Genomic DNA, 56927 nt, shown 5'->3' with positions numbered 1-56927 from the left:
GCGCCCGAACCGCCGCCTGCGGCATCGGTGATCCCATCGGCGGCGGCGTCGACGGCGCCGAGCCAGTCGTCCTGTGCGAGGGCGGGCTGGACCCGCTGCTGTTCGATCGCCGCCAGCTGGTCCTGGGTGAGCGGACCGGCCGAGTCGCCCGAGAGGTAGTACTGGCGCCCTTCTGTGGCGACGGCGAGGAGGTACTGCGTGACTCCCAGGCCGTTGTCCTCGGCCGTCTGGTTCGCCCAGTCTGCGGCGCCCGCGGGGTCGGTGAAGTCGTCGACGTAGACGACCCAGAGGTCGAGTCCGGTGTCGGACTTCAGCTGCTCGAGCCGGCTCTGCGCCTCGCCCTCCTCCGTCGGCGACAGCACACCCGCGTCGTCGAGCACGAAGCCCGGGTCGAGTGTCACCGGGGGAGTCGCCAGCGCGGCCGTGCCGCCGATCGCCGTGACCGCGACCACCGCAGCGGACGCCAGCGCTGCAGCCCATCGCAGTCGCATCGATCCCCCCTCTGGGATTCGGGTTACCCCTCCGGCGAGTCTATTCAGCCGCGGGGATACGACGATAGCCCACGGCCTCCGCCCCGGATGTGTGTTCGCCGAGAACGTACCCGTGACCCCGGCCACCCGGGTCGCTCCCGCGCCTCGCACTCACCGGCCGGTAATCTTGCCGATCCGGAGGAGGACCATGGACGATCGCTACGGCGCCGATGTACTGGCCACGGGGTGGAAGGGGCACGGGGTGCGGGAGCTCCCGCGCGTGCCGGCATCCCGCGATCTCGTCGTCGAGGTGGCGGAGGACGGATTCTGCGGGGCCGTCGTGGGCGTCGCGAGCGGCGTGGTCGAGCTCGAAGACCGAACCGGTCGCCGCCGCATGTTCCCGCTGGGCCCCGGATTCCTCATCGACGGCAGGGACGTCGTGCTGGGGCCGCCGGCCGCGGCACCGGTCGCCACCGGGCCGAAGCGGACCGCGTCGGGGTCGTTCGCCGCCGCGGACGCTCGGGCGCGCACGGCGCGGGCGAGCCGCATCCTCGTGGAGGGCCGCCACGACGCCGAGCTCGTCGAGAGCGTGTGGGGCGACGACCTGCGCGCCGAGGGCGTCGTCGTGGAATACCTGCAGGGCATCGATCTGCTGGACGCCGCGCTGGACGAGGAGCCGCCGTCGGCAGAGCGCCGCTACGGCGTCCTCGTCGATCACCTCGTGCCCGGGTCGAAGGAGTCGCGTATCGCCGACGCGATCGCGCGCGGACGCCACGGCGCGCACGTGCTCATCGTGGGTCACCCGTGGATCGATGTGTGGCAGTGCGTCACCCCGCGCGCAGTGGGGATCGAGCGCTGGCCCGAGGTGCCGCGCGGCATCGAGTTCAAGGTGGGCGTGTGCCGCGCGCTCGGCTGGCCGGCGCGCGACCAGGCCGACATCGCGCGTGCCTGGCAGCGCATCCTGGCCTCGGTGAAGAGCTATCGCGACCTCGAGCCGGCGTTCCTGGGGCGCGTGGAGGAGCTCATCGACTTCGTCACGGTGCCGCAGTAGCGGCACTGCCGGCATCCGGTCCCCGAACGCGGCAGCCTCCTGCGAGGGCTGCGTCGGCGAGCGCCGCACTCGCACGAGGCAGCGGCGTCCGGCGCGCTCGGTAGCCTGGTGGGGTGACGAACCCTGCCACGCCGGCTCCCGAACCCCGCCCCTTCCGTGAGAAGCCGGTGTCGTTCGTGCGCCGGAGCGGACGGATGTCGGAGGCGCAGGAGCGCGCCTGGATCGAGCTGGCACCGCGGTACGTGATCGAGGTGCCCCGTGATTCGGCGGCCACCAGCATCCTGCCGGGTTCCTCGATCGATCCCGTCGCCGTGTGGGGCCGCGACGCGCCGCTCGTCGTCGAGATCGGATCGGGCCAGGGGCACGCGATCGTGCACGCCGCGACCTCGCGGGCTGACACCGACTTCCTGGCGATCGAGGTCTTCCGGGCGGGTCTTGCCCGCACCATGCTGGATGCCGACCGCGCCGGTGCGAGCAACCTGCGCCTGGTCGAGGCCAACGCGCCCGAGGCGCTGCAGCACCTGCTGCCGGCGGCATCCGTCGACGAACTGTGGGTGTTCTTCCCGGATCCGTGGCACAAGAAGAAGCACACCAAGCGGCGCCTGGTCGCCGACGGGTTCGCGCAGATCGCGGCCGGCGCCCTCCGTGACGGAGGCGTGCTGCGCCTGGCGACCGATTGGGAGGACTACGCGCGGCAGATGCGCGACGTCATGGCCGCCGCGGCGGACTTCGAGCCGACGTTCGAGGGGGAGTGGGCGCCGCGCTTCGAGGGCAGGGTGCTCACGGCGTTCGAGCGCAAGGGCGCGCGCGTGGGACGCGACATCCGCGATATCTCGTACCGCCGCGTCGCGAGGTCATGAGCGCAGCGCCCGGCCCCATGGCGGGGCCCGACCCGACGCCGGACTCCTCGCCCACGGCGCGCCGCGACACGTGGCGCTTCGTGCGCCCTCTCGCGCACCGCGACTTCCGCATGCTGTTCGGCGCCGTCGTGCTGTCGATCTTCGGCGCCGGTATGTGGGCCGTCGTCATGGTCTACACGGTCATCGACGCGGGCGGTGGCCCGGTGCAGCTCTCGGTGGTCGCCGCCGCGAACGCCGTCGGGCTGCTGCTGTGCGCGATCCCCGGGGGGATCGCCGCGGACCGCGTCCCGCGGCGCCTGCTGCTGCGCATCGTCGAGCTGCTGAACCTCCTCGCCATCACGTCGATCGCCGTGGCCGGCGCGCTCGGCGTGGTGACGATCCCGCACCTCGCCATCGTCGCCTTCGTCCTCGGGGCGGGCGCCGGCTTCTTCTTCCCGGCCTACAGCGCGATCCTGCCGCGCATCCTGCCGCCTGCGCAGCTGCTCGCGGCGAACGGCCTCGAGGGCGCCATCCGCCCGGCGCTGCAGCAGGCCGCAGGCCCCGCCGCGGCCGGCATCATCGTCGCCGCCGTGCTCGCGCCGGCGCATGCGGCGTGGGGAATCGTCGCCGCGCACGCGCTCGCGCTGGTGCTGCTGCTGTTCGTCCGCCCCGAGCCGCCCGTCGCGGCCGGCGAGGAGCACGAGCCGCCGGCGGGCGTGCGGGGCGTGTTCCACGACCTGCGCGAGGCCGTCGGCTTCACCGTCCGCACCCCTTGGCTGCTGTGGACGCTGCTGTTTGCGACCGGCTGGGTGCTCGTGTTCCTGGGGCCGGAAGAGGTGCTGCTGCCATTCCTCACCCGCGAGCGCATCGGTGCGGACCCGCGCCTGTTCGGCTTCCTCCTCGCGATCTACGGGATCGGCGGCGTTCTCGGATCCATCGTGGTGTCGTCGATGAGGCTGCCGCGCCGGTACCTCACGGTGATGATCGGCGTCTGGTCCGTCAGCACGCTGCCGTTCGCGATCGTCGGCATCACGCACGACTACTGGGTCATGGCACTGTGCCTGTTCCTGGTGGGGTTCGGGTTCAGCTACGGCAACGTGATCTGGGGAACGCTGCTGCAGCGTCGCGTGCCCCGGCGCATGCTCGGGCGCGTCTCGAGCCTCGACTTCTTCGTGTCGCTCGCGCTCATGCCGCTGTCGATGGCGCTGGCGGGCCCGCTCGCGGAGGTGGTGCCCATCGAGGCGATCTTCATCGCGGCGGGCGTGATCCCGCTCGTCCTCGGCGTGCTGGCCTATCTGGTGGCGGGGATGGCGAAGGATGAGATCGCGCACCCGCTCGATCGCTGAACCGCATCCGTCCCCCTCTGGAGCCGCCCGCATGCCCGCACACCCTGACGCCCCACCCGCGCCGGTCGTCGCAGCGTGGTCGTGGGGCCTGGTCCCCGCCCTCTTCGTGTGCCTGGCCGCCCCGGCGTTCTTCGTCGTGAGGGTGCCGTGGCTCGGCTGGCTGCTGCTGGCGGCGGGACTCGCGATCGCGCTCCTGACCGCGCGGACGGATGCCGGCGACGAGGGTCGCCCCCCGCCCCTCGATCGCGCGGAGCCCGACGGGCAGCGGGCCGAGCGCGCGGTCGCCGGATCCGCCACGACCGCGACCGCCGGCATCCGTCGCCCGCCGTCGCTGGTGCGCGACCTGTCGCTCATCGCGGCGGGCCTGCTCATCGTGAGCCTCATCCCGCTGAAGGCGGAGCTCGACAACCTCGCGATCCTGCGATTCGCGCTCGCACTCGGCGGTGCCGTGGCCGTGCCGTACGCGATCTCGCGGTGGGTGTTCCGCGACCACGCGATCCGCTTCCCCTGGCGCGGCGGCGGGCGCTGGACCCGGTTCCAGTGGACGTGGCTGGTGGCCGTGCTCGTCCTCGGGTGGCTGATCCTGCCGTTCTACTTCATCACCTCGGGCGTGTACCTCAACTGGCCGGTCGTCGACACGCCCGAGCTCATCGCGCGGCTGTTCGTGGGGGTCGGCGCGGTCGGCATCTGGGACGAGCTCTTCTTCATCTGCACGTGTCTCGCCCTGCTTCGGCGCCACTTCCCGTTCTGGCAGGCGAACCTGCTGCAGTCGGTGGTGTTCGTGTCGTTCCTGTGGGAGCTCGGCTATCAGGCCTGGGGTCCGTTGCTCACGATCCCGTTCGCCCTGCTGCAGGGGTTCATCTTCATGAAGACGCGATCGCTCACCTACGTCGTGACGGTGCACCTGCTCTTCGACGCCGTGGTGTTCCTCGTGCTCGTCCACGCGCACAATCCCGGGCTGTTCGACGGGCTGTTCCTGGTGTGAGCGCTGCCCAGGCCGTGCCCAGGGGCAGTGGCTAGGCTGGCGCACGGATCCCCGACCGGATCCCCGGACGACGGATCAGTACCCGGTGAGCGACAAGACTGGCCAGGAGCACAGTCATGTCGTGGGTCGTTCTCATCGTCTCCGGAATCCTCGAGGCCGTCTGGGCCACCGCGCTCGGCAAGAGCGAGGGCTTCACCAAGCTCTGGCCGACCGTGATCTTCGGCGTCTCGCTCGTGCTGAGCATGGGCGGCCTCGCGTGGGCCATGCGCGACATCTCCACCGGCACCGCCTACGCGGTCTGGGTGGGGATCGGTGCGTCGCTCACCGTCGCGTACGCCATGATCACGGGTGACGAGGCGTTCTCGATCGTCAGGATGCTGCTGATCCTCGGGCTCGTGGGCTGCGTCGTCGGCCTCAAGCTCGTCGGCCACGAGTGAGGTCCCTGACCGCTTGACGACGACGGACCGGATGCCGCGGCATCCGGTCCGTCGTCGTCGACGAGTTCCCGGATGAGGGCTCGATGAATCCGGCGCGCCAGGTCTGGCTCTGCGCGACACGGTGTGGGAGCATCCCCGGAGAATGCCGATGCCAAAGGGGTCGTCGGCGGAAAGGCACCACCATGCCGAAGAGAACCAGGCGCACCTGGGCCATCGCCACCGCGGCGGCCCTCACCGGCGCCGTCGCACTGGCCAGTCCCGCGTATGCGGCACCGAACAACAACTCGGTGGCCAAGATCACGAAGGCCGTCACCCTCGAGGGGGTGATGGAGCATCTCGAAGCCTTCCAGGCGATCGCCGACGAGCACGGGGACCGTGCCGCCGGACGACCCGGGTACGCGGCATCCGTCGACTACGTCGTCTCGCAGCTGGAGGCCGCGGGCTACACGCCCGAGGTGCAGGCGTTCGCGTTCGACTACTTCGACGAGAACAACGTGCTCACCCGCACAGTCGGGGGCACGACGACCTCCTACGTGGACGGCGACGACTTCGTGCGCAATGAGTTCGACACCGGAAGCCCGGAGGGCACCGCGACCGGATCCCTCGTGCTCGTCGACCTGCCCTCGCCCGACAACACGAGCGGATGCACGGCCGCTGACTTCGGCGTGCTCCCACCCGATTCCGTCGTGCTCCTCCAGCGGGGGGGCTGCGGGTTCGCGGTGAAGGCCGTGAACGCTCAGGCCGCCGGTGCCGAAGCGGTCATCATCCGGAACAACCCCGGTGACGACAGCCTCGTCGGCATGATCGGCGAGGCGCCCGGACTCACGATCCCCGCGGTCTTCGTCACATACTCGGCAGGGGTCGACCTCGCGAGCACCCCGGGCGCAACCGTGACGGTCACCGTCGACTACGACCAGGAGGTGCGCACGACGTGGAACGTGCTCGCCGAGACGGCGGACGGCAACGACGACAACACCGTGATGGCCGGAGCGCACCTCGACAGCGTGCAGGACGGCGCCGGTATCAACGACAACGGCTCGGGCAGCGCAGGGCTGCTGGAGACGGCGATCCAGATGCAGAAGACCAAGCCGAACAACACCGTGCGGTTCGCGTGGTGGGGCGCCGAGGAGTCGGGTCTGCTCGGTTCCGAGCACTACGTCGGCGCACTGTCGGAGGACGAGGTGGACGACATCGCGCTCTACCTCAACTTCGACATGATCGGGTCGCCGAACTACATGTTCGGCATCTACGACGGGGACAACTCGGGCGGCACCGCCGCGCCGGGATTCATCCCCGAGGGTTCGGCGCAGATCGAGGACGTCTTCGAGGGTTTCTACGACAGCCGAGGGCTGCCGTCGCAGGACAGCGAGTTCTCGGGGCGTTCCGACTACGGCCCGTTCATCGCCGTCGGCATTCCGGCGGGAGGCCTGTTCACCGGTGCCGAGGTGAAGAAGACGGCCGCCGAGGCCGCGCTGTACGGCGGTGTGATCGGCGCATCCTACGACCCGTGCTACCACCAGCCGTGCGACAACCTCACGGGGGCCGGCCAGGACGAGGCGCTGTACGACGCGCTGCGCGAGGACTACGACCTCGTCGGCAACATCAACACGTTCGCGCTCGACGTGAACGCGGATGCCGTCGCCGCGGCGGTCATGACGTTCGCGTTCGACACGTCCACCGTGAACGGGGTCAGCTCTCCCGGCAAGTCTCACGGCGCGGGCAAGAGCATGGACGCCATGAAGGAGCGGTTCGCCCAGTGACGCGGCGCGGGCTCGTCCCCGCCCCGCGGACAGCGGTTGCGACGACCACCCCCGGGTCACTCCGGGGGTGGTCGTCCGTGATGTGCCCTCGGCATCCGTCACCCCGGACGTCCCTCACTGTCAACCTGACGTCGAGATGACTTCCGGGTGAACCCTTGACGACGCCCGTGCGGGGGAGGACATTCGATAGTGCGAAGTGAACACAGAGACGAGGAACCCGAAAGGGAGCCGGATACGGAAACCATACTTCGTGCAGACGATCCCCCCGGCGCTTAGGCACCGAGGGGATCATCGCTGTGCGCCGGGCATCGCCGGGGCTCGTGCACGAAGCCGGAGCCCCGGCGAGGCTCGCCCGGCGCCGCCGAGCCCGCTCGTAGTGCACCCCGAACCGGGTGCCGGCGTGCTGCTGTCAGCCGTGTCGGACGCCCGCGTCACCGCCCGGGTGCAGTTCTGGCATGACACGTCGAACGGGCTGAGCGTGACGTCGGCCGTCGTGGCGGCGATCACGACCGGACTGGCCGAACGCGGGTGGGCGGCGACCGTCACGAGCGAGACGGTCGTTCCGCCGCTCGTGCCGGGCGATCCGGTGTGACCGGCCCTTCCCGTGGCAGGGTGGAAACGACCACCGCCTCCCCACGCCTCCCAGGAGCCCGCATGCAGCGACCTCTCGCGGGGTTGACCACGCGCAATCTCGCCACCGAGCTCACCGCGGGCGTCACCCTCCTGGCGATCGCCGTGCCCCTCAACATCGGGTACGCGCAGATCGCCGGGCTGCCGCCGACGGCGGGCCTGTACGCCCTGATCGTCCCGACGATCATCTATGCGCTGGTGGTGTCGTCGCGTCAGGTCGTCGCCTCCCCGGATGCCGCCGCCGCCGCGCTCGTCGCCTCGTCGGTGGGCGGTCTCGCGGCCGCCGGCAGCGCCGACTATGCGACGCTCGCGCTGGCGCAGGCGATCATCAGCGGCATCCTGTTCGTGCTGATGTCGGTGTTCAAGCTCGGCTTCCTCGCGAACTTCCTCTCCAAGCCGATCCTCGTCGGGTTCGTCGGTGGTCTCGCGCTCGACATCATGGTGAGCCAGATAGCCAAGATGCTCGGGGTCAAGATCGACTCCGGGGGAGAGTTCCTCGACAAGACCGTCGGACTGGTGACCGGGCTGGGGACGGCGAACCTCTGGTCGGTGCTGATCTCGGTGACATCGGTCGCGGTTCTCCTTCTCGGCGCCCGGTTCCTCAAGGCGGTCCCGTGGGCGCTGGTGGTGCTCGTCGTCTCGACGCTGGTTGTGGTCCTCACCGGCTTGGACGAGCTGGGCGTCGACGTGCTGGGCGAGGTGCCGGCCGGACCACCGGCGCTCACGTGGCCGGTCCTCGACTGGACGATGTGGCTCGCGCTGATTCCCTCGGCGATCGCACTCACCCTCGTCACCACGGCCGAAGGGCTCCTCGTCTCGCGATCGTACGCCGAGAAGCGCGGCTACCCGTTCCACGCGAATCGCGACCTGCTCGCCTTCGGCCTCGGCAACATCGCCGCCGGCGCGCAGGGCAGCTTCGCGATGGGGTCCTCGACCTCGCGCACCGCCGCGATGGACCAGGCGGGTTCGCGCACCCAGCTCCCCTCCCTGGTGCTCGCCGCGGGCACGCTGCTGCTCCTGCTGTTCGGCACCGCGCTCCTCGCCGACATCCCGTCGCCCGCCATCGGCGCGGTGGTCGCCGTCGCGATCCTGCCGCTCCTGGGCATCCGGGAGTTCCGGCAGCTGTGGCGTCAGGACCGCTTCGAGTTCGCGGTCGCCGCCACCTGCTTCCTCGTCACCGTCTTCGTCGGCGCGATCCCCGGCATCCTCGTCGCCTTCGTCCTCGCGCTCATCAACCTCGCCAAGCGCGCGGCGAATCCGGCCATCGACGTGCTCGAAGCCGACGACGACACGAAGCAGTCCCTGCTCGAAGACGCCCCCACGGGGGCCACCACCGCGCCCGGCCTGGTGGTGGTGCGCCTGGCCGCGCCGCTCTTCTTCGCGAACGGCGCGGTGTTCGCCGCGGCGGTCAAGCGCGCCGTCACCGGCGCCGACCAGCCGGTGCACCACGTGGTGATCGACATGGAAGCCGTGACCGACATCGACGTCACGGGCGCCGAGGCGTTCGAAGCCCTCGAGAACTGGCTCCACGACCGTGACGTGACGCTCGCGTTCAGCCGTGTCCGGCCGCCCACCAGGGCCCGCCTGGAGGAGCTCGGACTGCTCTCCGGTCAGGTGTTCTTCGCCACCAACAGGGCGGCCGTCGCGGCGCTTGCCGACCGCGACGGGCCTCCGCAAGACTGAGGATCCGGTCACCCCGACCGGCAGGAAAGGGAGAAGCACATGCAGCAGCGCGAACCGGAAGCGTCGATCAGGGAGGCTCAGGCGAAGGCCCTGGCGTCCCTGCCGTTCGACGACGTCGACGATTTCGCCGCGGCGGAGCGCGGGTTCCTCGGGACGCTCGAAGACCCGAAGATCCGCAACGACAAGGGCGACGTGGTGTGGGATGCCTCCACCTTCGACTTCGTGCAGGGCGACGCGCCCGACTCCGTGCACCCGAGCCTGTGGCGTCAGTCGAAGCTCGTGGCCAAGCACGGCCTCTTCGAGGTCGTTCCCGGCGTCTATCAGCTGCGCGGCCTCGACCTCTCGGTGATGTCGGTGATCGAGGGCGACACCGGCGTGATCGTCGTGGACCCGCTGATCTCGGTCGAGACGGCGGCGGCGGCGATGGCCCTGTACCGCACGCACCGCGGCGACCGTCCGATCCACGCGGTGATCCACTCCCACAGTCACATCGACCACTTCGGCGGCGTGCTCGGCATCGTCAGCCAGGAGGATGTCGACGCGGGCAAGGTGCAGATCGTCGTGCCCGAGGGGTTCCTCGAACACTCGGTCGCCGAGAACGTCTACGCGGGCACGGCGATGGGGCGCCGCGCCGGGTACATGTACGGCGCGGCACTCGACCGCGGGCCTCGCGGACAGGTCGGCGCGGGCCTCGGTCAGACGACGTCGACCGGTGACGCCACGATCCTGCCGCCAACGCTCGAGGTCAGGGCCACCGGCGAGACCCACACGATCGACGGCGTGGAGTTCGAGTTCCAGATGGCACCGGGCACCGAGGCGCCGTCCGAGATGCACTTCTACCTGCCGCGCTACCGCGCGCTGTGCATGGCCGAGAACGCCACGCACACCCTGCACAACCTTCTGACGCTCCGCGGCGCCGTGGTGCGCGACCCGCACATCTGGTCGCAGTACCTCACCGAGGCGATCCAGCGGTACGGCGACGAGGCCGACGTGGTGTTCGCGTCGCACCACTGGCCGACGTGGGGCAACGAGGCCGTCAACGAGTTCCTCGCCATCCAGCGCGATCTGTACGGCTACCTCCACGACCAGACGCTGCGCCTGCTGAACCAGGGCTACAACGGCGCCGAGATCGCCGAGCTGATCCAGCTGCCGCCGGCGCTCGAGGCGTCGTGGAGCACGCACGGCTACTACGGGTCGGTCAGTCACAACGTCAAGGCGATCTACCAGCGCTACATGGGCTGGTTCGACGGCAACCCGGCACGTCTGTGGCCGCACCCGCCCGAGGCTCTGGCCGAGCGCTACGTCGACGCGATCGGCGGCATCGATCGGGTCGTAGAGCTTGCGCGGGCGGCATACGACGCGGGGGACTTCCGGTGGGCGGCGACGCTCCTCGACCACGCCGTGTTCGCCGACTCCGACCACGCCGCCGCGCGCTCGCTGTACGCCGACACGCTCGAGCAGCTCGCCTACGGCGCCGAGAACGGCACCTGGCGCAACTTCTACCTCTCGGGCGCGACAGAGCTGCGCGAAGGCAACTTCGGCACCCCCACCCAGACGGCGGCGCCCCTCATCATCGCCCAGCTCACCCCCGAGCAGCTCCTGGACGCCCTCGCCATCCGGGTCGACGGCCCGAAGGCGTGGGACCTCGACCTCGCCGTGGATCTGACGCTCACCGACCTCGGTCGCAGCTTCCATCTGACGCTGCGCAACGGGGTGCTGATCTACGTCGAGCGGGAGCCCGACGCCACCACGCCGCTGCAGCTGACGCTGTCGAAGCTGCGCCTGATCCAGCTGGCGGGCGGTGACACCAAGAGCGCGGGCATCGACATCCGCGGTGACGCGGGTGTCCTGCAGCAGATCCTCGGAGTGCTCGACGAGGCCGATCCGAACTTCGAGATCGTCCTCCCGTAACCCCGGTTCCAGATCGCCGGCATCGCCTCCGCGATGCCGGCGATCTGCGGTAGCAGGCGCCGCGCAGAGGGTCAAGGCGCTCCCCGCTGCCGGCGCGGTTCGCAACACTCGGAGCATGAACCGGTGGCGACGTGTGTGCGGCGTGCCCCTGCTGGTGATCGCGCTGGGCGTCGCGGGGTGCGGAGTCACAGTGCCGACCGACCCGCAGGGCACGCTCGATCGAGTGCGCGGGGGAGTGCTCCATGCCGGGGCGTCTGCCTCAGGCGAGCTCGTCACCGTCGACGGCTCCGAGGTGGGCGGCTCGCTCGCCGAGCTCGTCGAGGGGTTCGCCGACTCGGTCGACGCGAAGGTCGAGTGGACGGTGGGCAGCGAGGAGGACCTCGTCGACGACCTGGAGACGGGGGAGCTCGACGTGGCGATCGGCGGGATGACGGACGCGACGCCGTGGTCGGATCGGGTCGCGGTGACGCGGGCCAACGACACCATCCCCGGAGCACGCGGGCCGGTGGTGCTGCTGGTGCCGCTGGGGGAGAACGCGTGGCAGGCCGCCATCGAGGGATACCTCGACCAGGAGGTCGCGCCGTGAAGACCATGGGACGCACGGACCTGCCCCCGGAGCAGCAGAAGGCCCTGCGCAGCGCCATCCGCTGGGAGTGGTTCACGATCGGCTACACGTTGGTGACGATCGGCGTCATCGGCCTGGTCGTCGGCGGATCCCAGGCGATGAGGACCGCGTGGATCGAGGACATGCTCTCCCTCATCCCGCAGATCTCCTTCCTGGTCGCGCTGATCTTCATCCGGCGCCGACCCACGCGTGCCTTCCCGTTCGGTCTGCACCGCGTGATGGGCGTCGGGCACCTGGTGGCGGGGGTGGCGCTGCTGGCCGTCGGCGGCAACCTCGCCTCCGAGGCGATCAGCGGTCTCGTGAGCGGCGAGCACCCCTCGATCGGCACGGTGTACCTGTTCGGCCAGACGATCTGGCTCGGCTGGTTCATGGTCGCGGTGATGAGCGTCATCGTGATCGGCCCGTTCTTCTACGGCCATGCCAAGGCGAAGCTGGCGCCGAAGCTGCACAACAAGGTGCTGTACGCGGATGCCGACATGGCCAAGGCGGACTGGACCTCCACCGTGGCGTCGATCGTCGGCGTGCTCGGCGTCGGCATCGGCCTCTGGTGGCTCGACGGCGCCGCGGCCCTCTTCATCTCGCTCGGCATCGTGTGGGACGGCTGGCGGAACTCGCGCGCCGCCGTGCGCGATCTCATCGACCAGCGTGCCCGCACCGAGGACGACGCCCGCACCCACCCGCTCATCGCGCGCATCGCGAACCGCGTCGCGGAGTTCCCGTGGGTGCGCGAGAGCGCGGTGCGCATGCGCGACATGGGTCAGGTGTTCCACGTGGAGGTGTTCGCGGTGCCGACCCACGACGACGTGCGCCTCGACGAGATCGAAGAGGCGCGCACCGCCGTGGCACGGCTCGACTGGAAGGTGCAGGACGTCGTCGTGATCGTGGCGGCCAGCCTTCCGGACGAGGCCGAGCCGGCGGCACGCCAGGGATCGCACCGCGACGCATGATCTGCGATGCCGGTCCCGGCCGCGCCCACGCGCCGGAGGCTCCGGGCGACGCGCCAGCGTCGTCTGGACGGGAGTGGGACCGTCGCGGCGCTCAGCCGACCCGTGGCTGTCCCGCCTCGGACGACGCACCGTCGGACGACGGCCCGGGATACTCGTCGGGGACCGGAACGATCGCCAGGGGGACGCCGGGGGTCAGCAGCAGGTGCGCAGCGCGCATCTGACCTTCGCCGTCATTCACTTCGAGCCAGTACGGTCCTGCGATCATCCCCGCCTCGATCTCCTCCCTGAGGTCTTCGAAGCGGCGTCCTCCGATGCTGTAGTGCTCCCCGCCGTAATAGATGTCGATCCTCTTCATGATCGCTCCCGTCCGCGGGCTACACCATGGCACTGGGCGCGGCCGCGCGGCCAATGCCTTGACAACACGACGAGGTTCCCGTAGCCGCTCAGCTGAGCAGCTCGTGCTCCGGCGAGGTGACCGGCGCCGACTGCGCCGGTTCGGGAACGAGATACAGGCCCGAGGGGGAGTTCGCCGTATAGGCGAGCGCGTCGATCCAGGCGGGATTCAGCTGCGGGGTACGGCTGCCGTAGAACTTGTACACGAGGGCGCAGCGAGGGTGCACCCAGATGGTGGTGCGTCCGTCGCCGATGCTGACGTCGTCGCGCCACGTGAAGTGGAAGGGCTCCCCGCGCCGGAGCTTGGTGCCGATCACCAGCTGCAGGTGTGCCAGTGTCCGGTCGTCGAAATCGACCTTCACCGTCCCCTCGTAGGTCAGCTTTCCCATCGTGCGCCTCCGCTCTCGGCCCGCCGGCGAACGTAGCGCTGGGGTGGCTGCAGGGCCGACGGCGATCAGGTACAGCTCCGATCCTTCCCCTGAGTGCGGGTCGTGGCCAGCCCTTGACACGGGACGCCTGAGCACCTCGTGATCGATGTCGCCCCATCGCGCGCCGGGCTCGGCCGGGTGCCGGCCCGTGAAAAGCCGACCCCGGCGGGATGGTAGTCTCGATCGGCACGCCTCCGTAGCTCAGGGGATAGAGCGTTGGTTTCCGGTACCAAAGGTCGCAGGTTCGATTCCTGTCGGGGGCACAAAAAAGAATCCCAGGTTCGCCTGGGATTCTTCGTTTTCCGGGAAGGTCTCTGACCGCCCTGGGGTCACCGGGTGAGGGCGTCCTCCTCGTGCGGCGCGTCGGCCACGATCGCCGGCTGCTGCGCCATGCTCTCGACGGCGTCGGCGACCCGCCCGGCGAGGTACGCGTGGCCATCGGTCGAGGGATGATCGCGGCCGATCGGACCGGTGTCGATGACGTCGAGGTAGTTGGCGGTGGTGATCCAGTCGTCGGCGATCGGCGAGATGTACCACCAGCCGCGGGCGGCGGCCAGCTCGCCCAGATCGGCGTCGATGCTGCGCGTGGAGCTCTCGACCGGCAGGACCTGCGGGGAGGGGCCGAGGACGACGATCGCGGCGTCGGGGTAGCGGGCCGCGAGCGCGTCCCACGCGGCCGTGACGGCATCCCGGTAACCGGTCGGGTACAGCTTGCGGTCGTTGATCGAGCCTTCGACGATGATGACGTCGGGGTCGAGCGCGGGGTCGAGGGCGTCGATGCGCTCGCCGTAGGCCGGCCCGTCCAGGCCGGGCTTCAGGTAGCCGCTGCCGCGCACCCCGTCCACGACCGTCTCGACGCCGAGTTCGTCGGCGAGCAGGTACGCGAAACCGAGGGTCGGCACGGTCGCAGCCGATCCGTAGACCCACGAGTCGCCGAACACCAGCACCCGCGCATCGTCCTCGAGCACGAGAGGGGCGGGCGGGACGGATGCCGAGACGCCGGCATCGCCTTCTGCCACGGCCACGGGAGCCACTGGCTCCGGCGCGCCCCAGGGGCGCAGGACCGCCACGGCGCACACCGCAGCGACGGCCAGCGCAGCGCCCAGCAGGGGGAGCAGCAGCCGCCGTGCTCGGGTGCGGCCGGGCGCGTGCATGAGAAGAGGGTAAGTCATCGATCGGCGAACACCGAACATGCGCCGTGAACAGGGGAATCCACGCAGCGGATCCTGAGGTCTCGCACCGCCGTCCGCCGGCTGCGGCCGAGCCTGTGGAAGTCCGTGCGACGCAGCCGCCGCGGCGTGCGAGGATACTTCGGTGCAACGCGTCGTGACCGCTGAGATGGACCTCGAACTGGGGGCATCCGTCGACCTCATCTTCCAGATCGCGGCCGCCCAGGCGGTGCCGGTCTCGAACGAGCAGCTGACCTTCACCCAGGGCGATCGCGTGTACACCCCGACCGAGATCGTCGACCAGTCGGGGAGCCGGCTGCACCGCCTCACGGGCGAGCCGGGTCGCCTCGAGATCCGCTACGAGGCCACGGTCGACGGGCAGGCGTCGACGAGCCGCACGAGCGATCTCGAGGCCATCACCTATCTGCGCCCGAGCCGGTACGCGCAGTCCGACGAGGTGTTCCAGCAGGCGCGCCGGCAGTTCAAGGGACTGTCCGGCCACGACCTCATCGCGGCGGTGTCGGAGTTCGTCTCGACGAGCACGACCTATACCCCCGGCCTCAGCCAGGGCACCGACAGCGCCGTGACGACCCTGATGACCGGGCAGGGCGTATGCCGCGACTACGCGCATGTCGTCATCGCCCTGCTGCGTGCGATGGACATGCCGGCGCGCTACGCCGCCTGCTACGCGCCGGGCCTGCGCCCCATGGACTTCCACGCCGTGGCCGAGGCGTACCTCGACGGCGCCTGGTACGTCATCGACGCGACCCGCCTCGCGAACCGGAGGTCGCTCGTGCGCATCGCGACGGGGCGCGACGCCGCGGACTGCGCGTTCCTCAGCTACCACGGCGGCTACGTCGGCCTCACGCGCCTGCGTGTGGACGCGTGGGTGGTCCCCGACGACGCGACCCTCGACGGATTCCACGCGCTGCCCGACGTGCTGCCCGCGGCATCCGATCCCGCCGCCGACGACTTCGGCGCGCTGGTGCAGATCTCCTGACCCCGCAGGGCCGAGGCCCACGGGCCGCTCCAATTAGACTGGGGCGGTTATGAATCCCGAAGCCCTCTCCGCCGCCCTGCTCGCCGTCGTCGCCCCGCTCGCCGAGGCACGACGACCCGGTGCGGCCGAGGGGCTGACTCCCGCGGATCTGCCGCTCGAGCGGCCCAAGAACCGCGACCACGGCGACTGGGCGTCCAACGCGGCGCTCAAGCTGGCGAAGGTCGTCGGCGCGAACCCGCGCGAGTTCGCGGCCGACATCGCCGCCGGGCTCGCCGAGGTCGACGGCGTCGCGGGCGTCGAGGTCGCCGGTCCCGGCTTCATCAACATCCGGCTGGATGCCGCCGCTGCGGGCGCGCTCGCGAAGACCATCGTCGATGCCGGCGCCGCCTTCGGCACGAACGAGTCGCAGCGGGGCAACACGATCAATCTCGAGTTCGTCAGCGCCAACCCGACCGGTCCGATGCACATCGGCCACACCCGCTGGGCCGCGCTCGGCGACTCGATGGCGCGTCTGCTGCTGGCCAGCGGCGCGACGCTCGTACGCGAGTTCTACGTGAACGACGCGGGCGCCCAGATGGACCGGTTCGGCCGTTCCGTCCTGGCAGCCGCGAAGGGCGAGCCGACCCCCGACGACGGCTACCCGGGTTCGTACATCGACGACCTCGCACAGCGCGTCCTCTCCGCCGTGCCCGACCTGCTGTCGCTGCCGGCCGACGAGCAGCTCGCCGTCGCGCGGGACCGCGCGTACGAACTCCAGCTCGGCGACCTGCAGGCCTCGCTCGAGAAGTTCAACGTCCACTTCGACGTGTTCTTCAGCGAGCGGACGCTCCACGCGAAGGGATCGAACGGCGAGCCCAGTCTCGTCGACGAGGCGGTCGACCGCCTGCGCGAGCAGGGCCACGTCTTCGACGACGAGGGCGCCGTCTGGGTGCGCACCACCGACTTCGGCGACGACAAGGACCGCGTCATCCGCCGATCCAACGGCGAGTACACCTACTTCGCCGCCGACGCCGCGTACTACCTCAACAAGGGCGACCGCGGCTTCGCGCACAAGATCTACCTGCTCGGTGCCGACCACCACGGCTACGTCCACCGCCTGAAGGCGCTCGCCGGCGCGGCGGGTGACGATCCCGACAAGGACATCGAGGTGCTCATCGGCCAGCTCGTGTCGGTCAACGGCGCACGGCTGTCCAAGCGCGCGGGCAACATCATCGAGCTCGACGACCTGCGCGACTGGATCGGCACCGATGCCCTGCGGTACTCGCTCGCGCGCTATCCCGCCGATTCGCCGCTGACGCTCGACCCCGAGATCCTCCGCAAGCGCACGAACGACAACCCCGTCTTCTACGTGCAGTACGCGCATGCGCGTACGCACAACGTCGGGCGAAACGCCGGGGCATCCGGGGTCGACCGCTCCGAGTTCGCGCCGGAGCTGCTCACGCATGAGACCGAGTCGGCGCTTCTCGGCGCGCTGCAGGAGTTCCCGCGCATCGTCGGGTTCGCCGCCGAGGTGCGCGAGCCGCACCGCGTCGCCCGCTATCTCGAGGAGCTCGCCGGGCTCTACCACCGCTGGTACGACAACTGCCGCGTCATCCCGCTGGGCGACGAGCCCGTCGAGCCGGTTCACCGCACCCGCCTGTGGCTCAACGACGCCACGGGACAGGTGCTGCGCAACGGACTCGATCTGCTGGGCGTGACGGCGCCGGAACGGATGTAGACATGGCCCACGGCGACACGCAGGCGACCGAGCCCCTTCCCGACGACATGGTGCCCGCCGCGCCGGCGCCGGCTCCGCGGCGCCGCGTGTGGCCGTGGATCGTGGCGTTCGCGATCGTCGCGGTGCTCGCCGTCGCCGCGTGGTTCGCGGCTGACGCGATCGCGCGTCAGATCGTGACCGGTGTGGTGCGCGACCAGGTGCGCACGCAGCTGGCGCTGCCGGCCGATCAGCAGATCGACGTCGAGGTCGCCGGCGCCGTGATCCCGCAGCTCATCGGCGGCAGCATCGACGACCTCACGATCGCGTCCGACGACGTCACCTTCGGCGGCGTCACCGGCGACGTCACGGTCACCGCACACGATGTGGCGGTGCGTGCCACCGGCGAGATGAGCGGTGCGACCGCCACGGTCTCGTTCGACGAGGCCCAGCTGCAGACGCTGCTGGCGACGGTCGAGGGCTTCCCCTCCGACACCGTCGGCCTGGCGGCCCCGAACGTCACGATGTCGCTGGATCTGCAGCTGTTCGGCGTCGCCATCCCCATCGGGGTGGCGCTGACGCCCTCGGCGGCGGAGGGGCAGATCGTCCTCTCGCCCGCGTCCTTCCAGCTCGGCGACTCAGAGGTCACCGCCGACGCGCTGCGCGACCAGTTCGGCGGACTCGCCGATGCCGTGCTGCGCGACTGGAACATCTGCATCGCGCAGTATCTGCCGGCGGGTGTCACGCTCAGCGGCGTCGAGGTGGACGGCGACCTCCTGGTCGCCGATTTCGACGTCGACGGCTCGATCGCCACGGATCCCGCCCTTCAGCAGAACGGCACGTGCGCCTGAGACGCCGCGGGGCGTCACACGGCACGGGGGCCGGGAGCCGAGTGCCCTAGACTTCTAGCACCGCCGGAGACCCGTGTCACCGCCAGAGCGTGACCCCTCCGGCCGGCAACGCCGTACCACCATCCCCGGACGGCCACGCGTCGAAGCTCCCACCGATTGGTCCACCGTGTCCGCCGACCCGCATACCCGTTCCGTCGCTCCCGCATGGCTGGAACGCCCCGCCGACGCGAACGCTCTCGCCCCGGCGGTCTGGCCGACCGCGGCGACGCGCGACGAGGAGGGCGTCCTCGAGCTCGGCGGCATCCCGGCGACGGCATTGCGCGACCGGTTCGGAACGCCGCTCTACGTCGTCGACGAGGACGAGGTGCGCGCCACGGCACGGCGCACGCTCGACGCCTTCCGCGCGGCGGCGGCGCTGCACGGCGTGCAGGCCCGCGTGTACTACGCCGGCAAGGCGCTGCTGACCACCGAGGTGGTGCGCTGGGTGACCGAGGAGGGGCTCGCGGTCGACGTCTGCACCGGCGGCGAGCTGGCGGTCGCCCTCGCGGCGGGTGCCGATCCGGCGCGCCTCGGCTTCCACGGCAACAACAAGTCCGTGCCCGAGCTCGAGCGCGCCGTCGAGGCGGGCGTCGGGTCCATCGTCATCGACAGCCTCATCGAGATCGAGCGTCTCGCGGCGATCGTCGAGCGCCGCGGGGTCTCACAGGCGGTGCTGCTGCGGGTCAACAGCGGCGTGCACGCCGAGACCCATGACTTCCTCGCGACGGCCCACGAAGACCAGAAGTTCGGCTTCACGCTGACGGATGCCCCGGCCGCCGTGGCGCGCATCCGAGAACTGCCGGGCCTTGAGTTCGTGGGTCTGCACTGCCACATCGGCTCGCAGATCTTCGGCACCGCCGGGTTCGAGGAGTCCGCCGCGCGCATCGTCGAGCTCCACGCCGAGCTGCGGGAGGGCGGCGAGCTGCCGGTGCTCAACCTCGGCGGCGGCTTCGGCATCGCCTACACGTCGGTCGACGATCCGACGCCGATCGAGGCGCTCGCGCTCGGCATCGCCGAGGCCGTCGCGCGGCAGTGCGAGGTGCGCGGCATCCCGGTTCCCCACCTCGCCTTCGAGCCCGGTCGTGCGATCGTCGGCCGCGCGGGCGTGACGCTCTACGAGGTCGGCACGACCAAGCCGGTCGCGCTCGAGAGCGGCGACACGCGGCTGTACGTCAGCGTGGACGGCGGCATGAGCGACAACGCCCGCCCCGCCCTGTACGGCGCACAGTTCTCGGCGCGGATCGCGTCGCGCACGAGCGACGCCGAGCCGGCGCTCGCGCGGGTCGTCGGAAAGCACTGCGAGTCGGGCGACATCGTGGTCGACGCCGAGTACCTCCCGGGCGATGTGTCGCCTGGCGATCTGCTCGCCGTGCCCGCGACCGGCGCCTACTGCTTCTCGCTCGCGAGCAACTACAACTACGTCCCCCGCCCGCCCGTCGTGGCGCTGCGCGGGGGAGAGGCGCGCGTCATCGTGCGCGGCGAGACGATCGACGATCTGCTCGCCCGCGATGCCGGCCTCGAGACGGCTGTGTTCGAAGCTGGGCGTCCCCTCGCGGACGCACCGATGGAAGGGAAACAACGGATGCCCGTACTGAGCGAGCGAAGCGAGTCGAAGTGACCGACTACCGCCGCCTCCGCGTCGCACTGCTGGGAGCCGGAGCCGTCGGCTCGCAGGTCGCGGCGCTGCTGCGCCAGCACGCCGACGAGCTCGCCGACCGGGCGGGAGCACGGCTGGAGCTGGTCGGCATCGCGGTGCGCGACGTCGACGCCAAGCGCGACGTCGAGCTGCCCTCGGAGCTCTTCACCACCGACGCGGACTCGCTCATCGTCGGCTCCGACATCGTCATCGAGCTCATGGGCGGCATCGAGCCGGCGCGCACGTACCTCCTGCACGCGATCAACTCGGGCGCCGACGTCGTGACCGCCAACAAGGCGCTGCTCGCGACCCACGGCCCCGAGATCTTCGACGCGGCCGACCAGGTGGGCGCCGAGGTCTACTACGAGGCCGCGGCGGCCGGTGCGATCCCGATCATCCGGCCGCTGCGCGACTCGCTCGCCGGCGACCGCGTGCAGCGCATCATGGGCATCGTCAACGGCACGACCAACTACATCCTCGACCGCATGGACACCGAGGGCGCCGAGTTCTCGGCGGTGCTCGCCGACGCGCAGCGGCTCGGATACGCCGAGGCCGACCCGACGGCCGACGTCGAGGGCTACGACGCCGCGCAGAAGGCCGCGATCCTCGCGAGCCTGGCGTTCCACACGACGGTGCCGCTCGAGGCGGTGCACCGCGAGGGGATCTCGTCGATCGACTCGTCGATGATGGATGCCGCGCGCCACGCCGGCTACGTCATCAAGCTGCTGGCGGTGTGCGAGCGCCTGACCGAGGAGTCCGGCGAGTCCATCTCGGTGCGGGTGTACCCGGCGCTCATCGACCGCGCCCACCCGCTCGCCAGCGTGCACGGCGCCAACAACGCGGTGTTCGTGCAGGCCGAGGCCGCGGGCAACCTCATGTTCTACGGCGCCGGCGCCGGCGGCGTGCAGACCGCGTCGGCCGTGCTCGGCGACGTCGTGTCGGCGGCGCGGCGCCACATCGCCGGCGGCGTGGGCGTCGGCGAGTCGACGCTGGCGAACCTCCCCATCGTCCCCGTCGGCCGTGTCACCACGAGCTACCAGATCACGCTCGAGGTCGACGACCAGCCGGGGGTGCTCGCGACTGTCGCCGGCATCCTCAGCGAGGGGCGCGTCTCGATCGCCACCGTCGAGCAGACGGTCGTCGAATCGGGCGACGACGAGGGCGGCGTCGCCCGACTGGTGATCGGCACGCACAAGGCGTTGGAGCAGGACCTGAGCGAGACGGTGGACCGACTGGCCGCCAGCGGCGTCGTGGAGCGCGTCGTCTCGGTTCTGCGGGTCGAAGGCAACTGAGGGTCTGAAGGAGACTGACATGGCACATGTTTGGCGCGGAGTCCTCCGCGAGTACGCAGATCGTCTGGGCGTGACGGATGCCTCGACCGTGGTCACGCTGGGAGAGGGCGGCACCCCGCTGCTGCCCGCACCGGCGCTGTCGCGCCTCACCGGCACGGACGTGTGGGTGAAGTTCGAGGGCATGAACCCCACCGGGTCGTTCAAGGACCGTGGGATGACGGTCGCCGTGTCGCGCGCGATCGACCACGGCGCCAAGGCCGTGATCTGCGCGTCGACCGGCAACACGTCGGCCTCGGCCGCGGCCTACGCGGCGCACGCCGGCATCACGGCGGCGGTCCTCGTTCCCGAGGGCAAGATCGCGATGGGCAAGCTCAGCCAGGCCGTCGCGCACAACGGCCGCCTCATCCAGATCCGCGGCAACTTCGACGACTGCCTCGAGATCGCACGCGAGCTCGCCGACAACTACCCGGTCCACCTCGTGAACTCGGTCAACCCCGACCGCATCGACGGACAGAAGACGGCGGCGTACGAGATCGTCGAGCAGCTGGGCGACGCACCGGACTTCCACCTCATCCCCGTCGGCAACGCGGGCAACTACACCGCCTACACGCGCGGCTACACCGAGGAGGCCGCGGCGAACGTGTCGACCCGCGTGCCGCGGATGTTCGGCTTCCAGGCCGAGGGCTCCGCGCCGCTCGTGCGCGGCGAGGTCGTGAAGAACCCCGAGACGGTGGCCAGCGCGATCCGCATCGGCAACCCCGCATCGTGGGACCTCGCCCTCGAGGCGCGCGCGGCGACCGACGGCTACTTCGGCGCCATCGACGACGACCGCATCCTCGCGGCGCAGAAGCTCCTCGCCGGCCAGGTCGGGATCTTCGTCGAGCCGGCGTCGGCGATCAGCGTCGCGGGACTCCTCGACCGCGTCGAGGCCGGCGTGGTGCCGCAGGGCGCGCGCGTCGTGCTGACGGTCACCGGCCACGGCCTCAAGGACCCGCACTGGGCGCTGCGCAACGCCGACGGCTCGGAGGTCCAGCCCACCGTGGTCGACGCGACGACGTCGGAAGTGGCATCGGTCCTCGAACTGGCGCCGGCCGCCGCTGCCGCCGAGGCTGTCGAAGCTCAGGGACCGCGCGCGTGAGCGCAGCCGTCGCGGCCGCATCCGGCCACGGCGCCCTCCCCGGGCGCCGGGTCGTGGTGCGGGTTCCGGCGACGAGCGCGAACCTCGGGCCCGGTTTCGACACGCTCGGCCTCGCGCTGAGCCTGTACGACGAGCTCGACGTGACGGTGCTGCCCGAGGGCGAGCTCGAGATCGAGGTCGAGGGGGCCGGTGCCGCGGACGTGCCGCGCGACGCCTCGCACCTGGTGGTGCGGGCGATCGCGTACGCGTTCGAATCCGCAGGACGACGGATGCCGGGGCTCCGCCTCGTCGCCCGCAACGTCATCCCGCACGGCCGCGGCCTCGGCTCGTCGGGTGCCGCGGTGGTGTCGGGCCTGCTGGCCGCCAAGGGCCTGCTCGAGGGCGACGTGGAACTAGGCCCGGATGCCCTGCTGCGTCTGGCGACGGAGCTGGAGGGCCACCCCGACAACGTGGCGCCCGCGCTGTTCGGCGGTCTCACGATCGCCTGGGTCGATGACGGCGGACCCCAGCACAAGAAGCTGCTCGTCCATCGGGGCGTGTCGCCGCTCGTCTTCGTGCCGGAGTTCACGATGTCGACCAAGCTCGCGCGCAGCCTGCAGCCCATGCAGGTGCCCCGCGAGGACGCCGTCTTCAACGTCTCGCGCTCCGCGCTGCTGATCGCGGCGCTCACGCAGAGTCCCGAGCTGCTCCAGGCCGCCACCGAGGACAAGCTCCACCAGAACTACCGTGCGAGCGCGATGCCCGAGACCGACGGTCTCGTGCGGGCACTCCGTGCGGAAGGCTTCGCGGCGGTCGTGTCGGGGGCGGGTCCGAGCGTGCTCGTGCTCGCCGACGGCCCCGGTCGACGCCTCGAAGCGGCGGCCCTGGCCGCCGCCGTGACCGACACCCCGTGGGAGGCGCTCATGCTCGCCGTCGACTTCAAGGGTGGTACAGTGAGGGAGTACGCGGAGGGTTCCACGTAATACGTGAATCTGGCCTCCGTCGCAAATCTGCGAAACCACCGCACGGCATTCTGACCTGCCGACGTCCGCTGAGCACCCTCGCGGTCCCTCACCCCGTCGGCGGGAGTTTCGACAGGCGTGACAACTGATCGAGACGGGCAGACGCTACCCGCAGTGCTGTGCGAGTCGTGCACATTCGTTCGTTTTTCACAAGGGAGAACTCGTGGAGTCCATCTCCGAGGTCCATGCTGACGTTCCGGCCGACGAGCGCGCGGAAGCGCCCGAGGGTGTCGAGAACGCCGAGACCATCGAAGCCCCGGCCGACGCCGTGGCTGAAGAAGCCGTGATCGAGGCCGTCGCCGCCGAAGAGATCGCCGAAGAGGCCGTGACCGAGGCCGTCGTGGCCGACGCCGTCGCCGATGAGGCCGTCGTCGAGGCCATCGTCGCCGAAGAGGTCGCCGAGGAGGCGGTCGCCGAGGCGATCGTCGCCGAGGATGCCGGCGATCAGGCTGCGGCGGAGGCCGCGGAAGCCGTCGCCGAAGAGGCCGTGGCCGAGGCGCTCATCGCCGACGCCGTCGCCGAAGAGGCGGTCGCCGAGGCGGCTGCCGCCGACGCCGTCGCCGAGGAGGCCGTCATCGAGGCGGTCGTTGCCGAGGCCGTGGCCGAGGAAGTCGTCGCCGAAGAGGCCCCGGCAGCGCCGGTGAAGGCCCCCCGCAAGCGCGCGCCGCGCCGTGCCAAGAGCACCGACGTCGCACCGGCCGAGCCCGTCGAGGCACCGGCCGAGGCCGCTGCCGACGTCGCACCGGCCGACGCCGCCGCGGCAGAGGCCCCGCAGACCGAAGCCGCGCCGGCCGAGTCCGCGCCGGCCGAGTCCGCGCCGGCCGAGGGCGGCGAGAACGCCGCGGAGGCGGCATCCGTCGCCGCAGAGGCGACCGAGGCCGACGCCGAGACGCCCGCCGAGTCGGGTGACGGCGAGCAGGCCGCCGAGGGCGAGGGCGGCGAGGCGCCGTCTCGTGGGCGCAGCCGCAGCCGCAGCCGCAGCCGCAACCGCAACCAGAACGCCCAGAACCAGAACGCCCAGGGCGGTCAGGGCGCGCAGGCGCAGAACACCCAGGGCGATCAGAACCAGAAGGCGCAGCCCGCCGCGGCCGAGCCCGCCAAGGCAGAGACGCCCGAGGACGACCAGCAGTCGCAGGGCAACGGCCGTGGCCGCCAGCGCAACAAGCGCCGCGGCACGCAGGCCAGCAGCGGTGACGAGTTCGACACCGAGATCGGCGAGGACGACGTCCTCATCCCGATCGCCGGCATCCTCGACGTGCTCGACAACTACGCGTTCGTCCGCACGTCCGGCTACCTGCCCGGCCCGAGCGACGTCTACGTCTCGCTCGGACAGGTCAAGAAGTACAACCTCCGCAAGGGCGACGCGGTCGTCGGCGCCATCAAGCAGCCGCGCGAGGGCGAGCAGTCCAGCCGCCAGAAGTACAACGCGCTGGTCAAGGTCGACGCCGTCAACGGCCTCTCGGTCGACGACGCCGCGACGCGTGTCGAGTTCGGCAAGCTGACGCCGCTGTACCCGCAGGAGCGCCTGCGCCTCGAGACCGGGCCCGAGAAGCTGACCCAGCGCATCATCGACCTCGTCGCGCCCATCGGCAAGGGTCAGCGCGGCCTCATCGTCGCGCCGCCCAAGGCCGGCAAGACGATCGTGCTGCAGCAGATCGCCAACGCGATCTCGATCAACAACCCCGAGGTCCACCTCATGGTGGTGCTGGTCGACGAGCGGCCCGAAGAGGTCACCGACATGCAGCGCACCGTGAAGGGCGAGGTCATCGCCTCGACCTTCGACCGTCCCGCCGAGGACCACACCACGGTCGCCGAGCTCGCCATCGAGCGCGCCAAGCGCCTGGTGGAGCTCGGTCGCGACGTCGTCGTGCTGCTCGACTCGATCACGCGTCTGGGCCGTGCGTACAACATCTCGGCGCCCACCTCGGGCCGTGTGCTCACCGGTGGCGTCGACGCCTCGGCGCTGTACCCGCCCAAGCGCTTCTTCGGCGCCGCGCGCAACATCGAGAACGGCGGATCGCTCACGATCCTCGCGACCGCGCTCGTCGAGACCGGCTCCAAGATGGACGACGTCATCTTCGAGGAGTTCAAGGGCACCGGCAACAGCGAGCTGCGCCTGTCGCGCCAGCTCGCCGACAAGCGCATCTTCCCGGCGGTCGACGTCAACGCGTCGAGCACCCGCCGCGAGGAGATGCTGCTCTCGCCCGACGAGGTCAAGATCACCTGGAAGCTGCGTCGCGCGCTGGCGGGTCTCGATCCGCAGCAGGCCCTCGAGGTCGTGCTCGGCAAGCTCAAGGAGACGTCGTCGAACGTCGAGTTCCTCGTGCAGATGCAGAAGTCGATCCCGGCTCCCACCACCGGCCACAGCGGCGGACGCAGCCACGCGGACGACAACAGCATCCGCTGATCCCCGATGGTCGAGCCCGCGATGTTCGATTCCGTCCGGGCGCTGATCGACGAGCACCGCGCGGTGCAGGAGGAGCTCTCCGACCCCGCGGTGCACGCCGATGCGGCGCGCGCGAAGCGGGTCAACCGGCGCTACGCCGAGCTGTCGCGCATCGTGAAGGCGAACGAGGACTGGCTGGCGGCATCCGATGATCTGGATGCCGCCCGCGAGCTCGCGCGTGAGGACGAGGCGTTCGCCGAGGAGGTGCCCGCGCTCGAGGCGCGGCTCGGCGAGGCGCAGGAGCGGCTGCGCAGGCTGCTGATCCCGCGGGACCCGGACGACGCGCGTGACGTGATCATGGAGATCAAGCAGGGCGAGGGCGGTGCCGAGTCGGCGCTGTTCGCCGCCGATCTGCTGCGCATGTACCTGCAGTACGCGGCGTCCAAGGGCTGGAAGACCGAGCTCCTCGAGCGCAACGAGTCCGATCTGGGCGGGTACAAGGACGTCCAGGTCGCGATCAAGGGGTCCTCGTCCGACCCCGCGCAGGGCGTCTGGGCGCACCTCAAGTACGAGGGCGGCGTGCATCGCGTGCAGCGGGTGCCGGCGACCGAGTCGCAGGGGCGCATCCACACCTCGACGACCGGGGTGCTGGTGTTCCCCGAGGTCGACGAGCCCGAAGAGATCCACATCGACCAGAACGACCTGAAGATCGACGTCTTCCGCTCGTCGGGTCCGGGCGGCCAGTCGGTCAACACGACCGACTCGGCGGTGCGCATCACCCACGTGCCGACGGGGATCGTCGTGTCGATGCAGAACGAGAAGTCGCAGCTGCAGAACCGCGAGGCCGGCATGCGCGTGCTGCGTGCGCGCCTGCTCGCCAAGCAGCAGGAAGAGCTCGAGGCGGCGGCATCCGACGCCCGCAGGTCGCAGATCCGCGGCATGGACCGGTCCGAGCGCATCCGCACGTACAACTTCCCCGAGAACCGCATCGCCGACCACCGCACCGGGTACAAGGCCTACAACCTCGACCAGGTGATGGACGGTGCGCTCGAGCCGATCATCGAATCGGCGATCACCGCCGACGAGGAGGCGCGCCTCGCCGCCCTCGGCGGCGACGCCTGACCCCCCGCCCCCGCTGCGCCGCCCGCGCCCCCGTCGCCCGCGTCGCCCGCGCCCGTTCAACCCTGTTCACTTGCGCTGAACGTACGCGAAAACGGCGGATCGGTGTACGTTCAGCGCAAGTGAAACTGACTCGGAAGGGCGCCGGGGGTGCGCGGCCGCACCGCCTGGGGATAACTCAACGGATGCGCCGGCCCAACGTGGGAGAGTTCACAGATGCCTGCGATCGACGGTCCGGCCTTTCGGGTCGGGGATGCCCTCCGTGCAGGAATGCCGCGGCGAGCGGTGGACGCCGACACGCTCGACCGCCCGTTCACCGGACTGCGGGCGCACCCCGAAGACGACCGCGATCAGGAGGGCGGGCATCCGCTCGAGGTCGCACGCGACGCGCATCGTCGCGCCGCGCGGCAGTTCACCGCGCACATGCATCCGCACGAGTTCTTCTCGCATGCGACGGCGGCGCTGCTGTGGGACCTGCCCATGCCCGCAGTGGCGGACCGCATCGACGTGTCGGTGATCGCGCCGCATCGAGCGCCCTCCGGCCGTGGCGTGCGAGGCCACCAGCTCGCCGGCCCGCAGGTGACGACGACGCCGCACGCCGAAGGCTTCGCGATCACCTCTCCCGCATCGACATGGGCACAGCTCGGCGCGACCGTGAAGCACCCGTACGACCTCACTGCGATCGCCGACGCGGTCATCCGAACACCTCGCATACCCGGCCCGCAAGGCCGCGTGCTCAGAGCGGCGCACTCGACGGTCGCCGACCTCGTCGTCGAGCTCGGGCGGGGTCGGCGGATCGGCATCCGCGAACTCGAGGAGGCGGTGCGCCGCACGCGCCCCGGTGCGGCGTCGCGCCCCGAGACGTGGACCCGGCTCACCCTCGTCGACGCGGGACTGCCGGAGCCTACGCTCGACCACGACGTCTACGACGAGCGGGGCGTCTTCGTCGGCTGCGTGGACCTTGCATACATCGCACTGAAGATCGCCATCGAGTACGAGGGCGATCACCACCGCGTGGACGCTGCGCAGTGGGCCCGGGACATCCAGAAGCACGACCGACTGGCGGAGCTCGGGTGGCGAGTGATCCGTGTCACCAGGGCAGACGTGTTCGAGCATCCCGGAGAACTGGTCGTGCGGGTCCGCGGCGCTCTCCGTTCCCGCTCCTGACGCATGCGCGCCCTTACCGCCGGCACACGCCCCAGTTCACTTGCGCTGAATGTACGCAGAAACGGGCCCCTGGCGTACGTTCAGCGCAAGTGAACTCATGCCGCGGGGGACGGCACGCCGGGGGGACGGCACGCCGAGGGGACGGCACGCGGAGTGAACACGCGCGGACGGGAAGGATGCCGCGGGGGAGGGATGCCGCGCCACTAGGCTTCGAGCGTGCTCACGTTCCTCATCCGCGCCCTGATCTTCCTCGTCTCGGCGGCACTCGGCCTCATCGCGGCCGACCTGATCCTCCCCGGGTTCTCGCTGCACTGGGACGACTGGTGGGGGATCCTGCTGGCCGTCGTGATCTTCGCAGTGCTCCAGAGCATCCTGGCGCCGTGGCTGTTCAAGATCACGCGCCGGCACGCCAACGCGCTCATCGGCGGCATCGGCCTGCTCTCGACGTTCGTCGCACTCCTGATCGCGGTGCTCATCCCGGCGGCCGGCATCGGGATCGACGGTCCGGTGGCATGGATCATCGGCACCCTCATCGTCTGGCTCGTGACGGCGCTCGCCACGTGGCTGCTGCCGCCCCTGTTCATCAAGAACAAGGTGCAGGAGCGCCGCAGCTGACGACGGAAGATAGGGATTCCTCCCGATCCGCCACGGACTCCTGGGGCGCCAGGCTGATGGGATGATGGGCGGTATGCAGATCGGCCGCGTTCCCCTCGTCGGCCGGCAGGCGGATCTCGACGCCCTGCGCGACGAGATCGCCGCCGTCGGCTCGGAAGGGCGAGCCGTGGTGGTGTCGGGCGACGCGGGCATGGGAAAGACGCGCCTGCTGCGCGATTTCACCGAGTCGCTCGACGAGGGCGTCATCGTGCTCCACGGCGCATCCGTGGACTCGGGCTCGGGCCCCGCCCCGCTCACCGCGATCACGGATCTGCTGCGGGATCTGGTCGACGCGCTGGGAGTGGATGCCGTGCGCGAGGCCGCCGGCCCCGCCGCCGACGCGCTCGGCGTGCTCGTGCCCGCACTGGCGGACAGTCCCGGCGACGCCGAGCGTCTGGCCGACGTCGTCGTCGAGACGTTCTCGAACCTCGCGCGGACGCATCGCCTGGTGGTGATCATCGAGGACCTCCACTGGTCCGACAGCACCACGTGCGAGATCGCTGCACGCCTCGTCCGCCGCGCCGCGGTGCTGCCGCTGTTCGTGCTGCTGTCGTACCGCACCGATGACGTCGGGCGCGGGCATCCGCTGCGGCCGGTCCTCGCCGAACTCGACCGGGCTCGTCTGCTCACGCATCGACCGCTCGCACGCCTCAGTCCCGCCGAGGTCGGCGCGCTCGCCACCGCCGTGCACGGCGACACGCTCGCCGCCGAGGTGCTGCTCGACATCGCGGCCCGCAGCGACGGCATCCCGTTCTACGTCGAAGAGCTCGCGAGCTTCTCGGGCGAGCGGCTGCCGATATCACTGCGCGACGTCCTGCTGCTGCGTTACGAGCGATTGGATGCCGAGGCCCGGCGTTTCACCCGCGTGCTGGCGACCGGCGGAGTCGAGGTGGCCGACCCGGTGCTGCGGGCCGTCTTCGAGGGCGAGGAGTCCGCTCTGGAGGCCGCGGTGCGCAGTGCGGTCGACGCGCAGGTCGTCGTGATCCGCGACGACGCGTATGCGTTCCGCCACGCCCTCATGCAGGAGGCGGTGTATGCCGAGCTCCTTCCCACAGAGCGCACGCGCCTGCACACCGCGTACGCCGTCGCCTGGGAGGCGGCGGCGCCCACGGCGCGTGTGCTCGCCGACATCGCCCACCACTGGCGGGCCGCCCACGTCCCCGATCGGGCGCTCGCGGCCGCGGTGGCCGCGCAGCGCGCCGCGAGCGGTGCGTCGGCGTGGTCTACGGCCGCCGAGGCGGGGGAGCGGGCGCTGGAGCTCTGGGATGCTGTCACCGACCCCGAGACGGTCAGCGGGACGACGCGCGTGAAGCTGCTCCGCCGGACCTCAGCAGCGCTCGTGTCGGCGAACCGGAACGACCGAGCCCTCGCGTTCGCGCGGGAGGCCGTGGCTCTCTGGCCCGAGGAGGACGTCGTCGGTCGCGCCGACATGCTCGGCGACCTGGCCACGATCGAGTTCCAGGCGGGCGTGTCGGACGGCGTCGAGAGCATCGAGCAGGCGCTCGCGATCCTCGAGGACGATCCGCGCCACGACGTGCAGCGCGCGGGGCTCCTCCTCAGCTCCGCGCGCGTGCACATGCTCAACGGGCGTCAGAGCCTCGGCACCGAGGTCGCGGCACGTGCGCATGCCACGGCCGAGCCCGCGGCCACCGCGGGCGACCGCTTCGCCGCCGAGATCCTCGTGCAGGCTCTGCTGATCGCGGCGACCTGCCGGACGACTGCGGGCGACGAGAGCGGGCTCGCGCTGTTCGCGCAGGCGCGTGCGCAGGCGGGCGGGTTCGTCCGCGCGATGATGCGCTACTACATCAACTACTCCAACGCGCTGATGCTGGTCGGCCGGTATGAGGAAGCTGTCGCCGTGGCACGTGAGGGGCACGAGTACGGGCGCACGCACGTGGCGGATCTCGGCCCTCTCGTGATGATCGAGGCCAACATGATCGAGGCGCACATCTACGCGGGCCGGCTGCGCGAGGCCGAGGAGCTGGGCGCCCTGCTCCCGATGGTCGAGCCGGGGCTGTACTCCGCCTTCCTGCGCGAGCGCCTGGTGTGCCTCGCGATCTGGCGCGGACGCATCGACGGCGCCGAGGCCGCGCTCGAGGCCGCGCGCCTCGAGCTCGACATGTTCGGCGCCTACGAGTTCCAGACCCGGTTCGGCATGGCCTACGACCTCGGAGAGCTGGCGCTCGCCCGCGGTGACGCCCGCGAGGCGCTCTCGCACGCGCGGGCCGCGTGGGAGACGCCCGCCGGCGGCGTGCTCGCGCTGCCGCTCACGGCGGTCGCGGCGCGCGCCGTCGCGATGCTCCGCGAGCGCGGCGAGGATGCCGACATCGAGCCGTACCGCGCGGTGCTGGCATCCTTCGCCGACTGGCCGGTGACCCCGCTCTGGGCAGCCGTCTTCGCCGCCGAGCTCGGCGAGGGCTCGTGGGGATCGGCGGTGGACGCTGCCGGTCCGGCGTACGTCCGCGCGTACGCCCGGGTGCGCCGAGGCGAGGAGGTGCTCGCCGCGGGCGACCGCACGGCGGCGCGCGAGATCCTGTCGGCGGCCGCGGCGTACGCCGCGGAGCTGGGTGCGGACGGCCTGGCCGCACGCGCCCAGGAGGTGATGACGGATGCCGGACTCGCCGGCGTCGCGCCGCGCTCGGTGCTCACCGCCCGCGAGGAGCAGGTGCTCGAGCTGGTCGCTGAAGGCCTCAGCAACGGACAGATCGCCGAGCGCCTCTACATCAGCGTGAAGACCGTGTCGGTGCACGTGTCGGCGATTCTCCGCAAGCTGGAGGCGCCGTCACGCACCGCCGCCGCGGCGATCTATCGCCGCACCGCCGCCTGAGGCGGCATCCGCTCTGCGCAGATCCGCGTCAGATGTGGTACTCGGGCGTCGTCAGCAGCGCGCGCGTGTCGTCCCCGGCACGACGGGCGCGCGGCTTCGCCGGCACGCCGACCAGCACGGAGTCGGCGGGCGCGTCCTTGGTGACGACGGCGTTGGCGCCGACGACGGACCCTGCGCCGATCGTGATGGGCCCGAGGATCTTCGCGCCCGCGCCGACCGCGACGCCGTCCTCGATGGTCGGGTGCCGCTTGCCGCCCTCGCGCTGGCGGCCGCCGAGCGTGACGCCGTGGTAGAGCATGACGTCGTCGCCGACCTCGGCGGTCTCGCCGACCACGACGCCCATGCCGTGGTCGATGAAGAAGCGGCGGCCGATGGTGGCGCCGGGGTGGATCTCGATGCCGGTGAGCCAGCGCGTGACCTGCGACCCCGCGCGGGCGACGAACCGCACGTCGCGGGTCCACAGTGCGTGCCACACCCGGTGCGCCCAGATGGCGTGCAGGCCCGGGTACAGCACGGCGATCTCCAGGCCGCCGCGTGCCGCGGGGTCGCGCAGCTTCGCCGCGGCCACATCCTCGCGCACGCGCGCGACGAATCCGATGCGCTCGTCGGTCATTTCGACTCCTCCTCGGGGTCGCGCAGGTGCGCATACAGTGCGGTCGACAGGTAGCGCTCGCCCGAATCGGGCACGATCACGACGATGCGCTGACCGGCGGCCTCCGGGCGCGCCGCGATCTGCAGCGCCGCCCACACCGCGGCGCCCGCCGACATCCCGGCGAGGATGCCCTCGCGGGTGGCGAGCTCGCGCGCGACGCGGATCGCGTCGTCGAACTCGACGTCGAAGATCTCGTCGACGACCGAGCGGTCGAGCACGTCGGGCACGAAGTTCGGGCCGATGCCCTGGATGCGGTGGCCGCCCGCGCGGCCCTCGGTGAGCACGGGGGAGTCCTTCGGCTCGACCAGGACGATCTTCACGGCGGGGTTGCGCTCCTTGAGCACCTGACCGACGCCGGTGATCGTGCCGCCCGTGCCCGAACCCGCGACGAACCAGTCGACGTGACCGTCGGTGTCGCGCCAGATCTCCTCGGCCGTGGTGCTGCGGTGGATCGCGGCGTTCGCCTCGTGCTCGAACTGGCGGGCGAGGATCGCTCCCGGCGTCTCGTCGACGATGCGCTTGGCGGCGTCGACCGCCTCGGTCATGCCCTTGTACGGATCGGTCAGCACGAGCTCGGCGCCGAATGCCTTCAGGAGCGTCCGGCGCTCCTTCGACATGGACGCGGGCATCGTGAGGATGACCTTGTAGCCGCGGGCGGCGCCGATGAGAGCCAGCGCGATGCCGGTGTTGCCGCTGGTGGACTCTACGATCGTCCCGCCCGGCTGCAGCTCTCCGGCCGCCTCCGCGGCCTCGACGAGGGCGTAGCCGAGACGGTCCTTGACCGACGAGCCGGGGTTGTAGAACTCCAGCTTGGCGAGCACCTCCGCGCCGAGACCCTCCGTGAGCGCGTTGAGGCGCACGAGCGGGGTCTCACCGAATGCGGTGGTGATGTCGGGATGGATGCCGGGCACGTGGTGCTCCTCGGTTCGGGCGGCGCGGGAAGACGACGGCGCGCCGGCGCCCGAACGGGTCGGGGTGGCCGGCGCGCCGTCGTGACGTGTCAATCTTCGCGCAGATCCTCGAACAGCGCGGTCGACAGGTAGCGCTCGCCGAACGACGGGATGATCACGACGATGTTCTTGCCCTCCGCCTCGGGACGGGCGGCGACCTGCAGGGCGGCCCAGATGGCGGCGCCCGACGAGATGCCGACCAGGATGCCGTCCTTCTCGCCCACCGCACGCGCGGTGGAGATGGCGTCGGGGAACTCGACGTCGATGACCTCGTCGATCACGCTCTGGTCGAGGATCTCGGGGACGAAGTTCGGCCCGATGCCCTGGATCTTGTGCGGCCCGGGCGTGCCCTTGGTCAGCAGCGGGGAATCGGCCGGCTCGACGGCGACGACCTTGGCTCCGGGCACGCGCTCCTTGAGCACCTGGCCGACGCCGGTGATCGTGCCGCCCGTGCCGATGCCGGCGACGAAGTAGTCGATCTGGCCGTCGGTGTCGCGGAGGATCTCCTCGGCGGTGGTCTTGCGGTGGATCTCGGGGTTCGCCTCGTTCTCGAACTGACGCGCGAGCACGGCGCCGGGGATCTCGGCGACGAGCTCCTCGGCCTTCGCGATGGCGCCCTTCATGCCGCCGGCGGGGTCGGTGAGCACGAGCTCTGCGCCGTAGCCCTTGAGGAGCAGCCGGCGCTCGATCGACATCGACGAGGGCATGGCGAGCACGACGCGGTAGCCGCGGGCGGCGCCGACCATCGCGAGCGCGATGCCGGTGTTGCCGCTGGTGGCCTCGACGATCGTGCCGCCGGGCTGCAGCTGACCGGATGCCTCGGCGGCGTCGACGATGGCGATGCCGAGGCGGTCCTTCACGCTGGAGGCCGGGTTGTAGAACTCGAGCTTCGCCAGCACATTCCCGCCCACACCCTCCGCGACGCGGTTCAGGCGCACGAGCGGCGTGTTGCCGAAGGCGGAGGTGATATCGGGATGAATGCCGGTCATGTCGGGGCCTTTCGCGGGTCACGGCTGGTCGAGAAACAGCCTAGGGGGCGCGTTTTCGTGTGAGTCCTTCTGTGACGAAAGCCTGGTCGCGCACGGGTACCCTTGCGCACCCGAGAGCAGGTGAGACCCCGTCCGGAGGCGGCTGCGAGAGCGCCCGACGGGCCGGGAGCGGTGAGAGCCGGGCCTAAAGTGGATGCGGTCATGGCTTCTCCCGACGATTCCCCCTTCCTCTCCGACGCGCTCGCGCGCGCGACCGCACGCCTGGCCGCCGCAGGCATCGCCGACCCCGCCGTCGACGCGGAGCTGCTGGCCGCCTTCGTCCTCGACGTCGGTCGCGGGGGAGTGCAGGCCGCCGCCTTCCGCGGCGACGCGATCGCCGCGCGGGACGAGCGCCGGCTCGACGAACTGGTCGCGCGTCGCGCCACGCGCGAGCCGCTGCAGCACATCACCGGCTCCGCACCCTTCCGCCACCTGGAGTTGCGTGTCGGCCCCGGCGTCTTCGTGCCGCGCCCCGAGACCGAGATGGTCGCGCAGCTGGCGATCGACGCGCTGCGGGCCGCGGCATCGCCGTCCCCGATCGCCGTCGATCTCGGCACCGGCAGCGGTGCGATCGCGCTCGCGATGGCGACCGAGGTGCCGCACGCGCGGGTGTTCGCCGCCGAGAACTCGGTCGACGCGTACGTATGGACGAAGGAGAACTTCGCGCAGGTCGGCGCCGACAACGCCGCGCTCGCGTTCATCGACCTCGCCCATGCGTTCCCCGAGCTGGACGGAACCGTCTCGGTCGTGGCATCCAACCCGCCGTACGTTCCGGATGCCGCCATCCCGCGCGACCCGGAGGTGCGGTTCTTCGACCCGCCGGCCGCGCTCTACGGGGGAGAGGACGGCCTCGACGTCATCCGCGTGCTCAGCCGCGTGGGCCTGCGCCTCGCACACCCGGGCGGCACGATCGTGATCGAACACGGCGAATGGCAGGGCGAGGCGATCCGCGGGATCCTCGCCGCAGACGGGTGGCGCGCGACCGCGACGCACCCCGATCTGACGATGCGCGACCGCGCCACGACGGCCCTGCGCCCCTGATCATGGGGTCGGTGCCGCTCGCAATTAGACTGGCGGGCGACATGTCCCCCATCTTCGACTGCCGTGACGAGGCGCAGCTGCTCACCGGCATGCGCCAGGCGCGCCAGGCCATCGCCCGCGGCGAGCTCGTCGTCATCCCCACCGACACCGTGTACGGCGTCGCCGCCGACGCCTTCGACCATCAGGCCGTCGCGCGCCTCCTGGCCGCCAAGGGACGCGGGCGCCAGTCGCCGCCGCCCGTGCTGGTCGCCGGTGCCACGACGCTCCGCGCGCTCGTGGCCGAGGTGCCCGAGCCGATCGAGCGCCTCGTCGAGGAGTTCTGGCCGGGGGGCCTCACCATCGTGCTCCCCGCGCAGCCGTCGCTGTCGTGGGACCTCGGCGAGACGCGCGGCACCGTCGCGGTGCGCATGCCCGCCCACCGCATCGCCCTCGAGCTCCTGGAGGAGACCGGGCCGCTCGCCGTGTCGAGCGCCAACCTCACCGGGATGGCCGCCGGGATCACCGCCGAGGACGCGCAGGGGATGCTGCACGACAGCGTCGCCGTCTACCTCGGTGACGGACCCTCCAAGACCGGCATCCCGTCGACCATCATCGACGCCACGAGCCTGATCGGCGGCACGGAGCCGCGCGTGAGAGTCCTCCGCGAGGGCGCGGTGAGCCGCGCGCAGCTGCGCGACGTGCTCGGCGACCTCCTCGAGCCCGATCCGGGCTCCGACGAGGAGGACATCCCGGCCTCCGAGCCCGGCTCCGGTGACGCCTCGGGAACCGACGCGGCCGGCGCGGGCACGCCTGAGGCGCCGGAGCCCGGCAGCTCGTGAAGCAATACGTCTTCACGATCCTCCTCACGGCGGCGGTCACCTTCGTCCTGTCGTGGGCGGTCTGGCGACTGAGCCTCCGGTACAAGCTGTATCCCGGCATCCGCGAGCGCGACGTCCACACGACGCCGACGCCGCGTCTGGGCGGCATCGCGATGTTCCTGGGCGTGCTGGCGGCCTTCGCGGTGTCGTCGCAGCATCCCTACTTCTCCATCGTCTGGGCGCAGCCGCAGCAGATGTACGCGCTGCTCGGCGCGACGGCGCTCATCGTGGTGGTCGGGGTGCTCGACGACCTGTGGGACCTCGACTGGATGATCAAGCTCGGCGCGCAGTTCCTCGCCGCCGGCGTGATCGCGTGGTTCGGTCAGCTGCAGATCTACACGCTGCCGCTCGGCGGCATGACCATCTTCTCCAGCTGGGCGAGCTTCACCCTCACGGTGTTCTCCATCGTCGTCGTCATGAACGCCGTCAACTTCATCGACGGCCTCGACGGCCTCGTGGCCGGTGTCTGCCTGATCGCCAACGCGGTCTTCTTCGCGTACTCCTACATGGTCTTCCGTGACATCGGCTCGAGCACGTACTTCACGCTGTCGTCCCTCATCGCCGCGGTGCTCATCGGCGCCTGCATCGGCTTCCTCCCGCTGAACTGGAGTCCCGCGCGGCTGTTCATGGGGGATGCCGGCGCCCTCATGCTGGGGCTGCTCATGGCGTGCTCGGCCATCTCGATCACCGGCAACTTCGATCCCGCCATGATCGCCGACAACGACGCGTTCGGCCGGTCGCAGCTGCTCGGTGCCTTCATCCCGATCCTCCTGCCCGTCGTCGTCGTGCTGCTGCCGCTGCTGGACTTCGGCCTCGCGGTCGTACGCCGCATGAGCAGGGGCAAGTCGCCGTTCTCGCCGGACCGCAAGCACCTGCACCACCGCATGCTCGACATGGGGCACACCGATCGCGATGCCGTGCTCATCTTCTACGCCTGGACCGCGCTGGTCAGCCTGTCCGTGCTGCTCATGTACATCGGCACGACCCTCGAATGGCCGGGCGACTACCTCTTCGGCGTGCTCTACGGCGTCGTCGGCATCGCGGCCTGCCTCGTCGTGACCTTCCTTCCCTCGCACCGTCGCGCGCCGCGCGCGACGGTGGCGCACACGCCACCCGAACCGCAGCCCGATCCTGCGCCCGCACAGGAGGACGCCCGATGAGCGCCACCCCCATCTCCAGCACCCCGATCCTGCGCACCGTCCTGGTGTGGTCCGGGACGGTGACGGCGATCCTCGCGGTCGTCGGCGCCGTCGTCGGATTCCTCGTGGCGGGCACGGAAGGCCTGTGGAGCGCGCTGCTCGGCGTCCTCGTCGCAGCGGTGTTCCTCGGCATCACGGGCGCCAGCATCCTCATCGCGAATCGCTGGTACGCCAGCGACCTCTACGTGCCCGTCTTCTTCGGCATCGTGATGGGCGGCTGGATCCTGAAGTTCGTCGTGTTCATCGCCATCCTGTTCATCATCCGCGGTCAGCCGTGGATCGAACCCGCCGTGTTCTTCGTCGCGGCGGTCGTGAGCGTGCTGGCATCGCTCGTGGTGGACGTCGTGGTGATGATGCGGATGCGAGTGCCCCACGTGAGCGACGTGCAGCTGCCGACCGACCCCGACGCCGGAGACCGCCGCGACGGGCCGCCCGAGGCGGGGTGACCCCCTGGGCGCGGATTCAGGAACCTTTCAAGTTTGATAGGCTGATCAAGCGCCCGCCGCTCGCTGTGCGAGTACTTGCGGAGTGACGCTCATCGACCATCGTCGCAACGGTTCTCGACCGGTGCCCCGAAGCTGGAGCCAGCGCTGTTTACTCATGCTGCGACCCTGATCGCCCCCATTGCCGCGGACGCTCCGCCGGAGTTCCACGGACCCTCGATCGACGAGTTCTTCCCTGAGATCCTCTTCGAAGCCTTCGGCGTCATCCCGATCCACCGGATCCACCTGATCCAGTTCCTCGCGACGATCGCCGTGGTCGTGATCTTCTGGCTCGGCACGCGCCGCATGAAGGTCGTTCCCGGGCGCTTCCAGAGCCTCGTCGAGATGGGCCTGGACTTCGTCCGCGTCAACATCGGCGAGGACCTGCTCGGCAAGAAGGACGCCCAGCGCTTCCTTCCGATCCTCACGACGATGTTCTTCATGATCCTGTTCATGAACATCACGGGCATCATCCCGTTCCTGAACATCGCCGGAACCAGCATCATCGCCGTGCCGCTGACCCTCGCGATCGTGAGCTACGTCACGTTCATCTACGCCGGCATCAAGAAGAGCCCGAAGAACTTCTTCAAGAACTCGCTCTTCCCGTCGGGTGTGCCGTGGCCGATCTACATCATCGTGACGCCGATCGAGCTCATCTCGACCTTCATCATCCGGCCGGTCACGCTGACGCTGCGACTCCTGATGAACATGATGGTCGGCCACCTGCTGCTGGTCCTGTTCTTCGCCGCGACGCAGTTCTTCATCGTCGACCTCGGCGGCTGGTGGACGACGCTCGGCGCGGGCAGCCTCGCATTCGGCTTCGTCTTCACCCTGTTCGAAATCCTGGTGGCCGTCCTCCAGGCGTACGTCTTCGCCCTTCTCACCGCGGTCTACATCCAGCTCGCGGTCGCCGAAGAGCACTGATACGGGACGGCCGGAAGGCCGCCCACAACCGAAAGGAAACACCCCCGTGGACGCAACTACGGTTCTCGCAGAGGTCTCCGGCTCGATCGCGACCGTCGGATACGGTCTCGCCGCCATCGGCCCGGCCATCGGCGTGGGCATCGTCGTCGGCAAGACGATCGAGGGCGTGGCCCGTCAGCCCGAGCTCGCCGGCCGCCTGCAGGTGCTCATGTGGATCGGTATCGCCTTCACCGAGGCGCTCGCCTTCATCGGCATCGCGACCGGCTTCATCTTCGGCTTCTGATCCCGATAACCAGTCTTAAGGAGACAGGATGCTGAACGCTCTTGTCACGTACGCCGCGGAAGAGGGCGCCGAAGCGCACAACCCTCTGCTCCCCGCCTGGTACGACATCATCTGGTCGTCGGTGTGCTTCATCGTCATCCTCGTCATCTTCTGGAAGGTCGCCCTTCCCCGGATGAAGAAGCTGCTCGACGAGCGCTCAGCGGCGATCGAGGGCAACATCGCCAAGGCCGACGAGGCCCAGCGCAAGGCCGAGGCGGCGCTCGAGGAGTACACCGCTCAGCTCGCCGACGCGCGCAAGGAGGCCGGTGAGATCCGAGACGCCGCCCGTGAGGACGGCAAGAAGATCGTCGCCGAGGCCAAGGAGACCGCTGCGGTGGAAGCCACGCGTCTGACGACGACGGCACACGCCCAGATCGAAGCCGAGCGCCAGACGGCACTCGTGTCGCTGCGCAGCGAGGTGGGCACGCTCGCCCTCGACCTCGCCGGCGGCGTGATCGGCGAGTCGCTCTCCGACGACAAGAAGGCTCAGGCCGTCGTCGACCGCTTCCTCGCCGAGCTCGAGGAGTCCGAAGGGGCGAAGGCGTAATGGGCAGCGCGTCCACTCAGGCCCTGGCGGCGACGACGGCGGCGCTGCGCGCCGCGTCGGGCGTCGACCTCGACGTCGCCGGCGAGCTGTTCGCCGTCGCGCGCGCCGTGGGCGACTCGTCGCAGCTGAGCGGCGCGCTCGCCGACTCCGCCGCGCCGGCCGAGGCCCGCCGTCAGGTCGTCGCCGACGTGTTCGGCAAGACCGTGAAGCCCACGACGGCGTCGCTGCTGACGACCGCCGTCGACCAGCGCTGGTCCTCGTCCGACGATCTCATCGACGGCATCGAGGAGCTCGCGGTGCGGGCAGCGGCGGTCGCCGATGCGAACGCCGACGTCGAGGCCGAGCTGTTCGCCTTCACGCGCACCGTGGCGGACAACCCCGAGCTCGAGCTCGCGCTGGGTCGCCGCCTGGGCGACTCGGCCGCCAAGGGCACGCTCGTCGAGTCGCTGCTGAAGGGTCGCGCGAGCGCGGGGGCGACGCTGATCGCGGCATCCCTCGTCCGCCAGCCCCGCGAGCGGCGCATCCGTCAGCTGCTGACGCGCGCGACGGACATCGTCGCCGACCAGCGCAACCGGGCCGTCGCGACGGTCGTGGCCGCAGCGCCCCTGAGCGCCGCGCAGAGCGAGCGACTCACCGCGGCGCTGTCCAAGCGGTATGGAACCCCGGTGTCGCTGAACACCATCGTGGACCCGACCGTCGTGGGCGGCGTGCGCGTGCAGATCGCGGACGACGTGATCGACGCGAGCGTGTCGGCGCGACTGGCCGACCTCCGTCAGCGGCTCGCCGGCTGACACAGACTTCCCGCACGGGGCCGAGACAGGAACCGCGCGGAGCTTTCGGGGCCGAGGCCCCATGAACGAAGGAAAACAATGGCAGATCTCTCTATCAGCCCCGACGTCATCCGTGACGCGCTGAAGGACTTCGTCGCCGCTTACGAGCCCACCGGGGCTGCGGCCACCGAGGTCGGCACCGTCGTCGACGCCGCGGACGGCATCGCCCACGTCGAGGGCCTGCCCGGTGTCATGGCGAACGAGCTCGTGACGTTCGGCGACGGCACGAGCGGCCTCGCGCTGAACCTCGACGAGCACGAGATCGGTGTCGTCGTCCTCGGCGAGTTCTCCGGTGTCGAGGCCGGCCAGCAGGTCACCCGCACCGGCGAGGTGCTCTCGGTCGCCGTCGGCGACGGCTACCTCGGCCGTGTCGTCGACCCGCTCGGCAACCCGATCGACGGACTCGGCGAGATCGCCACCGTCGGACGCCGCGCCCTCGAGCTCCAGGCGCCGGGCGTCATGCAGCGCAAGAGCGTGCACGAGCCGCTGCAGACCGGCATCAAGGCCATCGACGCGATGATCCCGGTCGGCCGCGGCCAGCGCCAGCTCATCATCGGCGACCGCCAGACCGGCAAGACCGCCATCGCGATCGACACGATCATCAACCAGAAGTCCAACTGGGAGTCCGGCGATGTCGACAAGCAGGTGCGCTGCATCTACGTCGCGATCGGCCAGAAGGGCTCGACGATCGCGGCCGTGAAGGGCGCACTCGAAGACGCCGGCGCGCTGGAGTACACGACCATCGTCGCGGCTCCCGCCTCCGACCCCGCCGGCTTCAAGTACCTCGCGCCGTACACCGGCTCGGCCATCGGCCAGCACTGGATGTACGAGGGCAAGCACGTCCTGATCATCTTCGACGACCTGTCGAAGCAGGCCGAGGCCTACCGCGCCGTGTCGCTCCTCCTCCGCCGCCCGCCGGGCCGCGAGGCCTACCCCGGCGACGTCTTCTACCTGCACTCGCGTCTGCTCGAGCGCTGCGCGAAGCTGTCGGACGAGCTCGGAGCCGGCTCGATGACGGGTCTGCCGATCATCGAGACCAAGGCGAACGACGTCTCGGCGTACATCCCGACCAACGTGATCTCGATCACCGACGGCCAGATCTTCCTGCAGTCCGACCTGTTCAACGCCAACCAGCGTCCCGCGGTCGACGTGGGCATCTCGGTGTCGCGCGTCGGCGGCGACGCTCAGGTGAAGTCGATCAAGAAGGTCTCCGGCACGCTCAAGCTCGAGCTCGCCCAGTACCGCTCGCTCGAGGCGTTCGCGATGTTCGCCTCCGACCTGGACGCCGCATCCCGTCGCCAGCTCGCCCGCGGTGCGCGCCTGACCGAGCTGCTCAAGCAGCCGCAGTACTCGCCGTACCCGGTCGAGGAGCAGGTCGTCTCGATCTGGGCCGGCACCAACGGCAAGCTCGACTCGATCGAGGTCGAGGACGTGCTGTCGTTCGAGCGCGAGCTGCTGGACTACCTGCGTCGCAACACGACGATCCTCGACACGCTGCGCGACACGAACGTCCTCGACGACGACACCGTCGCAGAGCTCACGAAGCGGACCGACGACTTCATCCTCGAGTTCCAGGCCGGCAAGGGCCAGGCCATCGGCAAGCCGGGCCACGAAGAGGTCGCGGTTGCCGAGGCGGACGACGTGAACCAGGAGAAGATCGTCAAGGGCCGCCGCTAAGGCGGGCCTGGGTCACAACCATGGGCGCACAACTCCGGGTCTACAAGCAGAAGATCAGTTCTGCTCAGACGACCAAGAAGATCACGAAGGCGATGGAACTCATCGCGGCTTCGCGCATCCAGAAGGCGATGGCGCGTGTGCGCGCGTCCTCGCCCTTCGCGCGGGCCGTGACGCGTGCCGTCTCCGCCGTGGCGACGCACTCCAACATCGACCACCCGCTGACCGTCGAACGCGAGACGATCCGCCGCTCCGCGGTCGTGATCTTCACGTCCGACCGGGGCCTGGCCGGCGCGTTCAACTCGCAGATCCTCCGCGAGGGCCTGGAGCTTGCTCAGCTGCTCCGGCAGCAGGGCAAGGAGCCGGTGTTCTACCTGATCGGGCGCAAGGCCGTCGGGTACTTCCAGTTCCGTCGCATGGAGAGCGCGGCCGAGTGGACGGGTGACACCGACACGCCGCACTTCACGACGGCCGAAGAGATCGCCGCCACCCTGCTCGACGCGTACGACCGCGGTGGCGACGAGAGCGGCGTCGACGAGATCCACCTCGTCTACAACCGCTTCGTCAGCATGATGACGCAGTCGCCCGAGACGGTGCGCCTGCTTCCGCTCGAGGTCGTCGAGGCCGAGGAGCAGTCGTCGGCGCAGGTGTACCCGCTCTACGAGTTCGAGCCGGACGCCGAGACCGTGCTCGACGCGCTGCTGCCGGTGTACATCCAGAGCCGCGTCTTCAACGCGCTGCTGCAGTCGTCGGCCGCCAAGCACGCCGCGACGCAGAAGGCGATGAAGTCCGCCAGCGACAACGCCGACAAGCTCATCACCGACTACACGCGCCTGCGCAACAACGCGCGCCAGGCCGAGATCACGCAGCAGATCGCCGAGATCGTCGGCGGCGCTGATGCCCTTTCCTCGGGCAAGTAGCGCGCATCAGACCACACGAAAGAGAAGAAGCCATGAGCCTCACCGCTGACAAGACCGAGACGGCGGTCGTCGGGCGCGTCGCCCGCGTCACCGGCCCCGTCGTCGACATCGAGTTCCCGCACGACTCGATCCCCGACATCTACAACGCGCTGAAGACGACGATCGTGATCGGCGACGAGTCGACCGAGATCACCCTCGAGGTCGCTCAGCACCTGGGCGACGACCTCGTCCGTGCCATCTCGCTGAAGCCGACCGACGGCATGGTCCGCGGCCAGGAGGTGCGCGACACCGGCGGCCCGATCACGGTCCCCGTCGGCGACGTGACCAAGGGCAAGGTGTTCAACGTCACGGGTGACGTGCTGAACGGCGTGCCGGGCGAGACCATCGAGGTCACCGAGCGCTGGGGCATCCACCGCAAGGCGCCCGCGTTCGACCAGCTCGAGTCCAAGACCGAGATGTTCGAGACGGGCATCAAGAGCATCGACCTGCTCACCCCCTACGTCCAGGGTGGAAAGATCGGCCTCTTCGGCGGTGCGGGCGTCGGCAAGACGGTCCTCATCCAGGAGATGATCCAGCGCGTCGCGCAGGACCACGGCGGTGTGTCGGTGTTCGCCGGTGTCGGCGAGCGCACCCGTGAGGGCAACGACCTCATCGGCGAGATGGAGGAGGCGGGCGTCTTCGACAAGACCGCGCTCGTCTTCGGCCAGATGGACGAGCCGCCGGGGACGCGTCTGCGCGTCGCCCTGTCGGCCCTGACGATGGCGGAGTACTTCCGCGACGTGCAGAAGCAGGACGTGCTGCTCTTCATCGACAACATCTTCCGCTTCACGCAGGCCGGATCCGAGGTCTCGACGCTGCTCGGCCGCATGCCGTCCGCGGTGGGCTACCAGCCGAACCTCGCCGACGAGATGGGTGTGCTCCAGGAGCGCATCACCTCGACGCGCGGTCACTCGATCACCTCGCTGCAGGCGATCTACGTTCCCGCCGACGACTACACCGACCCGGCGCCGGCCACCACGTTCGCGCACCTCGACGCGACCACCGAGCTCTCGCGCGAGATCGCGTCGAAGGGTCTCTACCCGGCCATCGACCCGCTGACCTCGACGAGCCGCATCCTCGACCCGCGCTACATCGGCGAGGACCACTACCGCGTGGCCACCGCCGTGAAGCAGATCCTCCAGAAGAACAAGGAGCTGCAGGAGATCATCGCGATCCTCGGTGTCGACGAGCTCTCCGAAGAGGACAAGATCGTCGTCTCCCGCGCGCGCCGCATCCAGCAGTTCCTCTCGCAGAACACCTACATGGCGAAGAAGTTCACCGGTGTCGAGGGTTCGACGGTCCCGATCAAGGAGACCATCGAGTCGTTCGACGCCATCGTCAAGGGTGACTTCGACCACGTCGCCGAGCAGGCCTTCTTCAACGTCGGCGGCATCGCCGACGTCGAAGAGCAGTGGGCGCGCATCCAGAAGGAGAACGGCTGACATGCCGCTCAAGGTGAGCCTCGTCTCCGCGGACGCGGAGGTCTGGTCGGGTGAGGCGTCGCTCGTCGTCGCTAAGACAGTCGAGGGCGAGATCGGCTTCATGACCGGTCACGAGCCGGTGCTCGCGATCCTCGCCGAGGGTCAGGTGCGCATCACCGAGACCTCGGGCACCAAGATCGTCGCCAACGCTCAGGACGGCTTCCTGTCGATGGAAGGGGACGACCTCACGATCGTCGCCGGAAACGCTGCGCTGATCTCCTGATGAAGCTCGGTCGTTGAGCGCGGAGCGCAGCGACGAGACGAAACGCCCCGGCCCTCTGCGGAGGCCTGGGGCGTTTCGTCTCGCTTCGCTCGCTCAACGACCTGAAGTGGAACACGCATGCTGATCCTTCTCCCGCCGTCCGAGACCAAGCGGACGGGCGGCAGGCCGGCACCGCTCCACGTGGGCGGGCTGGCGCTGCCCCGGCTGACGCCGCAGCGCGAAGCGGTGATCGATGCCCTGGTGGACCTGTCCGCCGATGCGGACGTGGCCGCCCGCGTGCTCAAGCTGGGCCCGACCCAGCGGGGCGAGATCGCCGTGAACGCGGGAATGCGGGACGCCCCGACGATGGCCGCGATCGACCGCTACACGGGCGTGCTCTACGACGCGCTGGACGCGGCATCCGTTCCCACCGCCGGCCGTCGCTGGCTGGGCGCTCACGTGGTGGTGCACTCCGCGCCGTTCGGCCCGGTGGGGGCGCTCGACGCCATTCCCGCCTATCGGCTCGGCGCCTCGACGTCGCTCCCGGGCATCGCGGCGCTGCGGCGCGTGTGGGCGGATCCGGTGACCGCGGCGATGGAGGAGCTGGCGCCGCGCTTCGTGCTCGACCTCCGCTCCGAGGCGTACGTCGCTCTCGGACCGGTGCCGTCGGCGACCGCCTCACGCTACGTGCGCGTCGTGAGCGAGGGCGCCGACGGAGCCGTCCGCGCACTCAACCACTTCAACAAGCACGCGAAGGGCGCGCTCGTGCGCCGGCTCGCCGAGGAGCGTCCGCGCATATCGTCGGCGGCGGGGTTCGTCCGGTGGGCGGATGCCGCGGGCCTGCGCGTGCGCGAGAGCGGCGCGGGCGAGCTCGAGCTCTTCGCCTGAGCCCCGTTACACCGGCGTCCGCACGGCGGCGAACCTGTTGCGGCGGCGCAGCGCGAACCCGAGGCGTTCGTATGCCGCGATCGCACCGACGTTGGAGGCCGCCGCGTGGAGCAGTGCGCGGTCGCCGCGCTGCTGGATGTGGAAGGCGACGTCCAGCACCAGGCGGGAGGCGAGACCCTGCCGCCGGTGCTCGGCGTCGACGGCGACGGCGCTGATCTCTGTCCACCCCTCGGGGTGCAGGCGCTCACCCGCCATGGCGATGAGTCGCCCCTCGCGGCGGATGCCGACGTAGCGGCCGAGCTCGTACGTGCGCGGCCGGAACGGCCCGGGCTGGTTGCGCTCGACGATCGCCAGCATGTCGGCAGCGTCCTCGGCCCCGAGCAGGATCGCCTCGGCGTCGGGGCGGGTCTGCAGCGCGTCGGTCTCGACCAGCTGCACGCCCTCTCCCTGCCCGACCACCTCCCACCCGTCGGGAACATCACCGTCGTACCCCGACAGTCCGATCTCGGTGCCGGGGCCGACGAGATCGACGAGTGCCGGCCAGACGTCGGGATCGTCCCAGGTGCGCACCGCGACGAACGGCGCGACATCCTCCGGGTAGCGACGGACCAGGTCGTTGCCGATCGCGAACGAGGCATGCGGGCCGGTCAGCGCGTGCCAGGGGGCGTTGTCGAGCACGGTGGCGCCGGCGTGGGGAGCGTCGAGGGTCGTCGAGGGCGCGAGTTCAGGCATCCGTCCACTCTGCCCCCGCGCTGCGGGAGCTGCAAAACGCAGCCCGTCACCGCGCGCAATGCGGGCGTATATGCACCGCCCGCGCCTCGGGCGGACCGGCAGATCCGCTCGTCAGCGCCGGGTGTGCTCGGCCGTGCGCTCGGTGTTCTCGGCGATCGCGATGAGGGCGACGACCGCCTCGATGACGAACCTCAGCAGGATGATCGCGAGGAAGGTGAGAACCGGCACGACGATGATCGTCGCGACCAGGCCGCTGATGCCGGCGCCGACGTCGAACCACATGATCGAGATGGCGCCGATGAGCCCGCTGACGAAATACACGATGAACCCGATGCCGATCGCGATCAGTCCCACGAAGTAGAAAACGCTCGCGAGGCGGCGGGTGATGAAGGTGCGGAACGACAGGTCGAACAGTGCGGCGAAGAAGCCCTTGCCGACCTCGCTGCTTTCGCCCCGGACCGTCGGGACGCCGGTGTCGTCGGGGTCGGCGCCGCGCGCGGCATCTGCCGCCGACTGCGGGGGCAGCGGCGGGGGAGTGGGAGCGGACGGAGTCTGGTCGGTCATGGCGGCCCTTCGGTCGAGAGTTGCTGCTCAGGCTATCCACCGGCGCTCGAGGGGGCCATCCCCCCGATATGACCTCAATGCTGACAGGCGGCTGAGAGCGTCGCTAGCATGTGTCCAGCGGAGCAGGGGCTCCGCGGATGCGCCCGACGCGTCCCGAATCGACTCTCTCGGAGGTCGCTGCACCATGACCATGGACTACAACGACGGCAGCGGGGCAGGGGCGCTCATCGCCTGGCTCGTCCTCGCGCCATTCTTCTTCCTGCTCGCGATCGCCGGATACGTCATCGGCTCCTGGTTCCTGATGAAGGTGTTCGACAAGGCGGGTGTGCAGGGGCGCTGGCGCGCGTGGGTGCCGGTGTACAACACCCTGATCTTCGTCAAGCTCGGCGACCTCAACCCGTGGTGGCTGCTGGTGCTGTGGGGCGGCGGGATCGTGCTCGGCTGGGTGCCGGTGCTCGGCTCCCTCATCGGGCTCGCCGCATTCCTCTACACCCTCCTGGCCGCGTGGCGCGTCGGGCTGAAGCTGCAGAAGGAGGCCGTCTGGCTCATCCTCTACTTCTTCCTCGCCATCGTCTGGCTGGGCATCAACGCGTTCGACCGCTCGCGCTGGAACACCGCGATCCCCGCGGCGCCGTGGGCGGGCACCTTCCTCGCCGACAAGACGGTGTGGTCGGGCATCCCGCCCCAGACGCCTGCCGGCGGCTACCCCGCCAACCCGGCCACCGCGCCCGGCTACGGCGCCCCTGCCGGCTACCAGCCCCCGGCCGGCTACACCGCGCCGCCTGCCCCGCCCGCCGGGTACAGCGCGCCGCCGGCGCCGCCCGCCGGCTACACGCCGCCGCCTGCTGCTCCCGCCGCACCGGCTGCTCCCGTGCCGCCGCCGGCCGCGCCGCCGGCCGCTGCCGAGCCTCCCGTGGCGCCGGCGTCGGCACCCGAGGAGCCCTCGGCACCTGAGCCGCCGGCGACCGAGCCGCCTGCCCCGGAGGGCCCGAAGCAGTAGGCACTTCCGGCAGCCCCTCGTCGCACGGCGAGGGGCTGTCGTGCGCATGAGGGCGCGGCCGCGCATCCCGTGGACACGCACGCGAGCGGGCGACGCCGACAGCGGCGGAGCAGCATCCGCAACCGGGGATAACGTGGACGTATGACCTCCACTGTTCCCCTCCGGCGCGTCGGCGCGTCCGGCCTGCTCGTCTCCGCTGTCGGCCTCGGCTGCAACAACTTCGGCCGTGAAGGCACGCGCACCGAGACCCTCGAGGGCACGCGCGCGGTGCTGGATGCCGCGATCGACGCGGGTGTGACGTTCCTCGACACGGCCGACATGTACGGCGGCGAGCCGGGTCAGTCCGAGACGCTCATGGGCGAGGCGCTCCGCGGGCGTCGCGATCAGGTGACGCTGGCCACCAAGTTCGGGCACCCCGGCCGCGACATGGGGTATCCGCCGTCGGGCGCCAAGGGCTCGCGGTCGTACGTGCGACGCGCGGTGGAGGCATCCCTCACGCGCCTGCAGACGGACTGGATCGATCTGTACCAGCTGCACGTGCCCGACAACGACACGCCCATCGAAGAGACGCTCGACGCGCTGGCTGACCTGGTGCGCGAGGGGAAGGTGCGCTACATCGGGCACTCGAACTTCTCGGGGTGGCAGATCGCCGACGCGCACTTCACCGCCCTCATGCGCCACGGCGTGCCGTTCGTCTCGTCGCAGAACCAGTACAGCCTGCTCTCGCGCGGCGCCGAGCGGAACGTGCTGCGGGCCGTCGAGCGCTACCGCCTCGGCTTCTTCCCGTACTTCCCGCTGCACAACGGACTGCTCACCGGGAAGTTCACCCGGGATGCCGCGCCCGCCGACACGCGCATCATCCGGCAGCGCCGGCACATCTACGACGACGCGCCGTGGGACGCCCTCGAGGCCTTCCAGGCGTTCTGCGACGAGCGGGGCATCACCATGCTCGAGGCCACCTTCGGATGGCTGCTGTCGCACCCCGCGCTCTCGAGCGTCATCGCCGGTGCGACGACACCCGAGCAGGTCCGGGCGAACGCGGCGGCGGCATCGGCGTGGACGCCTTCGGGGGCCGATCTCGCGACCATCGACGGCCTGTTCCCACCGCCGGAGACCGCGGCCTGACGGCTGTCGCACACGCCCGAGGGCGAGTTCGCGCACGGCGTACGCCACAGCTTGTCGCCGCGGCGAGCGCAGGCGTAGCGTCACTTCTCGTGCGCGGTCCGCGGGAGCGGACGGGTTCCGCGCCGAAAGGACCGTCGTGCTCGGGAAGCTCCTGGTTCGGTATCTCAGCCCGGCATGGCCGCTCATCGTGGCCGTCGTCGTGTTCCAGCTCGCGCAGTCGATCGCGTCGCTGTGGCTGCCGACGCTCAACGCCGACATCATCGACAACGGCGTCGTGACCGGCGACATCCCCTACATCTGGTCGACCGGCGGCTTCATGCTGATCGTCAGCCTGGTGCAGGTCGTGTGCGCGATCATCGCGGTGTACTTCGGCTCGCGGCTGGCGATGGGCATGGGCCGCGACCTGCGCGGCGATCTCTTCCATCGCGTCGTCGCGTTCTCGCAGCGCGAGGTGGGGCAGTTCGGCGCGCCGTCGCTCATCACCCGCAACACCAACGACGTGCAGCAGGTGCAGATGCTCGTGCAGGTGTCGGCGACGCTGATGATCTCCGCGCCGATGCTCGCGATCGGCGGCGTGATCCTGGCGGTCAGCCAGGACGTCGGCCTGTCGTGGCTGATGGCGGTGGCGATCCCGGTGCTGCTCATCATCGTCGGGCTGATCGTGTGGCGCATGGTGCCCGCGTTCACCCAGATGCAGAAGCGGATCGACCGCGTGAACCAGATCATGCGCGAGCAGCTCACCGGCATCCGCGTGGTGCGCGCGTTCGTGCGCGAGCGTCAGGAGCGTGCGCGCTTCGAGCGCGCCAGCGACGACGTCAAGGACACGGCGCTGCGCGCCGGCAACCTGATGGCCCTGATGTTCCCCGCCGTCATGCTGGTCATGAACCTCTCGAGCGTCGCGGTCATCTGGTTCGGCGCCTTCCAGGTGCAGAACAGCGGCGTGCAGATCGGCACGCTGTTCGCCTTCCTCACCTACCTGATGCAGATCCTCATGGGCGTCATGATGGCGACGTTCATGTTCGTCATGATCCCGCGTGCCGCCGTCTGCGCGAACCGCATCGGCGAGGTGCTCGAGGCCGAGCCCTCGGTGTCGGCACCGGCGGTGGCGGCATCCGCTCCCGCTCCCGAAGGACGGATCGAGTTCGACCACGTCGACTTCGCCTACCCGGGCGCCGAGGACGCGGTCCTGCACGATCTGACGTTCACGATCGAGCCCGGCACGACGACGGCGGTCATCGGCTCGACCGGTGCGGGCAAGACGACCCTGATCAGTCTCGTACCGCGCCTGTTCGACGTCACGGCGGGCAGCGTCCGCATCGACGGCGTCGATGTGCGCGACTACGACCCCGACGAGCTGTGGACGCGCGTCGGACTCGTGCCGCAGCGCGCCTTCCTGTTCTCGGGCACCATCGCGTCGAACCTGCGCTACGGCGACCATGACGCGACCGACGAGCAGCTGTGGAACGCGCTCGAACTCGCCCAGGCGGCCGACTTCGTCCGGGCTATGCCCGACGGCCTCGAGGCGCAGATCGCTCAGGGCGGCTCGAACGTCTCGGGCGGGCAGCGGCAGCGGCTCGCGATAGCGCGAGCCCTCGTGAAGCGCCCCGAGGCCTACATCTTCGATGACTCCTTCTCAGCCCTCGATCTGCGGACGGATGCCGAACTCCGGCGAGCGCTGGACACGCACCTGCCCGACGCGACCAGGCTCGTCGTCGCGCAGCGCGTGTCGACCATCCAGCACGCCGATCAGATCCTCGTGCTCGACCACGGACGCATCGTCGGCATCGGCCGGCACGACGACCTCGTCGAGACGTGCGACACGTACCGCGAGATCGTCGATTCCCAGCTCGCGGCGGAGGCGGCAGCATGAGCAGCGCGCAGAACTCGCGGCCGGCTCCGGTCGGGCCGCGCGGCGGTCCCTTCGGCGGCGCCGGCGCACCGGCGGCGAAGGCGAACAACTTCGGCCCGAGCGCCAAGCGCCTTCTCGGCACCCTGCGCTCGGAGATGCCGCGGCTCATCGTCGTGCTCGTGTTCAGCATCCTGTCGGTCACCCTGTCGGTGATCGGCCCGAAGCTGCTCGGCGAGGGCACCAACGTCGTCTTCGCCGGCTTCATCTCGCTGCAGGTGCCGGAGGGGGCGACCCAGCAGCAGGTGGTCGATCAGCTCGCGGCCTCGGGCAACCAGGACCAGGCGAACATGATCGCCGCGATGGACTTCGTCCCGGGCGCCGGCATCGACTTCGATCAGCTGGCGCGCATCCTCGCGCTCGTGCTCGCCGTCTACGTCTTCTCGAGCATCTTCGGATGGCTCCAGGCGCGCATCCTCAACGGGGTGGTGCAGCGCTCGATGCATCGCCTGCGCCTGCAGGTCGAAGACAAGGTGCACCGCCTGCCGCTGTCGTACTTCGACCGCGTGCAGCGCGGCGAGCTGCTCAGCCGGGTGACGAACGACGTCGACAACATCGGGCAGACGATGCAGCAGACGCTGTCGCAGGTCGTCATCTCGCTGCTGACCGTGATCGGCGTGCTGACGATGATGTTCATCATCTCGCCGCTGCTGGCCGTCATCGCCCTGGTCACGATCCCGCTGACGATCCTCATCACGGTGCTCGTCGCCCGACGCTCGCAGAAGCTCTTCGTGCAGCAGTGGAAGACGACCGGCGTGCTCAACGCCCGCGTCGAGGAGACGTTCTCGGGCCACTCGATCGTGAAGGTGTTCGGCCACCAGAAGGAGGTCGAGTCCGACTTCCGTACCGAGAACGAGGAGCTGTACCGCAACAGCTTCGGCGCGCAGTTCCTGTCGGGCGTGATCATGCCCGCCATGATGTTCATCGGCAACCTCGTGTACGTCGCGATCGCCGTCGTCGGCGGCCTGCAGGTGGCCGCAGGACTGCTGTCGATCGGCGACGTCCAGGCGTTCATCCAGTACTCGCGCCAGTTCACGCAGCCGCTCAGCCAGCTCGGCTCCATGGCGAACCTGCTGCAGTCCGGCGTCGCGAGCGCCGAGCGGGTGTTCGAACTGCTCGACGAAGACGAGCAGACGCCCGATGACGACCCCGCCGAGACGGCGCCCGAAGCGGCCAGCCGCCTCGAGTTCGAAGACGTCTCGTTCCGCTACGTCGCCGACAAGCCGCTCATCGACGGCCTGACTCTCGCCGCACGGCCGGGGAGCACGGTTGCGATCGTCGGCCCGACCGGTGCCGGCAAGACGACCCTCGTGAACCTCATCATGCGCTTCTACGACGTCGATTCGGGATCCATCACGCTCGACGGCGTCGACACCCGCCGCATGACGCGCGACGACCTGCGTGCGCGCACGGGCATGGTGCTGCAGGACACGTGGCTCTTCTCGGGCACCATCCGCGAGAACATCGCCTACGGACGCCCCGAGGCCTCGGAGGAGGAGATCGTCGCCGCGGCGACGGCCGCCTATGTCGACCGCTTCGTGCACGCGCTGCCCGAGGGCTACGACACGGTGCTCGACGACGAGGCGACGAGCCTGAGCGTGGGGGAGCGGCAGCTCATCACCATCGCGCGCGCGTTCCTGGCCGATCCGCGCATCCTCATCCTCGATGAGGCGACCTCGTCGGTCGACACCCGCACCGAGCTGCTGATCCAGCGTGCGATGTCGCGACTCCGCGAGGACCGCACGGCCTTCGTCATCGCCCACCGGCTCTCGACGATCCGGGATGCCGACCTCATCCTCGTGATGGAGGACGGCGCGATCGTCGAGCAGGGATCCCACAACGAGCTGCTGGCGGCGAAGGGCGCCTACTGGCGGTTGTACAACGCCCAGTTCGAAGGCGCGGCGGAAGATGAGGACCTGGTGCCGGTGTCGACCGTGCCGCTGGCGGCCCCGCCGACCACGGCGCAGATCGTGGTGGAAGCGCTCGCCGAGTCCGAGGACGCCGTGGAGTAACCCACTAGTATGTGAGGACGCGGGGCGAAGGGTCACCGTGCATCGGACGGGGAGGACACGGCGTGCCGGAGCTTTCCACCGAGTCTCTCGCCGTTCCGGTGCCTGGCGGCGTGCTGGAGCTCTCGTGGGCCGCCGTGACCGACACCGGTCGCCGCCGTGAGGTGAACCAGGACGCGATGTTCGCCTCGTATCCGCTCTTCGTCGTCGCGGACGGCATGGGCGGACACGTCGGCGGTGAGATCGCCAGCGCGAGCACCATCGAACGCCTCCGCGCGGTCGCCGACAGCGGCCATGTGTCGACGAAGACGATCGAGAAGGCGCTGGCGCGCGCGGTCAAGGACATCGCGTCGCACCCCGAGGCCACCGACGACGGCACCGGCACCACGGTCACCGGCGTGTTCCTCGACACGACGGGCGACGCGGCGCATTGGGTGACGCTCAACATCGGGGACTCGCGGGTGTACCTGCTGCGCGACGGCGCGATCGTGCAGATCACGACCGACCACTCGGTCGTGCAGGAGCTGGTCGCCGCCGGCCGCCTCAGCCCCGAAGAGGCCGAGAACCACCCCTACGGCAACGTCATCACACGCGCCGTCGGCCCGAGCGAGGGCGTCACGCCCGACTACGTCCGGCTGGACGTGGCGGAGGGCGATCGCTTCGTCATCTGCTCGGACGGGTTGACCAAGGAGCTGACCGACTACGGCATCCGTCACTTCCTCGACGAGAACGCGGATCCCGCCGACGCCGCATCGGCGATGCTCGAGGCCGCACTCGAGAACGGCGGGCGCGACAACATCACGGTCATCGTGCTCGACGTCGGCCATCCTGCGGAGGCTTCCTCCGACGATGGATCGTCGGATGACGACTCCTCCCCAGCCGGGGAGTGAGCCAGGGGATCCACAGATCCCCGTCCTCGTCGTCCACGACAGGTCCGTGCCCGATGGACTGGGTCCATGCGCTCGACCGCTCCCTCACCCCTCGATGCGGGCATCCTCCACGACGAGCCGCTGACCCTTCCCGCCGCGTGGCGCCCGCCCGCGCGTGCGCCGCTGCCCCTCGTGGCAGCGGTCGTGCCGGTCATCGGCGCCGTGGCGCTCTGGCTGGTCACCGGCTCGGTGTTCACGCTCTGGTTCGCGCTGCTCGGGCCGGTGATCGCGGCGGCGACCGTTCTCGATGCGCGCCGGGCAGCTCGGAAGGACGGCAGGCGCGCGTCCGCCGACGCCGCCCGCGCCCGAGATGAGGTCGCATCGGCGGTCGCCGCACGCCATGCGCATGAGCGCGCCCAGCTGTGGGGCCGGCATCCCGACGTCGCCCGCCTCGCCGCGCGCGACGACATCTGGCGGGGTGCTCGTGCCGCGTCGATCGTGGTCGGCACGGGCGAGCGCGCCAGCGTCGTGCGCGTGACCGGTGGCGACGGGGATCCGGATGCCGCAGAGCTGCGTCGTCGTGCGGCTCGGGTCGCCGGGGCGCCTGTCACCCTTCCTCTCGACTCGGGGATCGCGATCGTCGGGGGCGAAACGCTCGCCGCCGCGGTGCAGCGGTCGCTGGTGCTGCAGCTGTGCCTGATGCTGCCACCGGGCGACCTGCGCATCGTCGGCGCGCTCGGCGAGGGTCTCGACTGGATGGAGGCGCTGCCGCACCGCGGCGCGCGGAGCGGACTGGCGGTCGCTGCGATCGCTCCGGGCGAGCTGGTGCCGGCGGATGCGGACGTCGTGATCGCCAGATGCCGGCCCGGTGAGCCGCTGCCGCCGCGGTGCCAGGCCCTCCTGGTCGTCACCTCGCCCGGCGTCGCGCTTCTCGAGCACGCGGGCGAGGCGGTGCCGGTGGGGATCGAGGCTGTCGCGCGGGAGCAGGCGGAGGAGATCGCCCGCGACCTCACCGCCCGGGCCGAGCGCAGCCTCGGCCTGCAGCGCGACGGCGGCGAGCCCCTCGCGCTGGCGCCGCTGCTGGCAGCGGCGCCAGCAACGACGAGAGGACTCCCCGCGGCGATCGGCGTGGCCGGCGGTCAGACCGCTGTCGTCGACCTCGTTGCCGACGGGCCCCACGCCGTGGTCGCGGGCGTGACGGGCGCGGGCAAGAGCGAGCTGCTCATCACATGGATCCTCGCGCTGTGCGCGACGCGGACCACCGACGAGGTGACGTTCCTGCTCGCCGACTTCAAGGGCGGCACCGCCTTCGACGGCCTCGCCGGCGTGCCCCACGTCACCGGCGTGATCACCGATCTCGACGGCTCGGGCGCGCGGCGCGCCATCGAGAGCCTCCGCGCCGAACTCCGCCGCCGGGAGGCGGCCATCGCCGCAGCAGGGGCCCGTGATGTAGGGGATCCGCGCGTGCGGCTCCCGCGGCTCGTCGTGGTGGTCGACGAATTCGCCGCGCTGCTGGCGGATCATCCCGAACTTCACGGGCTCTTCGCCGACATCGCCGCCCGGGGCCGGGCCCTGGGCATCCACCTCATCCTGGGCACGCAGCGCGCCGCGGGCGTGATCCGCGACAACCTGCTCGCGAACTGCCCGCTGCGGGTCAGCCTGCGTGTGACCGATCCCGCCGACAGCCGGACGCTGCTCGGCACCGACGACGCGGCTCGGCTTCCCGGCGATGCCGCGGGCCGGGGAATCGCGTTCCTGCGTCGTGCGGGCGACACGGCGCCACAGCAGGTACGGATCGCGCTGTCGGGTGCCGACGACGTCGCGGCCGCTGCGCTGCGGACCGGGCACCGGCCACCCAGCCGCCCCTGGCTGCCGGAGCTGCCCGTGCGGGTGTCGATCGAGGAGCTTGCCGTCCGTGCGAGCGCCGAGCGCAGCGCGCCAGGCGCGGGAGTCGCGATCCTCGGGCTGGCGGACGAACCGGAGCGTCAGCGGCAGCCGGTGGTGGCCGTCGGCCCGGCCGACCGGGCGATCCTCGTGCTGGGCGGGCCGGGAAGCGGCGTCTCCAACGTCCTCGAGGTCATCGCGGCCCAGGCGCGGGAGTCGACCATCCGCGTGCCGGCGCATCCCGAGCTCATGTGGGACGCCGTCGCCGCCCTCCACGACGCGCTGCCACCGGCAGGCACTGCCGTGCTCATCGACGACCTCGACGCCGTGGCGCTGCGTCTGCCGCCGGAATACGCGCACTCCGTCCTCGAGCGTGTGGAGAGCCTCGTCCGCCGTGCCGCGGGCGCCGGGGTGCTCGTCGTGGCGGGTGCGCACCGCATGACCGGTCCGGTGTCGAGGGTCGCCGAGCTCTTCGCACGGCGACTCGTGCTGCCGTATCCCACTCGCGTCGACCATGCCGCGGCCGGCGGCGATCCGTCGGCGTTCGACCGCTCGGCCCCTCCCGGTCGGGCGCGTCTCGACGGGCGCGCGGTACAGGTCGCCCTGGCGCGGGCGACGTCGGCGGAGCCCCACCCGGCGGACGCGTGGTGGATGCCGACGGCGCGGCTCACCGGTGTCGTCGCCCGCCGGTCGCCGGCCGGCCGGCAGGCCCTCGCCGCCTGGGAGGACCACGGCGTGCGTGTGCGCGAGGTCGACGACCATGTGGCCGATCCGGCCGCCGTGGCGGAAGGGCGTGTCGTGCTCGTGGGGGAGCCCGACGACTGGCAGCGGCACTGGCGGCTGCTGGCGGACGTGCGCGGCGACCACGACCTGGTGGTCGACACGTCGTGCGCACCCGAGCTGCGCGTGCTGGCCGGATTCCGCGGCGTGCCGCCGTACTGCGAGCCGGGATCCGGGCGTGCGTGGCTGATCTCGTCCGGAGCGGACCCCGTCCGCATTGTCCTTCCCGTCGGCGATGTCCGGCCGAACCGTCGGAGCGGTGTATTGACCGGCCCTTCCCGCACGCCATAGCGTCGCCCTGTGGCTACAACCCCGATCGATCTGCAACGGCCCGAGGGCAAAGGGCTCGCCGCCGGCACGCTGGGGCTGTGGGGCTCCACCGTCATCGGCCTCGCGTCCACCGCGCCGGTCTACTCCCTGGTGGCGACCCTCGGGTTCGTCGTCCTCGCGGTGGGGGCGCAGGCGCCCATCGCGTTCGTCATCGCCTTCATCCCGATGCTGTTCATCGCCTTCGCCTACCGCGAGCTCAACAACGACGTGCCCGA

General features: G+C 70.6%; 52 protein-coding genes, 1 tRNA gene and 1 riboswitch (2 of these 54 cut by a window edge). Of the genes, 44 read left to right on the top strand and 9 right to left on the bottom strand.

Annotated elements, in window-relative coordinates:
- On the bottom strand, positions 1–491 hold the start of the coding sequence (locus MRBLMI12_RS19145; RefSeq protein ID WP_363357810.1) for a TPM domain-containing protein. 1546 nt of this gene lie to the left of the window's left edge; 491 of the gene's 2037 nt are visible here — the first part of the coding sequence; its start codon is at positions 489–491; the stop codon falls past the left edge of the window.
- Positions 492–678: 187 nt separating this feature from the next.
- On the opposite strand from MRBLMI12_RS19145, the gene MRBLMI12_RS19140 reads away from it, so the two are divergent.
- From MRBLMI12_RS19140 to MRBLMI12_RS19090, 11 genes are all read left to right on the top strand, one after another.
- The gene (locus MRBLMI12_RS19140; protein WP_363357809.1) at positions 679–1521 is read left to right on the top strand and encodes a DUF3097 family protein; all 843 of its coding nucleotides are present in this window, start codon (positions 679–681) and stop codon (positions 1519–1521) included.
- Between the two features lie 113 nt (positions 1522–1634).
- Complete coding sequence (gene trmB, locus MRBLMI12_RS19135; RefSeq protein ID WP_363357808.1) at positions 1635–2381, top strand: tRNA (guanosine(46)-N7)-methyltransferase TrmB; 747 nt, start codon at positions 1635–1637, stop codon at positions 2379–2381.
- Positions 2382–2398: 17 nt separating this feature from the next.
- Positions 2399–3706: an MFS transporter gene (locus MRBLMI12_RS19130; RefSeq protein ID WP_414686240.1), complete on the top strand. Its 1308-nt coding sequence runs from the start codon at positions 2399–2401 to the stop codon at positions 3704–3706.
- A gap of 31 nt (positions 3707–3737) precedes the next feature.
- Positions 3738–4691 carry a type II CAAX endopeptidase family protein gene (locus MRBLMI12_RS19125; RefSeq protein ID WP_363357806.1) on the top strand — a complete coding sequence of 318 codons (954 nt, stop codon included), beginning with the start codon at positions 3738–3740 and terminating at the stop codon, positions 4689–4691.
- A 41-nt stretch (positions 4692–4732) separates the two neighbouring features.
- A riboswitch (guanidine-III (ykkC-III) riboswitch) is annotated at positions 4733–4798 on the top strand.
- A gap of 9 nt (positions 4799–4807) precedes the next feature.
- Positions 4808–5128, top strand: coding sequence for a DMT family transporter (locus MRBLMI12_RS19120; protein ID WP_349426894.1), 321 nt, complete (start codon positions 4808–4810; stop codon positions 5126–5128).
- 182 nt (positions 5129–5310) lie between these two features.
- Positions 5311–6888, top strand: a complete 1578-nt coding sequence (locus MRBLMI12_RS19115; RefSeq protein ID WP_363357805.1) for a M20/M25/M40 family metallo-hydrolase — start codon at positions 5311–5313, stop codon at positions 6886–6888.
- Positions 6889–7264: 376 nt separating this feature from the next.
- Positions 7265–7480 carry a hypothetical protein gene (locus tag MRBLMI12_RS19110; RefSeq protein ID WP_363357804.1) on the top strand — a complete coding sequence of 72 codons (216 nt, stop codon included), beginning with the start codon at positions 7265–7267 and terminating at the stop codon, positions 7478–7480.
- Between the two features lie 62 nt (positions 7481–7542).
- Positions 7543–9201 carry a SulP family inorganic anion transporter gene (locus MRBLMI12_RS19105; protein WP_363357803.1) on the top strand — a complete coding sequence of 553 codons (1659 nt, stop codon included), beginning with the start codon at positions 7543–7545 and terminating at the stop codon, positions 9199–9201.
- Positions 9202–9240: 39 nt separating this feature from the next.
- Positions 9241–11112: an alkyl/aryl-sulfatase gene (locus tag MRBLMI12_RS19100; RefSeq protein ID WP_363357802.1), complete on the top strand. Its 1872-nt coding sequence runs from the start codon at positions 9241–9243 to the stop codon at positions 11110–11112.
- A 115-nt stretch (positions 11113–11227) separates the two neighbouring features.
- The gene (locus MRBLMI12_RS19095) at positions 11228–11698 is read left to right on the top strand and encodes a hypothetical protein (protein ID WP_363357801.1); all 471 of its coding nucleotides are present in this window, start codon (positions 11228–11230) and stop codon (positions 11696–11698) included.
- Between the two features lie 5 nt (positions 11699–11703).
- Positions 11704–12684: a cation diffusion facilitator family transporter gene (locus MRBLMI12_RS19090; protein WP_363358232.1), complete on the top strand. Its 981-nt coding sequence runs from the start codon at positions 11704–11706 to the stop codon at positions 12682–12684.
- A 91-nt stretch (positions 12685–12775) separates the two neighbouring features.
- On the opposite strand, the gene MRBLMI12_RS19085 is transcribed toward MRBLMI12_RS19090, so the two are convergent.
- Positions 12776–13039 (bottom strand): hypothetical protein, encoded by a 264-nt coding sequence (locus tag MRBLMI12_RS19085; protein WP_363357800.1) that lies wholly within the window; start codon positions 13037–13039, stop codon positions 12776–12778.
- Positions 13040–13127: 88 nt separating this feature from the next.
- Positions 13128–13466, bottom strand: a complete 339-nt coding sequence (locus tag MRBLMI12_RS19080; protein WP_308868440.1) for an ATP-dependent DNA ligase — start codon at positions 13464–13466, stop codon at positions 13128–13130.
- A gap of 229 nt (positions 13467–13695) precedes the next feature.
- Here MRBLMI12_RS19080 and MRBLMI12_RS19075 point away from each other — a divergent pair.
- A tRNA-Arg gene (locus tag MRBLMI12_RS19075) sits at positions 13696–13768 on the top strand.
- A gap of 66 nt (positions 13769–13834) precedes the next feature.
- Here the strand turns inward: MRBLMI12_RS19075 and MRBLMI12_RS19070 are convergent.
- Positions 13835–14659, bottom strand: a complete 825-nt coding sequence (locus MRBLMI12_RS19070) for an SGNH/GDSL hydrolase family protein (RefSeq protein ID WP_349426919.1) — start codon at positions 14657–14659, stop codon at positions 13835–13837.
- Positions 14660–14819: 160 nt separating this feature from the next.
- On the opposite strand from MRBLMI12_RS19070, the gene MRBLMI12_RS19065 reads away from it, so the two are divergent.
- The 12 genes from MRBLMI12_RS19065 to MRBLMI12_RS19010 all read left to right on the top strand — a co-directional run bounded on the left by MRBLMI12_RS19065 (position 14820) and on the right by MRBLMI12_RS19010 (position 31477).
- Positions 14820–15674, top strand: a complete 855-nt coding sequence (locus tag MRBLMI12_RS19065; RefSeq protein ID WP_363357799.1) for a transglutaminase-like domain-containing protein — start codon at positions 14820–14822, stop codon at positions 15672–15674.
- 49 nt (positions 15675–15723) lie between these two features.
- Entirely contained in the window at positions 15724–17391 is a 1668-nt protein-coding gene (argS, locus tag MRBLMI12_RS19060) for an arginine--tRNA ligase (protein WP_363357798.1), read from the top strand.
- A gap of 2 nt (positions 17392–17393) precedes the next feature.
- Complete coding sequence (locus tag MRBLMI12_RS19055; RefSeq protein ID WP_363357797.1) at positions 17394–18218, top strand: DUF2993 domain-containing protein; 825 nt, start codon at positions 17394–17396, stop codon at positions 18216–18218.
- A 166-nt stretch (positions 18219–18384) separates the two neighbouring features.
- A complete protein-coding gene (gene lysA / locus MRBLMI12_RS19050) occupies positions 18385–19875 on the top strand; it encodes a diaminopimelate decarboxylase (RefSeq protein WP_363357796.1) in 1491 nt (496 codons plus the stop codon).
- A complete protein-coding gene (locus tag MRBLMI12_RS19045; protein WP_363357795.1) occupies positions 19872–21185 on the top strand; it encodes a homoserine dehydrogenase in 1314 nt (437 codons plus the stop codon). Before lysA ends, MRBLMI12_RS19045 begins: the two co-directional genes overlap by 4 nt.
- Positions 21186–21204: 19 nt before the next feature.
- On the top strand, positions 21205–22323 hold the full coding sequence (gene thrC, locus MRBLMI12_RS19040; protein ID WP_363357794.1) for a threonine synthase: 1119 nt from the start codon (positions 21205–21207) through the stop codon (positions 22321–22323).
- Positions 22320–23285, top strand: a complete 966-nt coding sequence (gene thrB, locus MRBLMI12_RS19035) for a homoserine kinase (protein ID WP_349426927.1) — start codon at positions 22320–22322, stop codon at positions 23283–23285. The genes thrC and thrB overlap by 4 nt, the downstream gene beginning before the upstream one ends.
- Before the next feature lie 202 nt (positions 23286–23487).
- Positions 23488–25731 carry a transcription termination factor Rho gene (gene rho / locus MRBLMI12_RS19030; protein WP_363357793.1) on the top strand — a complete coding sequence of 748 codons (2244 nt, stop codon included), beginning with the start codon at positions 23488–23490 and terminating at the stop codon, positions 25729–25731.
- A 6-nt stretch (positions 25732–25737) separates the two neighbouring features.
- Positions 25738–26832, top strand: coding sequence for a peptide chain release factor 1 (gene prfA / locus MRBLMI12_RS19025; RefSeq protein ID WP_363357792.1), 1095 nt, complete (start codon positions 25738–25740; stop codon positions 26830–26832).
- Between the two features lie 213 nt (positions 26833–27045).
- The gene (locus tag MRBLMI12_RS19020; protein ID WP_363357791.1) at positions 27046–27996 is read left to right on the top strand and encodes an endonuclease domain-containing protein; all 951 of its coding nucleotides are present in this window, start codon (positions 27046–27048) and stop codon (positions 27994–27996) included.
- 216 nt (positions 27997–28212) lie between these two features.
- Positions 28213–28611: a hypothetical protein gene (locus tag MRBLMI12_RS19015; RefSeq protein WP_363357790.1), complete on the top strand. Its 399-nt coding sequence runs from the start codon at positions 28213–28215 to the stop codon at positions 28609–28611.
- Between the two features lie 61 nt (positions 28612–28672).
- A complete protein-coding gene (locus tag MRBLMI12_RS19010) occupies positions 28673–31477 on the top strand; it encodes an ATP-binding protein (protein WP_363357789.1) in 2805 nt (934 codons plus the stop codon).
- A 28-nt stretch (positions 31478–31505) separates the two neighbouring features.
- Here the strand turns inward: MRBLMI12_RS19010 and epsC are convergent, their stop codons facing one another.
- The 3 genes from epsC to cysK (MRBLMI12_RS18995) all read right to left on the bottom strand — a co-directional run bounded on the left by epsC (position 31506) and on the right by cysK (MRBLMI12_RS18995) (position 34068).
- Complete coding sequence (gene epsC, locus MRBLMI12_RS19005) at positions 31506–32090, bottom strand: serine O-acetyltransferase EpsC (RefSeq protein ID WP_349426932.1); 585 nt, start codon at positions 32088–32090, stop codon at positions 31506–31508.
- Positions 32087–33040 (bottom strand): cysteine synthase A, encoded by a 954-nt coding sequence (gene cysK / locus MRBLMI12_RS19000; RefSeq protein WP_363357787.1) that lies wholly within the window; start codon positions 33038–33040, stop codon positions 32087–32089. The genes epsC and cysK (MRBLMI12_RS19000) overlap by 4 nt, the downstream gene beginning before the upstream one ends.
- 89 nt (positions 33041–33129) lie before the next feature.
- Positions 33130–34068, bottom strand: a complete 939-nt coding sequence (cysK, locus tag MRBLMI12_RS18995; RefSeq protein WP_363357786.1) for a cysteine synthase A — start codon at positions 34066–34068, stop codon at positions 33130–33132.
- A 201-nt stretch (positions 34069–34269) separates the two neighbouring features.
- On the opposite strand from cysK (MRBLMI12_RS18995), the gene prmC reads away from it, so the two are divergent.
- The 13 genes from prmC to MRBLMI12_RS18930 all read left to right on the top strand — a co-directional run bounded on the left by prmC (position 34270) and on the right by MRBLMI12_RS18930 (position 45513).
- A complete protein-coding gene (gene prmC / locus MRBLMI12_RS18990; RefSeq protein ID WP_363357785.1) occupies positions 34270–35148 on the top strand; it encodes a peptide chain release factor N(5)-glutamine methyltransferase in 879 nt (292 codons plus the stop codon).
- A gap of 41 nt (positions 35149–35189) precedes the next feature.
- Positions 35190–35966, top strand: coding sequence for an L-threonylcarbamoyladenylate synthase (locus tag MRBLMI12_RS18985; RefSeq protein ID WP_363357784.1), 777 nt, complete (start codon positions 35190–35192; stop codon positions 35964–35966).
- A complete protein-coding gene (locus MRBLMI12_RS18980) occupies positions 35963–37165 on the top strand; it encodes an MraY family glycosyltransferase (protein WP_363357783.1) in 1203 nt (400 codons plus the stop codon). The genes MRBLMI12_RS18985 and MRBLMI12_RS18980 overlap by 4 nt, the downstream gene beginning before the upstream one ends.
- On the top strand, positions 37162–37650 hold the full coding sequence (locus MRBLMI12_RS18975; RefSeq protein WP_363357782.1) for a hypothetical protein: 489 nt from the start codon (positions 37162–37164) through the stop codon (positions 37648–37650). The genes MRBLMI12_RS18980 and MRBLMI12_RS18975 overlap by 4 nt, the downstream gene beginning before the upstream one ends.
- A gap of 165 nt (positions 37651–37815) precedes the next feature.
- On the top strand, positions 37816–38610 hold the full coding sequence (atpB, locus tag MRBLMI12_RS18970) for a F0F1 ATP synthase subunit A (protein WP_349429114.1): 795 nt from the start codon (positions 37816–37818) through the stop codon (positions 38608–38610).
- Between the two features lie 46 nt (positions 38611–38656).
- Positions 38657–38893: an ATP synthase F0 subunit C gene (gene atpE, locus MRBLMI12_RS18965; protein WP_159845304.1), complete on the top strand. Its 237-nt coding sequence runs from the start codon at positions 38657–38659 to the stop codon at positions 38891–38893.
- A 28-nt stretch (positions 38894–38921) separates the two neighbouring features.
- On the top strand, positions 38922–39479 hold the full coding sequence (locus MRBLMI12_RS18960) for a F0F1 ATP synthase subunit B (protein WP_349426939.1): 558 nt from the start codon (positions 38922–38924) through the stop codon (positions 39477–39479).
- Positions 39479–40270: a F0F1 ATP synthase subunit delta gene (locus tag MRBLMI12_RS18955; protein WP_363357781.1), complete on the top strand. Its 792-nt coding sequence runs from the start codon at positions 39479–39481 to the stop codon at positions 40268–40270. The genes MRBLMI12_RS18960 and MRBLMI12_RS18955 overlap by 1 nt, the downstream gene beginning before the upstream one ends.
- Before the next feature lie 78 nt (positions 40271–40348).
- Complete coding sequence (gene atpA / locus MRBLMI12_RS18950) at positions 40349–41986, top strand: F0F1 ATP synthase subunit alpha (protein ID WP_349426941.1); 1638 nt, start codon at positions 40349–40351, stop codon at positions 41984–41986.
- A gap of 20 nt (positions 41987–42006) precedes the next feature.
- Positions 42007–42903 carry a F0F1 ATP synthase subunit gamma gene (locus MRBLMI12_RS18945; protein WP_331912938.1) on the top strand — a complete coding sequence of 299 codons (897 nt, stop codon included), beginning with the start codon at positions 42007–42009 and terminating at the stop codon, positions 42901–42903.
- Positions 42904–42935: 32 nt separating this feature from the next.
- A complete protein-coding gene (gene atpD, locus MRBLMI12_RS18940) occupies positions 42936–44384 on the top strand; it encodes a F0F1 ATP synthase subunit beta (protein WP_349426942.1) in 1449 nt (482 codons plus the stop codon).
- A 1-nt stretch (position 44385) separates the two neighbouring features.
- Positions 44386–44646 (top strand): F0F1 ATP synthase subunit epsilon, encoded by a 261-nt coding sequence (locus MRBLMI12_RS18935; RefSeq protein WP_308868467.1) that lies wholly within the window; start codon positions 44386–44388, stop codon positions 44644–44646.
- Between the two features lie 117 nt (positions 44647–44763).
- Positions 44764–45513 (top strand): YaaA family protein, encoded by a 750-nt coding sequence (locus MRBLMI12_RS18930; RefSeq protein WP_363357780.1) that lies wholly within the window; start codon positions 44764–44766, stop codon positions 45511–45513.
- A gap of 6 nt (positions 45514–45519) precedes the next feature.
- Here the strand turns inward: MRBLMI12_RS18930 and MRBLMI12_RS18925 are convergent, their stop codons facing one another.
- Positions 45520–46245 carry a GNAT family N-acetyltransferase gene (locus MRBLMI12_RS18925; protein ID WP_363357779.1) on the bottom strand — a complete coding sequence of 242 codons (726 nt, stop codon included), beginning with the start codon at positions 46243–46245 and terminating at the stop codon, positions 45520–45522.
- Between the two features lie 111 nt (positions 46246–46356).
- Positions 46357–46809, bottom strand: a complete 453-nt coding sequence (locus MRBLMI12_RS18920) for a DUF4282 domain-containing protein (protein ID WP_363357778.1) — start codon at positions 46807–46809, stop codon at positions 46357–46359.
- Between the two features lie 184 nt (positions 46810–46993).
- On the opposite strand from MRBLMI12_RS18920, the gene MRBLMI12_RS18915 reads away from it, so the two are divergent.
- The 7 genes from MRBLMI12_RS18915 to MRBLMI12_RS18885 all read left to right on the top strand — a co-directional run.
- Positions 46994–47809, top strand: coding sequence for a large exoprotein (locus MRBLMI12_RS18915; protein WP_363357777.1), 816 nt, complete (start codon positions 46994–46996; stop codon positions 47807–47809).
- Positions 47810–47950: 141 nt separating this feature from the next.
- A complete protein-coding gene (locus MRBLMI12_RS18910) occupies positions 47951–48934 on the top strand; it encodes an aldo/keto reductase (protein ID WP_363357776.1) in 984 nt (327 codons plus the stop codon).
- Positions 48935–49070: 136 nt separating this feature from the next.
- Complete coding sequence (locus MRBLMI12_RS18905) at positions 49071–50804, top strand: ABC transporter ATP-binding protein (protein WP_363357775.1); 1734 nt, start codon at positions 49071–49073, stop codon at positions 50802–50804.
- Positions 50801–52852: an ABC transporter ATP-binding protein gene (locus MRBLMI12_RS18900; protein ID WP_363357774.1), complete on the top strand. Its 2052-nt coding sequence runs from the start codon at positions 50801–50803 to the stop codon at positions 52850–52852. Before MRBLMI12_RS18905 ends, MRBLMI12_RS18900 begins: the two co-directional genes overlap by 4 nt.
- A gap of 62 nt (positions 52853–52914) precedes the next feature.
- Positions 52915–53739, top strand: coding sequence for a PP2C family protein-serine/threonine phosphatase (locus MRBLMI12_RS18895; RefSeq protein ID WP_363357773.1), 825 nt, complete (start codon positions 52915–52917; stop codon positions 53737–53739).
- 66 nt (positions 53740–53805) lie between these two features.
- Positions 53806–56673 carry an FtsK/SpoIIIE domain-containing protein gene (locus MRBLMI12_RS18890; protein WP_363357772.1) on the top strand — a complete coding sequence of 956 codons (2868 nt, stop codon included), beginning with the start codon at positions 53806–53808 and terminating at the stop codon, positions 56671–56673.
- A 9-nt stretch (positions 56674–56682) separates the two neighbouring features.
- A protein-coding gene (locus tag MRBLMI12_RS18885) for an APC family permease (protein WP_349426953.1) crosses the window boundary here: on the top strand, positions 56683–56927 show its start. The gene runs 1321 nt beyond the window's last position; only the first 245 of its 1566 coding nucleotides appear in the window; its start codon is at positions 56683–56685; its stop codon lies beyond the right edge, outside the window.

It is taken from the genome of Microbacterium sp. LMI12-1-1.1, assembly GCF_040676455.1.
Lineage (GTDB): Bacteria > Actinomycetota > Actinomycetes > Actinomycetales > Microbacteriaceae > Microbacterium.
The sequence above is the reverse complement of the archived record's forward strand: the minus strand, read 5'-3'. Positions and strand labels throughout refer to the sequence as shown.

Excerpts from the sequence above, each read along its gene's own strand:
- MRBLMI12_RS19140 (WP_363357809.1), top strand. The coding sequence starts at position 679 with ATGGACGATCGCTACGGCGCCGATGTACTGGCCACGGGGTGGAAGGGG.
- MRBLMI12_RS19130 (WP_414686240.1), top strand. The coding sequence starts at position 2,399 with ATGGCGGGGCCCGACCCGACGCCGGACTCCTCGCCCACGGCGCGCCGC.
- MRBLMI12_RS19125 (WP_363357806.1), top strand. The coding sequence starts at position 3,738 with ATGCCCGCACACCCTGACGCCCCACCCGCGCCGGTCGTCGCAGCGTGG.
- MRBLMI12_RS19120 (WP_349426894.1), top strand. The coding sequence starts at position 4,808 with ATGTCGTGGGTCGTTCTCATCGTCTCCGGAATCCTCGAGGCCGTCTGG.
- MRBLMI12_RS19115 (WP_363357805.1), top strand. The coding sequence starts at position 5,311 with ATGCCGAAGAGAACCAGGCGCACCTGGGCCATCGCCACCGCGGCGGCC.
- MRBLMI12_RS19105 (WP_363357803.1), top strand. The coding sequence starts at position 7,543 with ATGCAGCGACCTCTCGCGGGGTTGACCACGCGCAATCTCGCCACCGAG.
- MRBLMI12_RS19100 (WP_363357802.1), top strand. The coding sequence starts at position 9,241 with ATGCAGCAGCGCGAACCGGAAGCGTCGATCAGGGAGGCTCAGGCGAAG.
- MRBLMI12_RS19095 (WP_363357801.1), top strand. The coding sequence starts at position 11,228 with ATGAACCGGTGGCGACGTGTGTGCGGCGTGCCCCTGCTGGTGATCGCG.
- MRBLMI12_RS19090 (WP_363358232.1), top strand. The coding sequence starts at position 11,704 with ATGGGACGCACGGACCTGCCCCCGGAGCAGCAGAAGGCCCTGCGCAGC.
- MRBLMI12_RS19085 (WP_363357800.1), bottom strand. The coding sequence starts at position 13,039 with ATGAAGAGGATCGACATCTATTACGGCGGGGAGCACTACAGCATCGGA.
- MRBLMI12_RS19080 (WP_308868440.1), bottom strand. The coding sequence starts at position 13,466 with ATGGGAAAGCTGACCTACGAGGGGACGGTGAAGGTCGATTTCGACGAC.
- MRBLMI12_RS19070 (WP_349426919.1), bottom strand. The coding sequence starts at position 14,659 with ATGCACGCGCCCGGCCGCACCCGAGCACGGCGGCTGCTGCTCCCCCTG.
- argS (WP_363357798.1), top strand. The coding sequence starts at position 15,724 with ATGAATCCCGAAGCCCTCTCCGCCGCCCTGCTCGCCGTCGTCGCCCCG.
- MRBLMI12_RS19055 (WP_363357797.1), top strand. The coding sequence starts at position 17,394 with ATGGCCCACGGCGACACGCAGGCGACCGAGCCCCTTCCCGACGACATG.
- thrC (WP_363357794.1), top strand. The coding sequence starts at position 21,205 with ATGGCACATGTTTGGCGCGGAGTCCTCCGCGAGTACGCAGATCGTCTG.
- prfA (WP_363357792.1), top strand. The coding sequence starts at position 25,738 with ATGGTCGAGCCCGCGATGTTCGATTCCGTCCGGGCGCTGATCGACGAG.
- MRBLMI12_RS19020 (WP_363357791.1), top strand. The coding sequence starts at position 27,046 with ATGCCTGCGATCGACGGTCCGGCCTTTCGGGTCGGGGATGCCCTCCGT.
- MRBLMI12_RS19010 (WP_363357789.1), top strand. The coding sequence starts at position 28,673 with ATGATGGGCGGTATGCAGATCGGCCGCGTTCCCCTCGTCGGCCGGCAG.
- epsC (WP_349426932.1), bottom strand. The coding sequence starts at position 32,090 with ATGACCGACGAGCGCATCGGATTCGTCGCGCGCGTGCGCGAGGATGTG.
- cysK (WP_363357786.1), bottom strand. The coding sequence starts at position 34,068 with ATGACCGGCATTCATCCCGATATCACCTCCGCCTTCGGCAACACGCCG.
- prmC (WP_363357785.1), top strand. The coding sequence starts at position 34,270 with ATGGCTTCTCCCGACGATTCCCCCTTCCTCTCCGACGCGCTCGCGCGC.
- MRBLMI12_RS18985 (WP_363357784.1), top strand. The coding sequence starts at position 35,190 with ATGTCCCCCATCTTCGACTGCCGTGACGAGGCGCAGCTGCTCACCGGC.
- MRBLMI12_RS18975 (WP_363357782.1), top strand. The coding sequence starts at position 37,162 with ATGAGCGCCACCCCCATCTCCAGCACCCCGATCCTGCGCACCGTCCTG.
- MRBLMI12_RS18960 (WP_349426939.1), top strand. The coding sequence starts at position 38,922 with ATGCTGAACGCTCTTGTCACGTACGCCGCGGAAGAGGGCGCCGAAGCG.
- MRBLMI12_RS18955 (WP_363357781.1), top strand. The coding sequence starts at position 39,479 with ATGGGCAGCGCGTCCACTCAGGCCCTGGCGGCGACGACGGCGGCGCTG.
- atpA (WP_349426941.1), top strand. The coding sequence starts at position 40,349 with ATGGCAGATCTCTCTATCAGCCCCGACGTCATCCGTGACGCGCTGAAG.
- MRBLMI12_RS18945 (WP_331912938.1), top strand. The coding sequence starts at position 42,007 with ATGGGCGCACAACTCCGGGTCTACAAGCAGAAGATCAGTTCTGCTCAG.
- atpD (WP_349426942.1), top strand. The coding sequence starts at position 42,936 with ATGAGCCTCACCGCTGACAAGACCGAGACGGCGGTCGTCGGGCGCGTC.
- MRBLMI12_RS18935 (WP_308868467.1), top strand. The coding sequence starts at position 44,386 with ATGCCGCTCAAGGTGAGCCTCGTCTCCGCGGACGCGGAGGTCTGGTCG.
- MRBLMI12_RS18930 (WP_363357780.1), top strand. The coding sequence starts at position 44,764 with ATGCTGATCCTTCTCCCGCCGTCCGAGACCAAGCGGACGGGCGGCAGG.
- MRBLMI12_RS18925 (WP_363357779.1), bottom strand. The coding sequence starts at position 46,245 with ATGCCTGAACTCGCGCCCTCGACGACCCTCGACGCTCCCCACGCCGGC.
- MRBLMI12_RS18920 (WP_363357778.1), bottom strand. The coding sequence starts at position 46,809 with ATGACCGACCAGACTCCGTCCGCTCCCACTCCCCCGCCGCTGCCCCCG.
- MRBLMI12_RS18915 (WP_363357777.1), top strand. The coding sequence starts at position 46,994 with ATGACCATGGACTACAACGACGGCAGCGGGGCAGGGGCGCTCATCGCC.
- MRBLMI12_RS18910 (WP_363357776.1), top strand. The coding sequence starts at position 47,951 with ATGACCTCCACTGTTCCCCTCCGGCGCGTCGGCGCGTCCGGCCTGCTC.
- MRBLMI12_RS18900 (WP_363357774.1), top strand. The coding sequence starts at position 50,801 with ATGAGCAGCGCGCAGAACTCGCGGCCGGCTCCGGTCGGGCCGCGCGGC.
- MRBLMI12_RS18890 (WP_363357772.1), top strand. The coding sequence starts at position 53,806 with ATGCGCTCGACCGCTCCCTCACCCCTCGATGCGGGCATCCTCCACGAC.